Source organism: Modestobacter muralis (assembly GCF_010682105.1).
Taxonomy (GTDB): Bacteria; Actinomycetota; Actinomycetes; order Mycobacteriales; family Geodermatophilaceae; genus Modestobacter; species Modestobacter muralis.
In genome coordinates this window covers 1-57,113 of the sequence record NZ_JAAGWH010000007.1, presented here as the reverse complement: position 1 = coordinate 57,113, position 57,113 = coordinate 1, and the positions used below count along the sequence as shown (strand labels likewise).

Sequence of the window (57,113 nt, the reverse complement as noted above, 5' to 3'; positions counted from 1 at the left end):
TTCGCCGTGATCGTCCCGCAGGTGGTGAGCCAGGTCGAGGAGGTCGCCAACCAGTTCAGCGGCGGCCTGCAGGAGGTGCAGGGCTACCTCGCCGGCCCGCCGTTCAACCTCGACGACGACCAGGTCGGCAACGCCGTCCAGGCGCTGATCGACCGGGTGCAGAGCAACGCCACCCAGATCGCCTCGTACGCGGCCTCCACCGCCGCCACGGTCGGCAACATCGTCCTCAACCTGATCCTCGCGCTGCTGCTCACCTTCTTCTTCCTCAAGGACGGGCCCAAGTGGGTGCCGTGGCTGGCCGCGCAGACCGGCCCGCGCGCCGCCCCGCACGTGGCCGCGCTGTCGGTGAAGACGTGGGCGACCCTGTCGGAGTTCATCAAGTCGCAGGCGCTGGTCGGGTTCGTCGACGCGTTCTTCATCGGCCTGGGCCTGCTGGTCCTGGGCGTGCCGCTGGTGCTGCCGCTGACCGTGCTGACCTTCTTCGGCGCCTTCATCCCGATCATCGGTGCCTTCGCCGCCGGGGCGTTCGCGGTGCTCATCGCGCTGGTCAGCGTCGGGCTCACCAAGGCGCTGATCGTGCTGGGCATCGTCGTGCTGGTCCAGCAGCTGGAGGGCAACGTGCTCCAGCCGATCCTGCAGGGCCGCGGGCTCAACCTGCACGCCGCGGTGGTCATCCTCGCGGTCACCGCCGGCAGCAGCATGTTCGGCATCATCGGCGCCTTCCTGTCGGTGCCGGTCGCCGCGCTGATCGCCGTCTTCTACCGCTACGGCCGCGACCAGCTCGACGGCCTGTCCCCCGAGGTGGCCGCCGACGGCACCAGCCAGCAGCTGGCCGGCGACTCCTCCGGTGCCCAGCTGGTGCGCCGCAAGGCGGAGAAGGTGGACACCGCGCCGATGGTGAACCCCGACTCCGAGGGCGCCGAGGACGCCGGCACCACCGCCGACGGGCACCGGGTCGGGCTCATCGGGAATGCCGCGCGCCGGCTGCGCCTTCACCGCTGACAGGCCTCCACCCGACCCGGAGGCAGTCGACCCAGGAGGAGCACCCGTGCCGCAGCGACCGGAGGACCTCGTCGAGGTCCTCCCCCCGGCCGAGCCGTTCCTCATCCGTGAGGCGTCGGTCGGCTCACCCGAGCAGCGGCGCGGGCTCGTGCTCGTCCACGACCTGGCCGGCGAGTTCGACGCCGCCCATGCCGGCGCGCTCGCCGGCGCGCACCTGCTCGACGCCCTGCCCAACGAGGTCATCGCCCGCTTCGACGCCGACGCCCTGGTCGACTACCGCGGCCACCGGCCGCGGATCGTCTTCTCCGGCGACCGCTACGAGTCGATCGTCTCCCCCGAGATCGCGCTCTACGCCCTTGAGGACGACGCCGGGACGCCGTTCCTGCTGCTGCACGGCGCCGAGCCGGACTTCGCCTGGGAGCGCTTCGTCGCCGCGGTCATCGGCCTGGTCGACCGGCTCGGGGTGACCTCCGTGGTCGCCCTGCACGCCTTCCCGATGCCGGTCCCGCACACCCGCCCGGTGACCGTGACCGCGCACGCCACCCGCCGCCAGCTGATCGAGTCCTACCCGGTCTACTGGGGCGAGATGCGGGTGCCCGGCAGCGTCGGCGCCCTGCTGGAGATGCGGCTCGGCCAGGCCGGCGTGGACGCGCTCGGCATCGGCGCGCACGTCCCGCACTACCTGGCCCAAGCCACCTACCCCGCGGCCTCGCTCACCCTGCTCGAGCACCTGGCGGAGCTGACCGGGCTGCACGTGCCGACCGAGACGCTGCGCGAGGCCGCCGAGGCCAACCGCACCGAGGTCGACGAGCAGATCGCCCGGTCCAGCGAGAACACCGCCGTCGTGGCCGCCCTCGAGCAGCAGTTCGACGACTTCACCGCCTCCCGCGAGGAGACCGGCCTGCTCGGCTTCAGCGGGCAGATGCCCAGCGGTGACGAGCTGGGCGCGCAGATCGAGCAGTTCCTCGCCGAGCAGGACGACCGCCCCACCGACTGAGGCGCTCCCCCCTCAGAGCGCGCCGAGCGGGTCCCCGACGTCCATCCGGGCGATCAGGTCCCCGGTGAGCGTGTGGGTGTGCAGGACGGTCGCCCCGCCCAGCAGGTCGCCGTCGGCGTCCCGGACGACCTGCCCGACGAGCACCTCGACCCGCCCGTCGGGCAGCGCGCGGACCCGCCGGGGCCGCATCGCCACGTCCAGCACCGCCCACTGGTCCCGCCAGTGGTCCCGCACTGCGTCCCGCCCGCGCAGGCGCCCACCGCCCATCGGCTCGGGCCAGTCGACGTCGAGGCTCAGCAGCCCGGCCAGGCCGTCGACGTCCCGGGCGTTGATCGCCTCGTACAGCTGCGTGACGCCGTCCACGCCAGCACCGTAGCGACCCCGGACAGCACTGCGGGCCACGACCGGATCGGTCGTGGCCCGCAGGTGGTGCGGTCGGGGCGTCAGCCCCGGTGGGTCACTTCGCGAGGACGACGCGCTCGTTGGGCACGGTGTGCGTCATCGTCAGGCCGGTGACGTCCCGGGGGCCGTTCTTGCCCAGGTTCGCCGCACGCTGCAGCTCCTCCTCCGACAGCGTCTGGGTCTGGAGGGGCTCCAGGCCACGGACGTCGTCGGCGCTGATGCCCAGGCCCTCACCGACGCGGGCACCCAGCTCGTCGTCGCACATGAGGAAGTGCCACACCATCCGCTGCTGCACCTCGGGGACGGCCTGACCGATGAGCGTGACGAAGTTGGCGACCAGGTCGTCCTTCTCCCACTGCTCCATCAGCTGGTAGCGCTGACCGGCCTGCGTGTAGTCGTTCGTCCGCTCGATCCGCTTGCGGGTCAGCCGGCCGGTGATCTCCGGGCCCTGCTCGTCGTGCGTGGGGTACTGGGCCTCACGCAGGCCGCCGGTGATGGACGGCTCGTAGTTGACGTGCGGGTTCTGGCCGGGTGCGAGGTCGACGCCGAAGGACATCTGCCCGCCGCGCTGGTTGGTCTGCACGACCGCGTTCTTGGCCGAGTTGACCGGCAGCTGCAGGTAGTTCGGGCCCACCCGGTAGCGCTGCGCGTCGGAGTAGGAGAACGTGCGGCCGACCAGCATCTTGTCGTCGGAGAAGTCCATCCCGTCGACGAGGACGCCGGTACCGAACGCGCTCTGCTCGTTCTCGTTGTGGTGGTCGTCGACGTTGCGGTTCAGCGTCATCGTGCCGACCAGCTTGGGCTCGAACTCGTTCTCCGGCCACACCTTGGTGTCGTCGAGGGGGTCGAAGTCCAGCTCGGGGTGGTCGTGGTCGTCCATCAGCTGGACGTAGAGGTCCCACTGCGGGAAGTCGCCGCGCTCGATGGCCTCGAAGAGGTCCTTGGAGGCGTGCCCGAGGTCGCCGCCCTGGATCACCGCGGCGTCGGCGTCGGTCAGGCTCTTGACGCCCTGCTTGGGCAGCCAGTGGTACTTGACCAGCTTGGTCTCACCCGCGGCGTTGACCCACTTGTAGGTGTTCACGCCGAAGCCCTGCATGTGCCGGTAGTCGGCGGGGATGCCACGCGGGGAGAACAGGTTGACCAGCATGTGCATGGCCTCGGGCGTCTGCGACATGAAGTCGAAGATCCGGGCCGGCTCCTGGCGGAAGGTGATCGGGTCGGGCTTCAGGGAGTGGATGACGTCGGGGAACTTGATCGCGTCGCGGATGAAGAACACCGCGAGGTTGTTGCCGACGATGTCCCAGTTGCCGTCCTCGGTGTAGAACTTCACCGCGAAGCCGCGCGGGTCACGCGCCGCCTCGGAGGAGTCCCGGCCGCCGATGACGGTGGAGAAGCGGATGGCCAGCGGCGTCTTCTTGCCCGGGGCGTTGAACAGCTTGGCCCGGGTGTAGCGCTCGATCGGCTCGTCACCCCAGGTGCCGGTGGCCTCGAACTCGCCGTAGGCCACGAAGCCACGGGCGTGGACGACGCGCTCGGGGATGCGCTCGCGGTCGAAGTGGCTGATCTTCTCCAGGAACTGGTAGTTCTCCAGGGTCGCCGGGCCGCGCGAGCCCACCGTCCGCGAGTTCTGGTTGTCGTAGACCGGGTGGCCCTGACGGTTGGTCAGGATCGGCCGGCTCGCCTCACTGGCGGCCGGGCCCTGCGATGCGACGTCGGTCATGATCGGACTCCCTCTCCGGTTGCCGTGCTGGTTGCGTTGCTGTGCTGCCTGCGCGCGACCTGACAGTCGGCGCAGAGTCCCCAGAAGACGACCTCGGCCTCGTCGACGGCGAAGCCCGCCGCGTCCGAGGGGGCCAGGCACGGGGCCGCCCCCACGACGCAGTCGACGTCGGCGATGACACCGCACCCCCGGCAGACCAGGTGGTGGTGGTTGTCACCGACCCGCAGCTCGTAGCGCGCGGTTCCGCCGGCCGGTTCGATCCGCCGGGCCATGCCCGCCCCGACCAGCGCCTTGAGCACCCCGTAGACCGCCTGCGGCGAGATCGAGGGGTGCACGGCCCGCGCCGCGGTGGCGATGGTGTCCGCGTCGACGTGCGGGTGCTCGGCGAGCACGCCCAGCACGGACAACCGGGGCCGCGTCACGCGCAGCCCCGCCGTCCGCAGCTGGTCGTCCCAGGCCGTCTCCATGCGCCCACTCAACCGTGTTGTCTTGAGTGAGTCAACTTAAGGACCCCCTGCCCCCCACCACTCGCAGGCTCGCGGCGGGGCCCTGCAGGGGGCCGGGACGGGCCTCAGGCGAAGACGATGGTGCGGTCGCCCTCGACGATGACGCGGTCCTCCACGTGCCAGGTCACCGCCTGGGCGAGCACCTGGCGCTCGACGTAGCGGCCGATGCGGCGCATGTCCTCGACCGTGGCGCGGTGGTCGACGCGGGCGACCTCCTGCTCGATGATCGGGCCGGCGTCGAGCTCTGCGGTGACGTAGTGCGCGGTCGCCCCGATCAGCTTCACCCCCCGGTCGTGCGCGGCCCGGTAGGGGTTCGCGCCGACGAAGGCCGGCAGGAAGCTGTGGTGGATGTTGATCAACCGCTCGGGGAACCGGCTGCAGAAGTCGGCGGAGACGATCTGCATGTAGCGGGCCAGCACGACCAGGTCGACGTCCCCGACCAGCTCCAGTGCGCGGGCCTCGGCGGCGTCCTTGGTCGCGGGGGTGACCGGCACGTGGTGGAAGGGCACCCCGGCGGCGCGGGCGACCGGCTCGAGGTCGAGGTGGTTGGAGACGACGGCGGCGACCTCGGCGCGCAGGTCGCCGGAGCCGACCCGGTAGAGCAGCTCCTGCAGCACGTGGTCGGCCGTGGACACGAACACCGCCAGCCGCGGCTTGCGCGCCGCCTCGGTGAGCCGCCAGGTGAACTGCCACTCCCCCGCCAGCCCGGCCAGCGCCGCCTCCAGCTGCAGCCGCCGGGTGGCCAGGTCGGCCAGCACGAACTCCAGCCGCAGCGTGAACGTGCCGCCGACCGGGTCGGAGGAGTGCTGCTGGGACTCGGTGATGTTGGCGCCGGCGTCGGCCATCAGCCGGGACAGGACGGCGACGATCCCCGGCCGGTCGGGGCAGCGGACGACGAGCCGTCCGACGTCGGCGAGGCGGGCATCCGAGGGCGCTGACATGCGCGAGATCGTCGCAGAACCGGCCGCGCCCGCCGCACGGCCACGACCGACTGCTGACATCTGCGTCCTCGTGGCCTCCTGGCCCGGGAGGCCACGAGAACGCGCATGTGGGCGCGTCAGACCGGCAGCGGGGCGCGCCGGCGGGCGGAGACGTCGAACAGGTCCCCGTGGGCCTCGACCCTGGCCAGCACGTCGTCGGTGCGGAAGCGGACCGACTCCGGGTCGCCATCCTCGCGCAGCGCGTCGACCTCGGCCCAGCGCAGCGGCGTGGAGACGGTGGCCAGCGGCCGCGCCCGCAGCGAGTACGGCGCGACCGTCGTCTTCGAGGTGTTGTTCTGGCTCCAGTCCAGCAGCACCTTGCCCGGCCGCAGCGCCTTCTCCATCCGCCACACCACGTGCTCGGGGGTCTCCGCGCTCAGCTGCTGGGCCAGCGCCTTCGCGTACCGGCTGGGGTGGTCGGCGTCGGCGCAGGTGATCGGGGCGTAGACCTGCAGCCCCTTGGAGCCCGAGGTCTTCACCACCGGGTCCAGGCCGTCGTCGACCAGCCGCTCCCGCAGCCGGTGCGCCAACTGCGCGCACTCCACGACGCTGGTGCCGGGGCCCGGGTCGAGGTCGAGCACCAGCAGGTCGGGCAGCTCCGCGCTCCCGTGCGCGCCCACCTGCCACTGCGGGACGTGCACCTCCAGCGCGGCCAGGTTCGCCGACCAGACCAGGTCCGGGACAGCAGTCAGCAGCACCATCTCCAGCGTCTCCCGGCCCTTGGTCGAGCCGGGCGAGGGCACGGTCACGGTGTGCACCCACGGCGGGGAGTGCCGGGCGTTGTTCTTCTCGAAAAACGCCTGCCCGTCCACCCCGTTCGGCCACCGGGTGAAGGTGACCGGCCGGTGCGCGACGTGCGGCAGCAGCACCGGCGCGATCCGCACGTAGTAGTCGATGACCTGGGCCTTGGTGAACCCGACCTCGGGGAAGAGCACCTTGTCCAGGTTGGACACCTCGAGCTCGCGCCCGTCGATGTGCACCCGCTGCCTCACGCGACCTCCTCGCCGGCGCTCGTCGGCCCGCTCACGGCTCCACCACCACGTCGTCCGGGTCGAGGTCGTCGCGCAGCCCGCGCCACGCGGGGTGCCGCAGCCGCCCCTCCCGCGTCCACTCGCCGAACGCGACCTCCCCGACCAGCGTCGGCTCCACCCAGTGCGCGTCGCGGGTGACCTCGCGCGGGAGCGCGTCGGCGAACGGGGACGTCGGCCGCGCGGTCAGCAGCGGTTCGAGGTCGGCCAGCGCCCGCGCGGTGAACCCGGTGCCCACGTGCCCGGCGAACACCAGCCGGCCGGTGTCGTCGTGCACGCCCAGCAGCAGCGAGCCGATGCCGCCGGCCCGCCGCCCGGCGCCGGGACGCCAGCCGCCGACGACGACGGACTGGGTGCGCAGGTTCTTCACCTTGCGCCAGTCCGGGCCCCGCCCGCCGGGCCGGTAGGCGGAGTCCAGCCGCTTGGCGACCACGCCCTCCAGCCCGTTCTCCCGGCTCGCCGCCTGCACCTGGTCGCCGTTGCCGACGAACCAGGGGGTGGTGGTCCAGCGCCCCCCGGCCAGGTCCAGGGCGTCCAGCCGCGCGCGGCGCTCGGTCCAGGGCAGGTCGAGCAGGCTCTCGCCGTCCAGCGCGAGCAGGTCGAACACCAAGTAGCTGACCGGTGCCGCGGCGGCCATCCGCGCGACCTCGGGCCCGGTGCGGTGCATGCGGCCCTGCAACAGCCCGAAGTCCGGCCGGCCCGCGGCGTCCAGCGCCACGACCTCGCCGTCGAGGACCGCGTCGCGCCCGGCGAGCACCGCCGGCAGCGCGTGCAGCTCGGGGTAGGTGGCGGTGACGTCGTTGCCGCTGCGCGCCCGCAGCCGCAGCCGGCCCGACCGCACGTGCGCCAGGGCGCGCACGCCGTCCCACTTGAACTCGTAGCCCCAGCGCGGGTCGTCGGCCGGCGGCAGCTGACCGATCGCGGCCAGCATCGGCGGCATGTCCTCGGGCACGCCGTCGGCGACCGGGGCCGCCGTCACCGGGTCGGGGTCCAGCCGGCGCAGGTTCCAGCTGCCGTCGGGCAGCCGGAACAGCAGGTACCGGCCGGTCAGCCGGGAGCCGTCGAAGGCGACGGTGACGTGGTCGTCGGTCCACTTCTCGGTGGCGTAGCGGCCGGCGTCCCAGATGGTCGACACTCCCCCGCCGTACTCCCCGGCCGGGATGGCGCCGGAGAAGGAGGCGTACTCCAGCGGGTGGTCCTCGGTGGGCACGGCGAGCCGGTTGAGCCCGGGCTCCAGCGGCGGGCCCTTGGGCACCGCCCAGCTCTTCAGCACCCCGTCGCGCTCCAGCCGCAGGTCCCAGTGCACGCGCTCGCCCGTGCGGCCGCGCGGCGTGTGGTGCTCGTGGACGACGAACGTGTCGTCCTCGCCCCGGGGCAGCGGCTGACCGGCGGGCGGGACCGGCTCGGCGGTGCGGGTCGGGTCCCGCCTGGCCCGGTAGGTGGCCAGCGGATCGGCGGCGGCCACCGGGTCAGGCGGTCTTGCGGGCCCGGGGCGCGCGCTTGGCCGGCTTCGCGGGCTCCTCGGCCGGCTCCGCCGCAGCGGCGGCCTTCTTCGCCGGGGCGCGCTTGGCGGGGGCCTTGGCGGGGGCGGCCTTCCTGGCAGCGGCCTTCTTCGCCGGCTTGGCGGGCGGGGCGTCGGTCGCGCCGTCGTCGGTGTCGTCGTCCGCGGCCGGCGCGGGGGCGGAGCCGCCGGCGCGCTCGACGCTGCGGCGCAGCGCGCTCATCAGGTCGACGACCGCGCCACCACCGGTGTCAGCGGCCTCGGGGGCGGCCTGGACCTCACCGCCGGACTGCTTGGCCTCCAGCAGCGCCTGCATGGCCTCGCGGTAGTCGTCGGTGAACGCGGTGGGGTCGAAGTCGCCGGCCATCGTGGAGATCAGCGACTCGGCCATCGCCAGCTCCTGCGGCTTGACGGCGACCTCCTCGTCGAGGAAGGCGAAGCCGGGACGGCGGATCTCGTCGGGCCAGCGCATCGTGTGCAGCACCAGGACGCCCTCGCGCACCCGCAATGCGGCCAGCGACTCGCGCTGCCGGATCGCGATCTTGGTGATCGCCACCTGGCCGGCGTTCTCCAGCGCGGTGCGCAGCAGCACGTAGGGCCGCGTCGCGACGCCGTCGGGCTCCAGGTAGTAGGTCTTCTCGAAGTGGATCGGGTCGATCTGGGCCTGGTCGACGAACTGCAGCACCTCGATCTCCCGGGTGGTGACCAGCGGGAGCTCGTCGAAGTCGGCGTCGGTCAGCACGACCAGCTGCCCGTCGGGCAGCTCGTAGCCCTTGCCGATGTCGTTGAACTCGACGGTCTCGCCGTCGACGGAGCAGACCCGCTGGTACTTGACCCGCCCGCCGTCGGTCTTGTGCACCTGGTGGAAGCGGATGTCGTGGTCCTCGGTGGCCGAGTACAGCTTCACCGCGATGGAGACCAGGCCGAAGGAGACCGCGCCACGCCAGATGGACCGCACGTCCCACCTCCTGTCCGCGGGGTCCTCAGGACCCCGTCGTCTCGACGAGATCCGAGACTAGGTCCGCAGCCGGTGTTCCGGCAGGGTGAGCCGGTCACCCAGCGCAAGGGACCACCCCGTCGGGTGACCTGGGAGACCCGCGGCCATCGGGGCCGCCTCGCACGAGGCGGACCCGCTGGCCACGGAGCGTGACCAGGACGAACCCCTCAGGCGCCGTCGGCGGGCTTCAACGCACCGTTCTGGATGGCGTCGTAGACGAACTGCAGGACGTCGGAGCCGGCCACCATCGTCATCGTCAGCGCGGCCAGCCGGGTCGCCCGGGGCGCGGTCACGTACCCGAGCACGAAGCCGGTGCCCACCCACTGGGCCAGGCAGAACGGACAGGTGACGAGCTCACCGACGGCGTGCTTGACGCCGCCGTGCTCGCGCACCTCCTCGGCCACCTCGGCCTCACCGGACGTGCCCTGGTAGCTGACGAACGGTGCCCGCAGGGGTGCGGTGACCGGGTCCTTGGCGATCCGTCGAGCCAGCCGGAAGGTGCCGACGGTGAGCAGCACGGCGTCCCCGATCGGGATCCGGGTCGGCAGCTCCCGCCCGGACACCCGGATGGCGGTCGCCGCTGCCCCGACGAGGCCGACGTAGACGCTCATCGCACCCAGGTCGGCACCCAGCGGGCGCGGCTCGCCCTGGGTGTACTCCTGCTTCTGGACCCGCGCCCAGCGCCGCACCGGTGCGCTGATCCGCTGGACCTCGTCTGTGATCGCCATGTCGACCGCGGTACCCCCCGCGTCGCCCGGCCATGCCGGGGCGGGACGGGCGTCACGCATGGTGGGCGGAGGGACGGGTAGGGCCGAGATCACGACGCCGGTCACCCGACCGGCTCCCTGTCCCCTGCGGACGGACGAGCGTGCCCAGCACGCAGGACGGAGGCACCACCATGACCGCACCGGACCCCACCGACCAGGCCGCGATCGACCAGGCAGCCCGTGACGGCGCGCTGAACGACGCCGAGTTCCCCGACGACGAGCGCGGCCTCACCGGCGCCCGCGACGGCGTGACCGGCGACGTCGGCCCCGAGGGCCAGACCGCCCGCGACATCTCCTACGAGGACGACGGCGTCCCCGAGATCGCCGACGACGACATCCAGACCGCCGCCCTGGCCGAGGACCCGCAGTTCGAGCCGGTCCCCGGCGAGCGCGCCAACGCCAGCGTCGACTTCGGGACGACGGCCTTCGAGCAGGCCGAGGGCGAGTCCCTGTCCGGTCGGCTCGAGCGCGAGGTGCCCGACGACGCCGCCGCTGTCCGCCCGGCCGAGGACCCCGACCGCGCGTTCGCCCAGCTCGACCAGGACGAGGACACCGACGCCCTCAGCGACTCCGGCACCAACCGCACCGGCGACGACGTCGAGGCCTTCGCCGACGCGCCGGCCGGCGGCGAGGGTCCCGAGGAGAGCGCGGTGCACGTCGTCCAGGACAGCTGAGCGGACCCGGCAGCACGCCCGGGCGGCCACCGCCCGGGCCCTGGGTGGTGTGGCGATCATGCCGCGACTAGGTTGGGCGCCACGGTTGAGCAGCCAGCCGCTGCCTGTCCGGAACTGACCGGGCAGGTCGTGCCCGGAACCCCGGTGCACCGAGGCCACACCCCGTCCGGACCGTGTACAGCGCTACATTGGTCCGGCGAAGGCGTGCCCGCGGGGCACCGCCGCTGAGAGGAGCTGCAGTCCGTGACCTCATCTGACTCACCCGCCGAGGGCTCGCGCGACGTGTCGGCCCCCGCTGACTCGAACGAAGCGCCCTTCGACGACGTGATCACGCTGTCGACGTCCACCGACGACGACGGCACGGTCACCGTGACCGTCGTCGGCGAGGTCGACACGTTCACCGCCCCGGTCCTCCGGGCGTCCCTGGACACCCAGCTCGAGCAGCAGCCCACTGCACTCGTGATCGACCTGTGCGGGGTCCAGTTCCTGGGCTCGGCCGGCCTGGCCGTGCTCGTGGAGACCCAGAAGTCCGCACGCTCCCGCGACGTCGGTCTGCGGCTGGTGGCCAACACCCGCGCCGTGACCCGCCCGCTGGAGGTGACCGGTCTGATCGACCTGTTCACCATCGCCGAGAAGGCCTGACGCCCCCGGCACAGCACTCCCGGGGCCCCGGCCCCACAGACGACGAAGGCGCCCCGCAGCCGCGGGGCGCCTTCGTCGTCTCCGGCCCCGCCGCGAGCTCGCGAGCGGTGGGGTCCCGACCCCGTCCGGAGGCTCGCCCGAGCGTGCGAGGGATGAGGCGGACGGGGTCCTTCCACCTCGGTCAGGGCGTGAGCATCGCGCAGACCGCTGCCTCGATGGTGCGCTGGGCGGTGCGATCGTCCGGGGCCTGCGCGGCCTCGGCGAGCGCGTCGGCGACGGACTCCCCGTGCTCCCAGCGGTCGACCACCCGCGGGTCCACGTAGCTGTTCTTGGCCACCGTCGGGGTGTTGCCCAGCTGCTCGCTGACCCGCACGTAGGCGGCCTTGACCACCTTGTTGCGGGCGGTCTTGCTGCTCGGCTTGGGCTCCTCGGCCAGCGTGGCGGCCATCAGCACCGTGGCGCTCCAGGTGCGGAAGTCCTTGGCGGTGATCTCCGCGCCGCTGATCTCCTTGAGGTAGGCGTTGATCTCGTCGCTGGTGACGTCGTGCCAGCTGCCGTCCTCCAGCGGATAACCCAGCAGCTCCTGCCCCTGGTCGGCCGGGCGCTCCAGCAGCTGCCGGACGACGGTGGCCGTCGGCCGGTCCAGCAGCTCGACCTCACGCTCGATGCCGTGCTTGGCCCGGTAGTGGAAGAACACCCGCTCACCGCGCACCGAGACGTGCTCGCGGCGCAGCGTGGCCAGGCCGTAGGTGCCGTTGTCCTCGGCGTACTGCTCGCTGCCGATCCGGAAGGCCCCCAGGTCCAGCAGCCGGACGGCGCAGGCCAGCACCCGGTCGCGGTTGAGCCCGCGGGTGCGCAGCGCGGCCACCACCTCGTCGCGGACGTCGGGCAGCTGCTGGGAGATCTCCAGGACCCGCTCGTGCTTGGCGGCGTCCCGCTTGACCCGCCACTCGTCGTGGTAGCGGTACTGCCGCCGGCCGGCGGCGTCGGTCCCCACGGCCTGGATGTGGCCGTTGGGCCACGGGCAGATCCAGACGTCCTTCCAGGCCGGCGGGATGGCCAGCGACTTGAGCCGGTCGAGCCGCTCGTCCCGGATCAGGACGCCGTCGGCGTCGTAGTAGGCGAAGCTGCGTCCGGCCCGCCGCCTGGTCCAGCCCTTGGCGTGCACGTCACTGCGGCGGAGTCTCACCCCGGTCAGGTGGGCACGACCGGGTCGCCTCAAACCCGCCCGCGTGAACAGTCACCCACGAGTCCCCTGTCCGGACGTCCCTCGTTTCGCGCCCGTCCAGGTGGGCATGACAGTCTGTCGGTGCAGCTGCCGTCGGTGGTGCCGGGCGCGGCCCGGGCGCCACCTGCGGGGCTGCCGCTCCCCGCGCGCGCTCCGGTCGGAGCAGCGCGCGGGTTCGCGAGGATGGACCGCCGTGCCCCCGTCCGGGGCGCGGGGACGACGAAGGAGCGAACGACGCATGGTCGACACGACGGCTGCCGCCACCGGCGAGCGGCGCCCCGAGCGGCTGGAGCTGCGGGTCCCGACCTCGCCCACCCAGCTGCCCGCGGTGCGCGCGATGGCCGGGGACCTCGCGATGCGGATGGACTTCGACCTGGATGCGGTCGAGGACCTCCGCCTGGCCGTCGACGAGGCCTGCGCGACGCTGTCCTCGGTCGCCCTGGGCGACGCCCCGCTGACGGTGGTCTTCGAGGCCTTCCGCGAGGGCCTGCGCATCGACGCCTGGGTGCCCACCGAGTCCGGTGTCGACGTGCCGCGCGACGGTTTCGGCTGGGCGGTGCTGCACACCCTGGTCGACACCGTGGAAGCCGGCCCCAGCACCCAGGCCACCGTCGTGGCCGGTGACGGCTCGAGCACGCCGGTGGCCCGCATCGCCCTGGTGAAGAAGCTGCGCCAGTTCGCGTCGGTCGCACTGTGACCCGGTCGGCTGCCACGGACGTTCCGGCCGCCGACGACGCCGTCCTCGACCAGCGTGGGCCGCTCCGGCCCCGCACCCCCGCCACCGCTGAGGCCGGGGTCCCGACCCCACCGGCTCCTGCGGGCGCTGCCACGGAGACGACCGAGATGACCACCGAGTCCACCGACACCGCACCCGAGATCCCCGCGGTGACCGACACCTCGCCGGACCTGCCTGCCGTTCTCGACACCTCCCCGGAGATCCCAGCGGTCACCGACACCTCGCCCGAGCTGCCCGCGGTCACCGCCGACGTCCCCGCCGTCCCGCTGTCGGAGAACCGCAGCCGGGCCGAGCGCACCGCGCCGCTGTTCGTCGAGCTGGCCGCCCTGGAGAAGGGCGACCCCCGCCGGGAGCGGCTGCGGGAGATCCTGGTCGAGGAGCACCTGCCCCTCGTCCGGCACTTCGCCCGCCGCTTCAGCAACCGCGGTGAGCCCTTCGACGACCTGCTGCAGGTCGGCACCCTCGGGCTGATCGCCGCGATCGACCGGTTCGACCCCACCCGCGGTGTGGAGTTCCTGTCCTTCGCCGTCCCCACCATCACCGGGGAGATCAAGCGGCACTTCCGCGACCAGGGCTGGTCGGTGCGGGTGCCGCGCCGGCTGCAGGAGCTGCACCTGTCGCTGAATGCCGCGGTGAGCGAGCTGTCCCAGAAGAACGGGCACGCCCCGACCCCGTCGGAGCTGGCCGAGCACCTGGGCATCCCGCGCGCGGAGGTCCTGGAGGGCCTGGCGGTGGCCAACGCCTACCGCAGCAGCTCGCTCGACGAGCGGCTCTCCGGCGAGGAGGACTCCCCCACCCTGGCCGCGACGCTGGGCGAGGAGGACGCCGCACTGGAGGGCGTGGAGTACCGCGAGTCGCTGCAGCCGCTGCTGGCCACCATCCCGGCCCGTGAGCGCCGCATCCTGATCCTGCGGTTCTTCGGCAACATGACCCAGTCGCAGATCGCCGCCGACATCGGCATCTCGCAGATGCACGTGTCCCGGCTGCTCAGCCAGACCCTGGCCAAGCTCCGCGAGGGTCTCCTCAAGGACTGACGAAGGACCCCCGTGCAGGGCGCCGTACGCCAGTGGCCCAGGACCGAGTCGGTCCTGGGCCACTGGCGTACGACGGGTCACTTCTCCGGAACGACCCCGCTGCCGAGCTGCGGGGTGCTGCGGACCTCCTCGGTGGCCTGGGCCAGCGACGGGCGCGGCGGCGCGCCGCTGGGCAGGCCGGGCTCCACGCCGATGCTGGACAGCGAGATCTTCGCCTCGGGCTGCTCCGCGGCCGGCGGCAGGTTCGAGTCGAACCAGGTGCTGGTGTCCAGCGACTGCGCCGGTGCTGCGGCAGGTGCAGCAGCCGCGGCCGGTGCGGTCGCGGGGGCCGCCGTGGCGCCGTTGCCGTTCGGGGCGCGGTCGACGTCCAGCCAGGAGCGGCTCTCCCCGCCGTCCGAGCCACCGAGCCGGCCGAGGCCCTCCAGCGCCTTGCTGAACTCGCTGGGGACGATCCACATCTTGTTCGCGTCGCCCTGGGCGATCTTGGGCAGCGTCTGCAGGTACTGGTAGGCCAGCAGGCCGGAGTCGGGCTTGCCGTCGTGGATGGCCTGGAAGACCGTCTCGATCGACTTCGCCTGGCCCTGCGCCTGCAGGAAGAGCGCGGCCCGCTCACCCTCGGCACGCAGGATCCGGCTCTGCCGCTCGGCCTCGGCGTCGAGGATCGCGGCCTGCTTCTTGCCCTCGGCGTTGAGGATCGCCGCCGCCTTCTGACCCTCGGCGGTCGTGATCGCCGACTGCCGCTGGCCCTCGGCGGTGAGGATGACCGCGCGCTTGTCGCGGTCGGCGCGCATCTGCTTCTCCATCGAGTCCTGGATGGACGCCGGCGGGTCGATCGCCTTGATCTCCACCCGGGCCACGCGCAGGCCCCACGGTCCGGTTGTGCCGTCGAGAACGTCGCGCAGCTGGGAGTTGATGCCGTCCCGGCCGGTGAGCGCGCCCTCCAGGTTCAGCCCACCGACGACGTTGCGCAGCGTGGTGGTGGTCAGCTGCTCCATGCCGGTGATGTAGTTCGCGATCCCGTAGACGGCCAGCCGCGGGTCGGTGACCTGGAAGTACAGGACGGTGTCGATGCCGACCTGCAGGTTGTCGGCGGTGATGACCGGCTGCGGCGGGAAGGAGATGACCTGCTCGCGGAGGTCGATGGTCGCGCGGACGCGGTCGACGAACGGCACGAGCAGGGCGAGGCCGGGTGAGAGGGTGCGGCTGTAGCGGCCGAGCCGCTCGACGACCTTGGCCTGCGCCTGCGGGACGATCGTCACGCTCTTGGCCAGGACGACGATCGCCAGCAGCACGACCACGATCAGTGCGATGAGTGCGGGTTCCACGGTGCTCCTCTGCTCGGAGGTGGTGCGTGCCCCCGATGGTGCACCGTCACCCGCGTCGGCATCACGGCGCGGGCGACGTCATCCGTCCGGGACGGCTCAGGTGTGGCTGACGTAGGCGACCGGGCCCTCGATCTGCACGATCCGCACCTCGGTGCCCACCTCGTAGACCTCGCCGTCGAGCTGCGTGCGCGCCGACCACTCGTCGTGGCCCATCCGCACCTGGCCCGTGGTGGCGTCGACGCGCTGACTGACCACCGCGGTGCGCCCGACGATGGCCTGCACGCCGTCGATCTGCTCGGGCGTGCGGTCGACCAGGTGCCGCTTGGCGACCGGCCGGACGACGGTCAGCAGCCCCACCGAGACCACCACGAAGGCGGCCAGCTGCACCGGCAGGCTGTCGGTCAGCAGCGCCGCGCTCATCCCGCCGAGGGCGCCACCGGCGAACATGAGCAGGACCAGGTCCAGGCTGGCCATCTCGCCGGCGGCGAACAGCCCCGCGGCGATCAACCAGAGCAACCAGGCAGCCACGCTCCGCAGTCTGGCACGCGGAGCCGTGTCCGACCGGTCCGCGCGCACGTCGGCCACCTCACCTGCCCGGGCGCCCACCCCGGGCGCCGGGGCGTCGTAACCTCGACAACCGTGCACGACATCGCCGCCGGCCGCTTCGCCGTCTGGGCCACCGCCTGGCTCACTGGACGCACCTCCTACGACGAGGCGCTCGACGCTCTGGTGGGGACCACCGGCCACCGCGTCGTCGGGCTGCCCGGCACCGAGGAGGCCGTGCCGCTGGGCTGGGCGCTGAGCGCGCTGCGCGGGCTGGGTGAGCAACGGCTGCGGCTGGTGCTGCCCGTGCCCGGCGACATCCGGGGCGTCCCGGCGCTGCCCCCGCTGGTCGCGCTGGCGCTGGAGTCCGGTCAGGCCGTGGTCGGCACCCGGATCGCGCTGGTCCCCGAGGAGATCGGCCCGGAGGTGGTCTCCTGGACGGCGGTGTCCCTGGACGGCGCCCCGCCTGCGGCCCCGCCGGTGGAGGGCACCCTGCGCTCGGTGTCCGGCGCCCTGGACCTCGCCGTCGGCGACTCCGCGCGCACGCTGGCCGCGCTGGACCTGGCCCGGTGGAACCCCGAGGTGCCCGCGCTGCTGGCCGGACTGGCGCGCCGGGTGCACGCCGTGGGCCTGCCCGACGACCACGACCAGCTGGCCGCGTCGGTGCTCGGCCGGGCGCAGCGGCTGTCGCAGGTGCTCGACCTGGCGATGGCCGACGCACCCGGCGCCGCAGTCACCCACGCCCAGGCCGCCCGCCGCGACGAGGCGCTGCGCCCGCTGGCCCACGCCGTCCGCGAGGCCACCGTCGCCGCCTACAACTGGGTCCCGCGCCCCTAGCCCGGCCGCACTGCACGCTCTTCGTGTGCAGTGCGCGTGCCACAGCACGTGCGACGCGCACGAAGAGCGTGCAACCAAGAGCGGGCCCCGGCTCAGGTGGCGGCGGCCGCCGGGCGGGCGGACGGGCGCTGGACGAAGCAGCAGTAGGCCGGGCAGTTGGTGCCCAGCCGCGGTTCGCCGCCGGCGCGACGCTCCTCCAGCAGCTCCCGCAGCGAGGTGATGAACGCCGGGTGGGTGCCCGCGGTCGCCGCCCGCGCGAACGCCAGCCCGAGCTCGCCGGCGGTCTCCTCGGCCTCGTTGTCCAGGTCCCAGATGACCTCGAGGTGGTCGCTGATGAAGCCGACCGGGAAGACAACCACGGCCTGCTCGCCGGACTCGGCCAGCGCCCGCAGGTGGTCGTTGACGTCGGGCTCCAGCCACGGCACCGACGGCGGGCCGCTGCGGCTCTGCCACACCAGGTCGAAGGACCGGCCCGGCGCCGCAGCGTCGACGACCGCCTGCGCGGCAGCCGTCAGCTCGGCCTCGTAGGCACCGCCCTGCGGCCCGGCCACCGCGGCCATCGCGTTCGGGATGCTGTGCGCGGTGGCGACCAGCCGGGCGCCGTCCCGCAGCTCGGCGGGCAGCGAGGCGATGGCGGCGGCCAGCGCGTCTGCGTTGGCCTGCACGAAGCCCGGTGCGTCGAAGTAGTGCGGCAGCTTCTCCGCCGTGGGCCCGGCCGGACCGGTGGGGTCGGACTCCAGCGCGACCCGAGCCCGGGCGACGTCCTCGTGGTACTGCCGGCACCCGGAGAAGGAGGCGTAGGCCGAGGTGGCCAGCACGTAGGCGTGCTCGATGCCGTCCTCGGCCATCTGCCGCCAGGCGTCCTCGACGTAGGGCGCCCAGTTGCGGTTGCCCCAGTAGACCGGCATGTCGACGCCGGCGGTCGCGAGGTCGGCCTCCAGGGCGCTGATCAGCGCCTTGTTCTGCTCGTTGATCGGGCTCACGCCACCGAAGTGGTGGTAGTGCTCGGCGACGGCCTCCAGACGCTCGGGCGGGATGCCGCGGCCGCGGGTGACGTTGAGCAGGAACGGCATGACGTCGTCGTGGCCCTCGGGCCCGCCGAAGCCGAGCACCAACAGCGCCTCACGCCGGCCGGCAGGGGCCGGGTCGGACGAGGGGGCGACGCCGCCGTTGTTGCGGACCGCCAGCGAGGAGTCCGCGTTCGGCTCCTGCCCGGCCGGGGTGATCGAGACGCCGTCGGGCAGCGGGTGCTGCGGGCGGGCGTCGACCGGGGCGGCGGTCACACGCCCGTCCTGTGGCTCTGCCATCACACGCCCGTCCCGTGGCTCTGCCATCACACGCCCACAGCGTGGAAGCCGCCGTCGACGTGCACGATCTCGCCGGTGGTGGCCGGGAACCAGTCGCTCAGCAGCGCGGCGACGGCCTTGCCGGCGGGTTCGGTGTCGGTGACCGACCAGCCCAGTGGCGCGCGGCCCTCCCAGGCCTCCTCGAACTGGTTGCTGCCCGGGATCGACTTCATGGCCATGGTGCGCAGCGGGCCGGCGGCGACGAGGTTGACCCGCACGCCCTCCGGGCCGAGCTCCCGGGCGAGGTAACGGGAGGTCGACTCCAGCGCCGCCTTGGCCGCGCCCATCCAGCCGTAGACCGGCCAGGCGACGGTCGCGTCGAAGGTCAGCCCGACCACCGCGGCGGTGTCGCCGAACAGCGGGCGGCAGGCCTGGGTGAGGCTGGCCAGCGACCAGGTGGAGACCTGGAAGGCCGTCGCCGCGTGCTCCCAGGCGACCTCGGTGAACCCGTCGCCCATGGCCTCCTGCGGCGCGAAGCCGATCGAGTGCACGACGCCGTCCAGCCGGGCGTCGGCGCCGAGGTGCTCGCGCAGCCGGTCGGCCAGCGTGGCCAGGTGCTCGGTGTTCGTCACGTCCAGCTCGACCACCGCTGCTTCCTGCGGCAGCCGCTTGGCGATCCGCTGGCACAGCGACAGCGCCCGGCCGAAGTTCGACAGGACGACGGTCGCGCCCTGCTCCTGGGCGATCTTCGCCGCCGAGAACGCGATCGAGGCCTCGGTCAGCACGCCTGCGACCAGGATGGTCTTGCCCTCGAGGATTCCGTTGCCAGTGGTCATGTCTAGTGCCCCATCCCCAGTCCGCCGTCGACCGGGACGACGGCCCCGGTGATGTAACCCGCCTGCTCGCCCGCCAGGAAGCGGACGACGCCGGCGATCTCGTCTGCCCCGGCGAGCCGCCCCAGCGGCACCTGCCCGAGGATCTCCTGCTGCCGCTTCTCGGACAGCTCGGCGGTCATGTCGGTCGACACGAACCCCGGCGCCACCACGTTGGCGGTGATGTTCCGGCTGCCGAGCTCGCGGGCGATCGACCGCGCCAGCCCGACCAGGCCGGACTTGCTGGCCGCGTAGTTGACCTGCCCGGCCGAGCCCAGCAGCCCGACCACCGAGCTGATGAAGATCATCCGGCCCGCCCGGGCGCGCACCATCTTCGGCGCCGCGCGCTTGGCGACCCGGAAGGCGGCGGTCAGGTTGGCGTCGACGACGTCGGTGAAGGCGTCCTCGCCCATCCGCAGCAGCAGCCCGTCGCGGGTGATGCCCGCGTTGCTGACCAGCACCTCGACCGGGCCCTGGTGCTCCTCGACCTCGGTGAACGCGCGGTCGACGGCCGCCGAGTCGGTGACGTCGCACTCCACGCCGAACAGCCCGTCGGGGGCGCCGCTGCCGCGGTGGGTCACCGCCACGGAGTCACCCGCCTCGGCGAACGAGCGGGCGATGGCCAGCCCGATCCCCCGGTTCCCACCGGTCACCAGCACCGACCTGCCCACTCAGCCCACCTCGCCACTCGCCCGGGTACAACCGTCCATGAACCTAGTCGGTGGCCCGACGGCGCACGCCCGCGCGGTCGGCGTCCGGCCGCCGCACACTGGTGCCGTGTCCCCTCCCCCCGCCCCGGCGCGCGGACTGGTCCGGCTGCTGAACACCGCCGACGGACGCGCGCTGTGCCTGGCCGGCGCCGTGGACGCCGGTGCCGTGGCGGCGTTCCGGGAGCGCTACGGCGCCGAGCCCGCGCGGATCGAGGTGCTCGACGCGCGCTCGGTCACCTCGCTGAGCGGTGCCGCCCTGGAGCTGGTGCGCGACCACCTGGACGTCGCCGCGCTGGGTGGGCGCAGCGTGCAGGTACGCCGCTCCCCCGCGGTCGACCGGCTGTTCCCGACCGACTGACCGGGTGCCCGGCCGCGATCAGCTCGCCCCCGCGCGCCGCGTCGTCGCGGAACGGGAACGGACGTCCCAGTAGCCTCCCGCTGACGCAGGCCGTCCGGACCGGCCCGGACCACCCCGCGCGGCAGAGAGGGCGGTGGTCCGGTGCACGGCAGGTCCCGGGTGTTCCTGGTGACGCTGGTGGTCCTGGGCGTCGCAGCCGTCGCGGTGGAGCTGGTCCGCGCCGGTCCGGCACTGGTGCGGTCCCCGGCCACGTGGGCCGTCACCACCGCGGTCGTGACGCTGCTGCTGTTCTCCCCGGTGACCATCGGGCGCCGGGACCGGGCCACCCACATGACCTTCGGCGAGACCGCCGCCGTGCTGGCCTATGCCGTCCTGCCACCGGCCGCCGCCGCGCTGTCCGCCGGGGTCGCGGCGGCGGTGCTGATCGGGTCGCTGCGCACCAGCGCGGTCAACCGGCTGTTCAACGGCGCCTCGACGCTCACCGCCGGGGCGGCCGGCGCCCTGACCGCCGCGACACTGGCAGACCAGGGCGCTCCGCGTCTGGTGGCGGCCGCTGTCGCGGCCGTGGTGTTCGGCACCGTGAGCCACCTGCAGGTGGTCACCGTGCTCAGCCTCGGCAGGGGGCGGCTGGTCGCCGGGTTCGCCAGCGGGCTCCGCCAGCTCGTCGTGGTGGAGACCGCGGGCGTGGTCCTCGGGCTGCTGCTGGCACCGCTGGTGCTGCGGGACCCGGTCGGTACGTGGCGCCTGCTCCCGCTGCTGGCCGTCCTCGCCGTGCTCAGCCGCCGGCACACCCGGCTGGCCACCGAACGCGACCTGCTCGACGCACTGGCCGAGGCCACCGCCGAGCTGCACGCCTCGCTGCACCCGGACCGGGTGCTCGACGCCCTGCACGCCCACGCCACCCGGCTGCTGCCGCGCAGCGAGGTGGTGCTGCAGCCGGCCCCGCCGCAACCGCACCAGGTGGGCGAGGTCGTCGAGGACGGCACCCTGTGGCTCGTGGCCCGCACCGGCGTCGCCCAGGTCGGCGTGCCCGCCGAACACCGCGTCCTGCAGGGGCTCTCGGCCGCGGCGCGGCGGGCCCTGGACAACGCGCGCCTGCACCGCCAGGTGGAGGAGCAGGCACTCACCGACGCGCTGACCGGCCTGCCCAACCGGGCCGCCCTGGTGCGGCACCTGGAACGGGAGCTGGCCCGGACCCACCGGCACGGGAGCCGGCTGGGGCTGGTCTTCCTGGACCTCGACGGGTTCAAGGCGGTCAACGACGTCCACGGGCACGAGGCCGGGGACGCGCTGCTGGCCGAGCTCGCCGGGCTGCTGCGCGCGGCCGTGCGCACCGAGGACCTCGTCGCCCGGCTGGCCGGCGACGAGTTCTGCGTCGTGCTGGACGGCACGGCCGACCGCGCGCAGGCGGCCGCGGTGGCCGAGGAGCTGCGTGACCGGCTGGAGCGGGGCCTGGGCGGACACGGCGTCGGCGTCAGCCTGGGCCTCGCCCTCGGACCCGAGGACGGCGACGACCCCGCCGCCCTGCTGCGCGCGGCGGACGCGGCGATGTACACCGACAAGGTCGCGCGGTCCCGGGCCCGGGGGCGGGCAGCCGCCGAGGGCACCTGACCTCCGGCCCTGCCCGAGCCACCCGCCACGCCCCGTCATCGGCGCCACTCACCCGTCCGGTGCCTCCCTGTCCCCCACCAGCGTGACGCTGCGTGACCGCAGCTCGGTCGGTCTCTACGGTCGGTGACGATCGCTCGAGGACGCGGCCGGCGCTGTCCCCCTCCCGCGCGGTCTCCCGATGACCGTGGGCGGCTCGTGCCGCAGGAGAAGAGGTGTGCCCGATGCGAACAGGTGGAGCACGGCGAGGTGCAGTCGGACTGGGGGCCGCGCTGACCCTGGGGACGCTGCTGTCGGGGTGCCAGCTGCCCGACGTCGGCATGAGCCCGGGGCTCTCGGACGCGGCGGCGGAGACCTCCGCCGCTCCGGCGACGACAGCAGCGACGGCGCCCAGCCTCGCGCCGGTCGCCGAGGAGGCCCCGGTCACCCCGGTGCGCACCGCCGGCGACCTGGACACCGGGTCGGTGACCCACACGGTGGCCACCGGCGACCGCGACGTCGTCATCGACTGGTGGACCGACCAGGAGGCCGTCTCCTGGACCGCCGCCGACGTCAAGACCGTCCAGCTCGCCGCGCACGTCGAGGGCGGCCCGGCGCGCCAGGCCGTGAAGGTCACCCGCTTCGCGGCCACCGCCGACGACGGCACGACCCGCACCACGATCACCGAGGACCGCGGCGAGTTCGTGCTCACCCCGCCCTTCGACTACACCAGCGCGCTCAACGTGGCGCCCTCGGCGGCCACCGCCACCGAGCTCACCGTCTACGTGCAGTTCGACCTGCTCGTCGAGACCGCCATCGGCTCGGGCGAGTACTTCCGACAGACCGTCCAGGACAGCATCGAGCTGCCCCTCCTGCAGGAGACCTCATGACCGAGCTCGTCGTCCCGGGCATGCGCCGGGCCACCGACCGCATCCAGCTGCTGGCCCGGGGCACCGTGGTGCCGCCGGACATCTCCTCCCTCGTCCCCGACGAGTGGGCCGACCAGCGGACGGGCAGCGAGCGGCGCACCGCGACCATCAGCTGCATCATCCCGGCCTACAACGAGGAGGGGACGATCGCCGCCGTCCTCACCTCGCTGCTGGCGCAGACCCGGCTCCCCGACGTCATCCACGTGATCATCAACAACACCGACGACGACACCCCGGAGATCGCCCGCAGCTTCGAGGGCGCGCACGAGCGGGTCGTCAAGGGCGAGCTGTTCCGCACCGTCGTGCACGTGCACGACATCGGGGAGAACCCGGACAAGAAGGTCGGCGCCCTCAACATCGGCTACCACCTCAGCCGCGGGTACGACTACATCCTCGGCGTGGACGGCGACACCACCCTGGACCGCCGCTGCGTCGAGTGGCTGGAGAAGGAGATGGTGACCGACCCCCGCATCGGCGGGCTGTCGGCCGTCTACAGCTTCGACAAGACCAAGGTCCACGGGGGCATGGCCCGCTTCCTGCTGGCCGGCCAGCGCGCCCAGTTCGCCGGGTTCAACATGGACAACCTGGTCCGCGGCCGGAACATGGCCGTCCTCGGCGGGCAGTGCAGCCTCTTCAGCGTCCGCGCGCTGGAGACGGTCATGTACCGCCACCACCAGTCCTCCCCGTGGGTGCGCGACTCGGAGGTCGAGGACTCCAAGCTCTCGCTGCAGATCAAGGACGCCGGGTTCAACACCAAGATCAGCGCCCGGGCCCGCGCCTACGTGGGCCCGATGACCGACCTGCGCTCGCTGCACGGCCAGCAGGTCAAGTGGAACTTCGGCGGCATCGACCTGCTGTGGCCGGGCCAGCGCGGGGACAACAAGGGCCAGCCGCTGCACCCGAACCTGCGCCTGCGCTGGTACGAGAACATCTCGATGCTCTTCAACATCAGCACCCGGATGGCGTTCGCGCTGCTGCTGGCCGCCGCGCTGTCGATCGACGCGTTCGTGTTCAACCCGGTGTGGCTGATCCCGCCGGCGGTGGCGACCCTGCTGAACCTGCGGATCGCGGCGTCGATGCACGACAAGAGCGCCTCGGACATCCTGTACGCCCTGCTCATGGCCCCGGCCGAGCTCTACATGTGGATCCGGATGGGCCACTTCGTCACCGCCTGGGTGCAGTTCCTGGCCCGGGTGGAGAAGGACAACTGGGCCGCCCAGGCAGCCGCCGAGCGCGGACGCGGCTCGGCCTACGTGATGCCGGCGCTGTGCGCGGTCGCCACGTTCACGGTGCTGATCTTCGCCTGGAGCCAGCAGAGCGTCGGCGTCCAGTCGGCCATCCTGTCGATCGGCTGGCCGGTGCTGTACCTGGTCACCGTGCTGCAGACGCTCTTCATGATCAAGAAGCTCGTCCGCCGGCAGCGCGGCTTCACCGTCTGACGGACCCCGCCGTCCCCGGACCCCGCTGCCCCTCGGGGCGGCGGGGTCCTCGCGTCACAGCAGCCGGTTGGTCCACAGCAGCGAGGCGACGATGCCGAGGAAGGCGAAGAGCAGGCCGCCGCGGACGAACCACGGGCTGATGTCCTGGGCCTCGGTCGTGTAGCCGATCTGGCTGCCGAGGTCCTCGTACACCTGCTCCAGCTCCGCGGCGCTCGCCGCCTCGCTGTAGCTGCCGCCGGTCTCGTCGGCGATGTCCTCCAGCGTCGACCGGTCGACGGGCACCGGGAAGCGCTCGCCGTTGAGGTCCAGCACGCCGTAGTCGGTGCCGAAGGCGATCGTCGACACCGGCACCTGAGCGGCCACCGCCGCCTCGACCGCCTGGGTCGTCTCCCGGCCCACCGTGTTGTAGCCGTCGGACAGCAGCACCACCCGGGCCGGCGGCACCTCCTCGCCACCGGTCTGCAGCGTCGACTGGAAGTTCGTCACCGTCGTCAGGGAGGTGAACACCGCCTCGCCGATCGCGGTGGCCTCGGCCAGCTGCAGGTTGTCGATCGCGGTGCGCACCTGGTCGCGGTCGGTGGTCGGGGTGACCAGCGTGGTCGCCGTCCCGGCGAAGGAGACCAGGCCCAGGTTGATCCGGGCGGGCAGGACGTCGACGAACTGCTTGGCCGCCACCTGCATGGCCTGGAAGCGGTCGGGCTCGATGTCGGTGGCCCGCATGGACAGCGAGACGTCGACGGTCATGACCACCGTCGCCCGTTCCCGCGGCACCCGGACCTCGGTGCTGGGCACGGCGAGGGAGGTCACCAGCACCGCCAGGCCCGCGGCCACCAGGCCGAAGGCCACGTGCCGGCGCCACCCGGCACGCCTGGGCACCAGCGAGCCGAGCAGCGCGACGTTGGTGAAGCGCGCGGCGTACTTCGCGCGGCGCAGCTGCAGCACCACGTACAGCGCCACCAGCGCCACGACGGCGAGCAGCGCCACCAGCCACCACGGGGACTGGAAGGTCATCGGGAGGCTCCTCCGTTGCCGGCACGCCGGCGGTGGGCGACGTAGGCGACGACGTCGGCCATCCAGTCGCGGTCGGTCTGCAGCCGCAGGTGCCCCGCACCCGCCCGGCGCAGGGCGGCGGCGATCTCCGCCCGCTGGGCGGCGGCGCCCTCGGCGAAGCGGCGGCGCACGTCGGCGTTGCCGGTGGGCACCTCGAGGGTCTGCCCGCTCTCCGGGTCCACGACGGTGAGCAGGCCGACGTCGGTGAGCTCGAGCTCGCGCGGGTCGACGACCTCGATGGCCAGCAGCTCGTGCCGGGCCGACAGCCCCCGCAGCGGGCGCTCCCAGTCCAGGTCGCCGAGGAAGTCCGAGATCACCACGACCAGCCCGCGGCGGCGGGGCGGGCGGCGCAGCGAGTCGATCGCGGCGGCCAGGTCACCGCGGCGTCCGCTCCCCGCCCGCGGGGTGTCGACGACGGAGCGCAGCAGCCGGTCGACGGCCAGCCGGCCGGGCACCGCCGGGTACCGGTCGACCCGCTCGCCGGTGGTCACCACGGCGCCGAGCCGGTTGCCGCCGCGGACGGTGAGGTGGCCGACCGCGGCCAGGCCGGCGATGGCCAGGTCGCGCTTCTCCGAGTCCGCGGTGCCGAAGTCCAGGCTCGCGGAGAGGTCCAGGACCACCCAGGTCTCCAGCTCGCGGTCGGCCACGGTCTCCCGCACGTGCGGTGACTGGGTGCGCGCGGTCACCGCCCAGTCCATCCGGCGCACGTCGTCGCCGGGGTGGTACGTGCGGGCGTCGCCGGCCTCGCTGCCGGAGCCCGGCACCAGGCCCAGGTGGTCGCCCTGCAGCAACCCGTCCAGGCGGCGCCGGACGGTCAGCTCCAGCCGGCGCAGCAGCACCGCCGAGGAGCTCCCCGACCCGAAGTGCGGCGGGGCGCCGCCGGTGCCGCCCGGCGCCCCCGCCGGGCTGGGTCCGGTCATCCCGGCTGCGGGCCCGAGCCGGCGTCGGGACGGCCGCCCTGCGGCGGCGGGCCCTGCTGGAACGGCGCCTGCTGGAAAGGCGCCTGCTGGAACGGGGCCTGCTGGTACTGCGGCTGCCCGCCCTGCCCTGCCGCGGGACCCTGGCCGTCGGACCAGCCCTGCGGCGCGCCCTGCCCGTTCGAGGTGGCGTGCGCGCCGGCGGGCACCGGCTGCGGCGGGCCGTACTGCCCACCGGGGCCGGGCACCATCGGACCGCCGGGGCCCGCGGGGCCGAAGCCGTTGGCGCGCTGCCGCGGGGTGACCTGCGGCAGCGGGACGCTCTGCAGCACCCGCTTGACGATGTGGTCGGCGGGCACGCCGTCGGCCAGCGCGTCGTAGGAGAGCACGAGTCGGTGCCGCAGCACGTCGGCGGTCACGTCCAGCACGTCCTGGGGCAGCACGTAGTCGCGGCCGCGGATCAGCGCGAGCGCCCGGCTGGCGGCGATCAGGCCCAGCGAGGCGCGCGGGCTGGCGCCGTAGGAGACCCAGTTGGCCACGTCGGGCATGCCGTGCTCGGTGGGCGTCCGGGTCGCCACCACGAGCCGGACGACGTAGTCGACCAGTGCGTGGTGGACGAAGACCTGCGAGGCGGTGCGCTGCAGCCGGCGGACGTCGTCCGGGCCGAGGACCGTCTGCGGCGTCGGCGGGGTCTGCCCCATCCGGTAGATGATCTCCCGCTCCTCCTCCGGGCTCGGGTAGTCCACGAGCACCTTGAGCAGGAAGCGGTCGCGCTGGGCCTCCGGCAGCGGGTAGACGCCCTCGTTCTCGATCGGGTTCTGGGTGGCGAGCACCAGGAACGGGTCGGGCAGCTTGTGGGTGACGCCGCCGATGGAGACCTGCCGCTCGGCCATGACCTCCAGCAGCGCCGACTGCACCTTGGCCGGCGCGCGGTTGATCTCGTCGGCGAGCACGAAGTTGGCGAACACCGGGCCCAGCTCGGTGTCGAAGGCGTCCTGGCCGGCCTTGTAGATACGGGTGCCGATGATGTCGGCCGGCACCAGGTCGGGGGTGAACTGCAGGCGGGCGAAGTGCCCGCCGACGACGCGGGCGAGGGTCTCCACCGCGAGGGTCTTGGCCACCCCGGGCACGCCCTCGAGGAGCACGTGGCCGCGGGCCAGCAGGCCGACCAGCATCCGTTCCACGAGCCGGTCCTGACCGACGATGACCCGCTTGATCTCGAACAGCGCGCGCTCGAGCTGGGCGGCGTCCACCGACGGCGGGACGGGCTGTTCGGGGACGGACTGGCTCGCGGCAGCGGTCACCGTCCCAGTCTCCACCACCCGGCTGTGCGGGCCACCGGCGCGGCGTGGGGAAAGGCGTGGGTCGGCGTCGCGAGAGCTGCCCACGCACGGCCGGGGCTGCTAGCCTCGCCAGTGCGTCGGGCAGCTCCCCCCGTGGCTGCCCGACGCCCCACCACCGGCTCTCCCGGCCCCCTGCAGGGTCCCGCCACGAGCCTGCGAGCGGTGGGGCAGATGGTCTCTCCTCAGCCGGTGGGTCGCACTGCACCGAAGTAGTCGCTGCCGAACCACATGGTGCTGACCTTCACCACGTCGTTGCTCTGCGGCGCCTGGACCACCTGGTTGCCGCCGATGTAGAGCGCCACGTGGTAGATCGACGTGTAGTCGTTCCCGGTGCCCCAGAACACGAGGTCGCCGGGCTGGAGGTCGGCCCGGGCGACGGTGCGGTCGCGGAAGCGCCAGTACTGGTCGCGGCTGGTGCCGCCGATGGCGACCCCGGCCTGTGCGTAGGCGTACTGGGTCAGGCCGGAGCAGTCGAAGCCCCAGATGCTGGTGTCCGGCGAGATCCCGAAGCCGGGCCCGTTGCTGCCGCCACCGCCCCAGGAGTACGGCAGGCCCAGCTGGGTGCGGGCCGCGGCGATCGCCCGCTGCACGGCCGACCCGGACGGCGCGTCGGCGGTGGTCCCCCCGGGCTTCGGCGCGACGGGGACCTTGACCGGCGTCGTGACCGGCGCCGGAGCGGGGGCGGGGGCCGGGGCAGGAGCAGGCGCGGCGTTGCCTCCTGCAGCCGGGGCACCGGCGGCGGGGACCCGGGACGGCGTGCTGCTGGGGGCTGCGGCCGCCGGCGTGCCGGCGGACCCGGCGGCCGGTGCCGCGGCGGTCGTGCGGCGCGGTGCGGCCGGCGGCGGGGCTGCCGCGGCCTGGGCCGCCGCGTACTCCTCCGCGGCCTTGCGGGCACCGGCCAGGCCGAACGCGACCTGCTGCGCCTCCGCGAGCCGGCCTTCCAGCTGCTCCTGCTGGTCGGCCAGGGCGGCGGCCTGCTCGCGGGCGGCGACCTTCTGCTCCTGCGCGGTGGCCAGCAGCGCCGCCGCCTCGGTCTTGAGCGCCTCGGCCGCGCCGAGGGTCGCCTGCGCGGTCTGCTCGGCGGCGGTGGCCTGCTGCTCGAGCACCGTGAACTCGGCGACGACGTCGGTGCGGTGCTCGCCGGCGGCGTCGAGCAGGGCGGCCCGCTCGATCAGCTCGGCCGGACCGCCGGAGGTCATCAGCGCCAGTGCACCGCCGGCGGTGCTGCCCTGGATGTAGCTGTCCCGGGCGAAGGCGGCGACCGCGTCCCGCCCGCCCTGGAGCTGGACGTCGGCCGCGGCGGCAGCAGCGGCCGCGGCCTCGGCCGCCGTCCGCGCCTCGTCCTGGGCGACCTGCTTCTCCTCGTAGTCCTGCAGGGCGATGTCGGCCTGCGCGGCGGCACCGGCGGCCGCGGACTGCGCCTGGGCCAGGGCGGCGGTGATCTGTCCGACCTCCGCGGCGGCGGCGGCCTTCGCCTGCTCCGCGGCGCTGATCTGCTGGTCGCTGGGGTTTACCGGCGCGGCCCCCGCCGTGCCCGGTGCGACGACCAGGCAGGCCGCCGTCACCGTCCCGGCGGCCAGTGCCCGCTGCAGCCAGCGGCCTCCCGTCCGGCGTCCCGTCCCTGCCTGTGTGCCCACGCGTGCCCGCACTGCCTGCTCCTCCGTTGCCCGGCGCCAGGTGCTCGGCGGCGCCGGTCTCGACCAGTCCCGGCACACCCGTGCCGGGTGTGCTCTCCCGGGCCCATCGACCGGACGGGCGGGGCAGCGGAGGGCTGGGGCGGTCGCCTCCCCCGTCGGGGTGAGGCCGCGTCGCCTGCGGAGCGTGGCGACTTCGCCCACGGAGGGTGAGGGAAGGGCAGCCTTGGTCCGCACGCGGCCCATCGGGCTGGGATGATCGGGGGTGGCACATCGAGGCGCAGGACGCGCGCAGGACCAGCGAGGGTGAGGCGCAGACAGTGGCAGCCAGCAAGGACAGCTTCGGAGCCCGGTCGACGCTCGACGTCGACGGCACCGAGTACGACATCTTCCGGCTCGACGCGGTGGAGGGCGCTGAGAAGCTGCCCTTCAGCCTCAAGGTCCTGCTGGAGAACCTCCTCCGCACCGAGGACGGCGCGAACATCACCGCCGACCACATCCGTGCGCTTGCGAACTGGGACCCCTCGGCCGAGCCCGACCAGGAGATCCAGTTCACCCCGGCCCGCGTGGTGATGCAGGACTTCACCGGCGTGCCGTGCATCGTCGACCTGGCCACCATGCGCGAGGCCATGGCCGACCTGGGCGGCGACCCGCAGAAGATCAACCCGCTCGCCCCGGCCGAGCTGGTCATCGACCACTCCGTCATCGCCGACGTGTTCGGCACCCCGGACTCGTTCGAGCGCAACGTCGAGATCGAGTACCAGCGCAACGGCGAGCGCTACCAGTTCCTCCGCTGGGGCCAGGGCGCCTTCGACGACTTCAAGGTCGTCCCCCCGGGCACCGGCATCGTCCACCAGGTCAACATCGAGCACCTGGCCCGCGTGGTCTTCCCGCGCAAGGAGGGTGACCGGACGCTGGCCTACCCCGACACCTGCGTGGGCACCGACTCCCACACCACCATGGTCAACGGCCTGGGCGTGCTGGGCTGGGGTGTCGGCGGCATCGAGGCCGAGGCCGCGATGCTCGGCCAGCCCGTGTCGATGCTCATCCCCCGCGTGGTCGGCTTCAAGCTCGCCGGCGAACTGCCCGACGGCGCCACCGCCACCGACCTGGTCCTCACGATCACCGAGATGCTGCGCAAGCACGGCGTGGTCGGGAAGTTCGTCGAGTTCTACGGCGCCGGCGTATCCGCCGTCCCGCTGGCCAACCGGGCCACGATCGGCAACATGAGCCCGGAGTTCGGCTCGACCGCCGCCATGTTCCCGATCGACGGCGAGACGATCCGCTACCTACAGCTGACCGGCCGGTCCGCCGAGCAGATCGCCCTGGTCGAGGCCTACGCCAAGACCCAGGGCATGTGGCACGACGACGACCGCGAGCCGGCGTTCTCCGAGTACCTCGAGCTCGACCTGTCCACCGTGGTGCCGAGCATCGCCGGGCCCAAGCGCCCGCAGGACCGGGTCGCGATGACCGAGGCCAAGGAGGCGTTCCGCGAGGCGCTGCCCACCTACGCCCCCGACGGCGACAGCGACCCCGACGACGCCGCGGCGGAGACCTCCACGGTCGACGAGGCCGTCGAGGAGACCTTCCCCGCCTCGGACCCGGCCAGCCCGTTCGCCACCGGCAACGGCGACGCCGGCAAGCCGCACGAGGCCGTCACCGGCTCGGACTCCGGCCGCACCCGCAAGCCCACCAAGATCGTCATGGAGGACGGCACCGAGACCGAGGTCGACCACGGCCACGTCGTCATCGCCGCGATCACCTCCTGCACCAACACCTCCAACCCCTCGGTGATGATCGGCGCGGCCCTGCTGGCCAAGAAGGCCGTCGAGGCGGGGCTCTCCACCAAGCCGTGGGTGAAGACGACGCTGGCCCCCGGGTCGAAGGTCGTCACCGACTACTACGAGAAGTCCGGGCTCACCCCCTACCTGGAGAAGCTCGGCTTCTACCTGGTCGGCTACGGCTGCACCACCTGCATCGGCAACTCCGGTCCGCTGCCGGAGCCGGTCAGCCAGGCGGTCAACCACGCCGACCTCGCCGTGGTCTCCGTGCTCTCGGGCAACCGGAACTTCGAGGGCCGGATCAACCCCGACATCAAGATGAACTACCTGGCGTCCCCGCCGCTGGTGATCGCCTACGCGCTCGCCGGCACGATGGACCTGGACCTGACCACCGAGCCGCTGGGCACCGGCACCGACGGCCAGCCGGTCTACCTCAGCGACATCTGGCCCTCGCCGCACGAGGTGCAGCGGGTCATCGACGAGTCGGTCACGGCGGAGATGTTCGCCGACGACTACGCCGACGTCTTCGCCGGCACCCAGCAGTGGCAGGAGCTCCCGACCCCCACCGGCGACACGTTCGAGTGGGACGCCGAGAGCACCTACGTCCGCAAGCCCCCGTACTTCGAGGGCATGCCGGCCGAGCCGGCCCCGGTCACCGACATCACCGGCGCCCGCACGCTGGCGGTGCTCGGCGACTCGGTCACGACCGACCACATCTCGCCGGCCGGTTCCATCAAGGGCGACTCCCCCGCCGGGAAGTACCTGACCGAGCACGGCATCGAGCGCCGCGACTTCAACTCCTACGGGTCCCGTCGCGGCAACCACGAGGTCATGATCCGCGGCACCTTCGCCAACATCCGGCTGCGCAACCAGCTGGTGCCCGGCACCGAGGGTGGCGTCACCAAGAACCACCTGACCGGCGAGACGACCTCGATCTACGACGCCTCGCGCGCCTACATCGACGCCGGCATCCCGCTGGTCGTGCTGGCCGGCAAGGAGTACGGCTCCGGGTCCTCCCGTGACTGGGCGGCCAAGGGGACGGCGCTGCTGGGGGTCAGGTGCGTCATCGCCGAGAGCTACGAGCGCATCCACCGCTCGAACCTGATCGGCATGGGCGTGCTGCCGCTGCAGTACCCCGAGGGCCAGAGCCGGGAGTCCCTCGGCCTGACCGGTGACGAGGAGTTCGAGATCACCGGGGTGACCGCGCTGAACGACGGCACGATCCCCCGCACGGTGAAGGTCACGGCCGGGGACGTCGAGTTCGACGCCCGCGTCCGGATCGACACCCCCGGTGAGGCGAACTACTACCGCAACGGCGGGATCATGCAGTACGTGCTGCGCTCGCTGCGCGGGACCGTCTCCGCCTGATGGACCTGGGTCTGGGCGGTCGCGGCTACCTGCTCACCGGCGCGAGCCGGGGGCTGGGGCTGGCGACCGCCCAGGCACTGGTCACCGACGGGGCCCGGGTGCTGATCAGCTCCCGGGCCGCCTACGGGGTCTCCGAGGCGGTCGAGGCGCTCGGCCCGCTCGCCGCGGGGGTCGCCGCGGACCTCGCCGACCCGGCGGCGGCCGAGATCCTGGTCGCCGAGGCGCTCGCGCAGCTCGGCCGGGTCGACGGGGCGCTGATCTCCGTCGGCGGCCCGGCCCCCGGCTCGGTGCTCGACGTCGGCGAGGACGCCTGGCGGGCCGGCGTGGAGAGCGTGCTGCTCGGGCCGCTGCGGCTGGTCCGGGCGCTGGTGCCGCACCTGTCCGCCGGTGCGGCGATCGGCTTCGTGCTGTCCACCTCGGTGCGCCAGCCCATCGGCGGCCTGGCCGTCTCCAACGGGTTGCGCCCGGGCCTGGCGATGACGGCGAAGGCCCTGGCCGACGAGCTCGGCCCCCGCGGCATCCGGGTCGTCGGGTTGCTGCCCGGCACCATCGCCACCGACCGGATCACCCAGATCGAGGCCGCCTCCGGTGACCCCGCCGCCGCCCGGGCCCGCACCGAGGCCGCCATCCCGCTGGGCCGGGTGGGCCGGCCGGAGGAGTTCGGCCGGGTCGCCGCCTTCGCCCTCTCCCCCGCCGCGTCGTACCTGACCGGGACGATGCTCACCGTCGACGGCGGCAGCACGAGGGCCCTGTAGATGAACTCCGGCCGCCGTTGTGCGCTCACGGCTGCCTCGACGGCCAGGAGACGACCCTGAGCGCACAACCGGTGCTCGTCGCGTGCGCGCACGGCACCCGCAACCCGACCGGACGCCGGCTGATCGGCGAGCTCGCGCTGGCCGCCCGGGCGCTGCGGCCGGGCCTGCGCACCACCGCGGCGTTCGTCGACGTGCAGCCGCCGACCGTCGTCGACGTCGTCGCGGGGCTGGCGGGCTCGCAGACGCCGGCGGTCGTCGTCCCGCTGCTGCTGTCCGGCGGCTACCACGTGCACGTCGACATCGCGGGTGCCGTCGCCGCCCACCCCGGTGCGGTGGCCGCCCGCCCGCTCGGCCCGGACCCGCGGCTGGCCGCGGTGCTCACCGCCCGACTGCTCGCCGCCGACGCCGACCCCACCGACACCCGGACGGCGATCGTGCTGGCGGCTGCCGGTTCCAGTGACGCCCGCTCGGTCGCCGACGTCGAGCACACCGCGCTGCTGCTGCAGGCCGACTGGTCCGGCCCGGTCACCACCGGCTACGGCTCGGCCGCGACGCCCAGCGTGCCGGACGCGGTGGCCGCGGCCCGGGCGGCCGGCGCCCACCGGGTGGTCGTCGCGGCCTACCTGCTGGCCCCCGGGCACTTCCACGACAAGCTCCAGGGCGCGGGCGCCGATTGCGTCACGGCACCATTGCTGCCCGACGAGCGCATCGCCGCCGTCCTGCTCGACCGCTACGACGCCGCCCGGGGCTGATCCACGAACTCCCTTGCCAGGGGTCGTACGGTGAGGGGACCGGTCATCGGGCCGGACGAGTCGGACCAACAGGTGCGCAGCACGCGCGCGGATCGTGAGGTGGCCGTCGTGGCCTGCACGACCCTGAGCCGGACCCCCGTCCGGCGCCGCTGACCTGACCCACCCCTGCGCCACGCCCCGCACCGCGGGCGCGTGAGCGCAGCGCGGACCCGGTCGCGGACGGACGCCCCGCACGTCCTCCCCCTGCCGCCTGCCGTCGCGCGCCCGTGTCCACAGTCCGGAGCGCCGAACGGCCGGCGGTCCCGTACCGACCGGAAGCAGACCCCTCGTGAACGCCCTGACCGAGAAGCAGATCCGCGCCTCGTTCCTCAACGCCAGCCGCCGAGAGGTGACACAGGCGGTCCTCCCCGACCTCGCCGAGGTCCCGTGGGGCCGCCTGGACTACCTGGGCTGGCACGACCGCCGCTCGCCGCTGTCGTCCTACGTCGTGCTCGAGCTGGACGGCGAGCCCACGGGCGTCCTGCTGCGGGCCGCCGCGGCCCCCGCCAGCGGACGACGCCGCACGGCCATGTGCGCCTGGTGCCGGGACCTGTCCTCGGTCGAGGCGTCCCTGTTCGTCGCACGCCGCGGCGGGGGCAGCGGACGGGCCGGCAACACGATCGGCACCCTCGTCTGCACGGACTTCACCTGCTCGGTCCACGTGCGCCGCCCACCCACCAGCGCGGAGTCCGGCTCAGGGATCGAGGCGATCGCCGACCAGGTCGTCGCCGACCGGATCACCGGCCTGCGCGACCGGTCCGCCCAGTTCGTCCGCGACGTGGCCTCGACCAGCTGAGGGAGGACCCCGGGCGGCCGTGACAGCCGCCCGGGGCGCGCATCAGGAGCCCGTGGCGACCGGGCGGGCGGAGTCGTGGGACCACTGCGACCAGGAACCCGGCCACAGCGCGGCGTCGACGCCGGCGATCGCCAGTGCGGCGACCTCGTGGGCGGCGAAGACACCGGAACCGCAGTAGACGCCGACCGGGGTCCCGGGCCGGACGCCGAGCCGGGCGAAGTGCTCGGTCAGTACAGCGGCTGTACCGAATGTGCCGTCGGGCTGCAGAAGGTCGGTGGCCGGCGCGCTCACCGCGCCGGGCACGTGACCGGCCCGGGGGTCGACCGGCTCCACCTCGCCGCGGAACCGCTCACCGGCCCGGGCGTCGAGCAGCAGGCCGCCACGGGCAGGCAGCGCGGCGGCCTCGTCGATGTCCAGCGTGGGCATCCCGCCGCCGGTGAGCGTCACGTCGCCGGCCGGCGGCACGACGTCGCCCCGCTCGAGCTTGCCACCGGCGGCCACCCAGGCGGCGAGTCCGCCGTCCAGGATCGTCACCTCGGACACCCCACCCCAGCGCAGCAGCCACCAGGCGCGGGCGGCGCCCGTCCCGGGACCGGCGTCGTACACCACGACGCGTGCGCCGTCGGTCAGGCCCCAGCGCCGGGCGGCTGCCTGCAGTGACTGCAGTGAGGGCAGCGGGTGGCGCCCCTGTGCAGGTGAGGGCGGTGCGGACAGCTCGGCGTCCAGGTCGACGAACACCGCACCGGGCAGGTGGCCGGTGCGGTGGTGCTCGCGGCCGTGCGGGTCGCCCAGCGCCCAGCGGACGTCGAGCAGGACGACGTCGGCGAGGTCGGCACCCAGCTCGGCGACCGACGTCAGGACCCTCACCGGGCGGCTTCCAGCTCCGCGGTCAGTGCGGCCAGGGCGTCGGCGCGGCCGCCGTACCGGGCGGGGGTGGACTGCAGCAGCGCGATCTTCCACCGGCCGGCGTCCTCGACCGCGGTCAGCGCGTGCACCGTGTGCAGCGACGGGTCGACGCCGTCGGCACCGGGCGGCACCATGCCGGCCACCGCGTGCAGCATGACGACGCCGTCGGCGAGGCGGCGCACCGAGCGGACGACGCCGACGAAGGTGGGGGTGGCGTGCTCGGCGAACATCCGGCGCATGTCGGCGGCGATGCTCAGCCGGCCGCTGCGCAGCGTGCCGTCCAGGTCGATGAGCTCACCGTCGTCGGCGAAGACCGAAGAGACGGTGACGCCGCTGCGCTGGTTCCAGCCCGCCAGGTACCGCGCGTACAGGGCGCGGATCTGGGTGTCCTGCGGATGGCCTGCGCTCAAGGGATGTGCTCCTGCGGTGGTGCGAGTGGGTCAGGAGTGACGGTAGTGCGCCGCCCCCGGACGTCGCAGACCCCGCGCCGGGGCAGTCGTGACCGAGCGGTCCGCGGCACCACCGGACGGCGCCGCAGCGCCGGCGGGGTGGCGCCGCGGCCCGCGGTCAGAAGGCGGCGATCGACTCCGCGACGAACCCGGAGCCCCCGGAGCTGACGTGCCAGACCCGGACGTCCTTGCCGCCGACGGTGTCCTTCTCGTGGAAACGGATCTTGTCCTCCAGCGGCACCCCGTGTCCACAGACCACCACCGGACCACCCTCACCGTCGATGGTGAACTCGGCGTCGCCCAGGAACTGGTCCAAGGACGTGACCTCGCCGGAGGTCAGCCCGGTCACCGGGTAGGGCTTGCCGGAAGCGATCGAGTGCCAGCTCTGTGCGGTCATGTGGAGCCCCTGTCCTCGGGAAGACGCCGGTCGTCGGGGGAAAGGTCCCACGGGCAGGTGGCGGTTCCGTGACGGTGCGATGTCGACGAGCTGTGCCGCAACCGTCAGTAGGCGGGCGGCTACAGCGCTGCCGCGGCCGGGCCGGTGGCGAACTGGGTCCGGTACAGGTCGGCGTAGTGCCCGCCGGCGGCCAGCAGCTGCTCGTGCGTGCCGCGCTCGACGACCCGGCCGTCGTCGACCACCAGGATCTGGTCGGCGCCCCGGATGGTCGACAACCGGTGGGCGATCACCAGCGACGTGCGGCCGGCGAGCGCGGTGTCCAGCGCGTGCTGCACGGCCACCTCCGACTCGCTGTCCAGGTGCGCGGTCGCCTCGTCCAGGACCACGATCCCCGGCTGCTTGAGCAGCACCCGGGCGATGGCCAGCCGCTGCTTCTCCCCGCCCGACATCCGGTGCCCGCGGTCGCCGACCACGGTGTCCAGGCCGTCGGGCAGCGAGCGCACCAGCGGGGCGATCCGGGCGCCGGTCAGCGCCGCCCACAGCTCCTCGTCGGTGGCCTCGGGCCGGGCGTAGCGCAGGTTCGCGCCGATGGTGTCGTGGAAGAGGTGGGAGTCCTGGCTGACGACGCCGATCGCGTCCCGCAGCGAGGCGCTGGTGGCCTGCCGGACGTCGACCCCACCGACCCGCACGGAGCCCGCGGTGACGTCGTAGAGCCGGGACACCAGGGCCGCGATCGTCGACTTGCCCGCCCCCGAGGTGCCGACCAGGGCGACCAGCTGCCCGGGCTCGGCGCGGAAGGACACCCCGTGCAGCACGTCGGCCGACTCGTGCTGGGCCGGGACGGCGACGTCCTCCAGCGAGGCCAGCGAGACCTCGCTGGGCGCGGGGTAGCGGAAGGACACCGCGTCGAACTCCACCGACCGGTCGTCGGCCGGCACCGGGACGGCGTCGGGCGCCTCGGTGATCATCGGCTCCAGGTCGAGCACCTCGAAGACCCGGTCGAAGCTGACCAGCGCGCTCATCACGTCGACCCGGACGTTGGCCAGCGCGGTCAGCGGCCCGTACAGCCGGGCCAGCAGCAGGGCCAGGGCGACCACGTCACCGGCCGACAGCGAACCGTCGAACGCCAGCGTGCCGCCCAGCCCGTAGACCAGGGCGGTGGCCAGCGCGGCGACCAGGGTGAGCGCGGTGAAGAAGGCGCGGCCGTACATCGCCGACAGGACGCCGATGTCGCGCACCCGGGCCGCCCGGCCGCGGAACGAGGCGGCCTCGACCTCGGGCCGGCCGAACAGCTTGACCAGCAGCGCGCCGGCCACGTTGAACCGCTCGGTCATGGTGGCGTTCATCGAGGCGTTGAGCCCGTAGGACTCCCGGGTGATCGACTGCAGCCGCTTCCCGACCCGCTGGGCGGGCACCACGAACAGCGGCACCATCACGATCGACAGCAGGGTGATCTGCCAGGACAGGGTGAGCATCACCCCGGCGGTGAGCACCAGCGCGATCACGTTGGACACCACGCCCGACAACGTCGAGGTGAACGCCCGCTGGGCGCCGATGACGTCGTTGTTGAGCCGGCTGACCAGCGCCCCGGTCTGGGTACGGGTGAAGAAGGCGACCGGCATCCGCTGCACGTGGGTGAAGACCCGGGAGCGCAGGTCGTAGATGACGCCCTCGCCGATCCGGGCGGAGTACCAGCGCTGGGCCAGCGAGCTCCCGGCGTCCAGCACGGCCAGGCCGGCGATGAACAACGCGATCCGGACGACGTCACCGGCGGTTCCCTCCAGCCGGGCGATCCGGTTGACGATGTCGCCGGCCAGCAGCGGGGTGGCCACCCCGATGACCGAGGAGAAGGTCACCAGCGACAGGAACCAGATCAGCTCACGGCGGTACGGGCCGGCGATCCCGAGGATCCGGCGGGTCGTGCCCTTCGGGATCGTCTTCGACGTCACCGACGGGTCGTTGCTGAAGGACCGCATCGCGGCCATCGAGGTCATCGGCGAGCTCATGGCGGTCCCCTACTGCAGCAACGGTGTGATCATCGGGTCGAACCGCGGCGGGGGTGCCGGCTGTTCCTCAGCTGCCGAGCGTACGGAGCCGGCGCACCTGGGCGGCCCGCTCGGCGGCGTCCTGCTCCACGGAGCCGTTGCGCACCGCCGACCGCAGCAGCGCGACGGTCTCCCGGGCGGCGCCGGGGTCGAGCGCCAGCAGCGCGGCGGTGAGGTCGGCGACCGCGGCGTCGAGCCGGTCGGCCGGGACGGCGCTGACCGCCAGGCCCACCGCGACGGCCTCCGCGGCGCCGACGGCCCGGCCGGTCAGGCACAGCTCGACCGCCCGGGCGTACCCGACGAGGCCGACCAGCGAGCTGGTGCCGGTGAGGTCGGGGACGAGACCGAGGGCGGCCTCGGGCAGCCGGAGCTGCAGGTCCTCGGCGACCACCCGCAGGTCGCAGGCCAGCGCCAGCTGTGCCCCGGCACCGACGGCGTGGCCCTGCACGGCGGCGATCGAGACGACGCCCGGTGCGCGCAGCCAGCGGAAGGCGGCCTGCCAGCCGCGGATCCGCTCCTCGGCCAGGTCGGCCGGCAGTGCGGTGAGCTCCGCGGCGAGGCCGGGGAGCACCGAGCGGTCGAGCCCGGCGGAGAAGGAGCGGCCCTCCCCGCGGACGACGACCACCCGCACGCCGTCGTCCAGCTGCTCGCCGATCGCACGCAGCGCCGCCCAGGTGGCGGGCGTCTGCGCGTTGAGCTGGTCGGGCCGGACGAGGCTGACGGTGAGGACGGCGCCGGTTCGCGCCGCCCGCACCCACCCCTCGTCCGGCTGACCGGTCACGCGGACTTCTTGGCGTTCCTGTTCGCTCCGCCGCGGCCCCGGAGCGAGGCCCCCGACTCCGACAGCAACCGGTGCACGAACCCGTAGGAGCGGTTGGTCGAGGTCGCCAGCGAGCGGATGCTCTCGCCCCCGGCGTACCGCTCCCGCAGCTCGTCGGCGAGCGAGCTCCTGTCGTCGCCGGTGATCCGCTTGCCCTTGCTCAGGTCTGCAGTGCTCGAGTCGGCCATGACTCCCCTCCGTGTCAGGGGCACGACGGCTTCCGCCGACGGCTGCCCGCTGTTCCCCCGGCACCGATGTCCCACTGACCCGGCGTCCTGCTGGCCATGATCACCCAGCATCGGAGGTGCGGCCACCGCAACAAGACCGTGCACAGCCGGACCGGCCAGCGGCTCACCTCGGGCCGCACCCTCAGCCCCGGCCCCGTCGCAGGGCCCCGCCGCGAGCTTGCGAGCGGTGGGGGGCGACGGGGCCCTTTTTCAGGCCAGCGACACCAGGTCGGCGAAGTCGGGGCTCCAGGTGTCCTCGGTGCCGTCGGGCAGGATGATCACCTTGTCGGGGTTGAGCGCGACCACGGCGCCCTCGTCGTGGGTGACCAGCACGATCGCGCCCTGGTAGGTGCGCAGCGCCTCGAGGACCTGCTCGCGGCTGGCCGGGTCCAGGTTGTTCGTCGGCTCGTCCAGCAGCAGCACGTTCGCGCCGGAGATCACCAGCGTGGCCATCGCCAGCCGGGTGCGCTCACCACCGGAGAGCGTCCCGGTGCGCTGGTCGACGGTCTCGCCGGAGAAGAGGAACGCGCCGAGGATCTTCCGGAGCTCGGTGTCGGTGGACTCCGAGGCGGCCGACCGCATGTTCTCCAGCAGCGTCCGGTCCATGTCCAGCGTCTCGTGCTCCTGGGCGTAGTAGCCCACCCGCAGGCCGTGCCCGGCCTTGACCTCGCCGGTGTCGGGCTGCTCGGTGCCGGCGAGCATCCGCAGCAGCGTCGTCTTCCCCGCGCCGTTGAAGCCGAGGACGACGACCCGGGCGCCCTTGTCGATGGCCAGGTCGACGCCGGTGAAGATCTCCGTCGAGCCGTAGGTCTTGCTCAGCCGCTCGGCGGTCAGCGGCGTACGGCCGCAGGGCGCCGGGGTCGGGAAGCGCAGCTTGGCGACCTTGTCCTGCACGCGCACGTCGGCCAGGCCGGCGGCCAGCCGCTGGGCGCGCTTGTCCATGCTGTGCGCGGCCTTGGCCTTGGTGGCCTTGGCGCGCATCTTGTCGGCCTGGGCGGTGAGCGCGTCGATCTTCTTCTCGGCGTTGGCACGCTCGGAGCGGCGGCGCCGCTCGTCGGTCTCCCGGGCGTCGAGGTACCGCTGCCAGCCGAGGTTGTAGACGTCGACCGTGGCGCGGTTGGCGTCCAGGTGCCAGACCTTGTTCACCACGGCGGCCAGCAGGTCGACGTCGTGGCTGATGACGATGAGGCCGGCGCGGTGGCTGGCCAGGTAGCCCTTGAGCCAGACGATCGAGTCGGCGTCGAGGTGGTTGGTGGGCTCGTCGAGCAGCAGCGTGTCGGCGTCGGAGAACAGGATGCGAGCCAGCTCCACGCGGCGGCGCTGACCACCGGACAGCGTGCGCAGCGGCTGGGCCAGGATCCGGTCGGGCAGGCCCAGGTTCGTGCAGATCCGCGCGGCGTCGCTCTCGGCGGCGTAGCCGCCGAGGGCGGCGAACTGGTCCTCGAGCCGGCCGTACCGGCGCACGGCGCGGTCCATCTCGGCGTCGTCGGCCGGCTCGGCCATGGCGACCTGGGCCTTGGTCAGCTGGGCCTTGAGGACGTCGAGCCCGCGGCCGGACAGCACGCGGTCGCTGGCGGTGATGTCCAGGTCGCCGCTGCGCGGGTCCTGCGGGAGGTAGCCGAGCTCACCGGTGATGTCGACCTTGCCGGCGTGCGGCACCCGCTCACCGGCCAGGGTGGTGAGGGTGGTCGTCTTGCCGGCCCCGTTGCGGCCGACCAGCCCGATCCGGTCGCCGGACTGCACCCGGAGGTCGGCCTCGCTGATGAGGATGCGGGACCCGGCGCGCAGCTCGAGACCGGTCGTCGTGATCACTGACCCCAGGATAGGCGTCTCCGGCCGGGACCTCGACCCCTTTCACAGGTGACGTCCACGTCACCTGTGCGGGGCGACCTGCTGTGGAAACCGGCCCCGGGGACGCCCAGGACCGGCCAGGATGCCGCCATGGTCTCGCCCAGCGCCCTGCCGCAGCTGCCGTGCCCGGTCTGCGGGACACCGGTGGCGGACTCGGGTGCGGCGCCCTGTCCGGCCTGTGGGCTGCCCGCGGCCGGCCGGGCCGCGCACGTCGTCGGCCGCATCAACGCCACGCTCACCGGGCTCGCCCGCGACCGCGAGGCGCTGCTGGCGACCCTGCGCGCCGCGGCCCCGGGGCCGGCGGGCGCCGCTCCCCCGCCGTTCGCCTCCCCGGCCTCCGCCCCGGTGCCCGCCCCGGTGCCGGTGCCGGCCGCGCCCGCGCCGCCGGCCGAGCCGGTCGCTCCCGCCGTCCGGCCGTGGCACCCCCTCCCCCCGCCGGACCGGACGCCGCCCCCGCCGCGGCGCCGGCTCACCCCGCAGCAGGTGCTGCTGGGCCTGGGCGCGCTGCTGGTGGTCGCCGGTGCCCTGGCGTTCGTCGCGCTGGGCTGGACCCGGTTCGGGCTGGTCTTCCAGGCCACCGTGATGCTCACCGGCACGGCGGCGGCCTGCACGGCGTCGGCGTTCGCCGCCCGCCGGGGCCTGCGGGCCACCGAGGAGGCGCTGGCCGCCGCGGGCACCGCCCTGCTGGCCGTCGACCTGGGCGCCGCCCGCGCCCGCGGCCTGCTCGGGCTGGACCAGGTGGGCCTGCGCCCGTGGACGGCGGTGTCCTGCCTGGTCGTCGTCGCGGTGGCGCTCGGTCTGGGCCGGCTGACCCGCAGCACGGTCACCTGGCCGCTGGCCGCCCTGCTCGCCCTCCAGCCGGTCCCGGCCCTGCTGCTCCCCGGCGACGCGCTGGCCGGGCCGGCCGGGGTGGCGGTCGCCCTGGGCCTCGCGGCGGCCGACCTGGCGCTGGTGCTCGCGCTGCGGCCCGCCCTGCGCCCCGTCGCCCGGGTGCTGGCGGTGCTGTGGGCGGCGGTCGGCGTCCTCGGCGGCGTGCTCCTGGGCCAGGGCGGCTCCGCTCCCGAGGCGTGGACGGCGACCGCCCTGCTGGCCGCGGCCGCCGCGGTGGCCGTGCCGGCCCTGCGCGACCACCGGGTGACCGGGCGGCCGCTGTCGGCCCGGACCGTCGCGCTGGCGGCCGGCGCGGTGGTCGGCCTCTCGCTGGGCCAGTCGCTGGGGCTCAGCGGCCCGGCCGGACCGGTGCTGGGCGGAGTGCTGGCCCTCCTCCTCGGCACGGCCGGTGTCCTGCTGGCGGGGCCGCAGGCGGTGCGGGGCCCGCACCCGACGGTGCTGCGTGCCCTGGTGGGCGCCGCGGTGGCGCTGGCCCTCGTCACCGGCCAGCAGCTGCTGGACGCCGAGCGGTTCGGGCCGCTGGCGCTGCTGGTCCTCGCCGGGACGCTGCCGGCCGCCCTGGCCGCCGTCCGGGTGCCGGTGCTGCGCAGCGGCGCCACCGGCATCGCGCTGCTGGCACCGTGCGCCGCGGCGCTGCTGGCCCAGGAGGGCGGGCTGCTGTCCGCCACGACCGCCGGCCTGCTGCTCGCCCTGGTCGGCGCCGCAGCGTTCGCCGTGGCCACCTGGCGGGCGCCGGCCCCCGAGGAGCGGGTCGCGGCGGTCGCCGGGGCCGTGGCCGGGGCGGTCGCGGGCCTGACCACCAGCGCGGACGCGGCCTGGGGGCAGGTCGGCCTGCAGCTGGGCGTCGTCGGCGTCGCGGCCGGGTGCTACGCCGTCGTGGCCTCCCGGCGTCCGGTGGGGCTGCTCGCGGTCGCCGACCTGGTGCTGGCGTCGTGGATCGCGGTCGGCGGCGCCGGGGTCCAGACCCCGGAGGCCTACACGCTGCCGGCCGCCGCCGGGCTGCTGGTCGCTGTGCTCCCCCGGCTGCAGGTCCGCGGCCCGTCCTGGGCGGCCGAGGGCCCTGCGGTGGCCGTGGCGCTGGTCCCCTCGGCGTTCGCCGTCGTCGCCGGCCCAACCGCGCTGCGGCTGGTGCTCGTGGTCGCCGCGGCCGTCGCCCTGGTCGTCCTCGGCACGCTCACCCACCGGCAGGCGCCGTTCGTGGTGGGCGCCGGGGCGCTCGCCTTCGTCGTGGTCGCCCGGCTGGGGCCCTACGCCCCGCTGCTGCCGCGCTGGCTCACCCTGGCCGCGGCCGGGCTGGTGCTGCTCGTGCTGGGTGCCACCTACGAGCGGCGGCGTCAGCAGGCCCGGGAGGCGGTCGCCTGGGTCGCGCAGATGGGCTGAGCGGCGGGCGGGCCGGGCACGACGGCCGCCCGTAGCGTGGTCGGCCAGGCCGACGGCGGAGGAGGTGCGCGGTGACCGGGGACCCCGAGGTGGTCTACCCGCCGCCGGTGGGCGCCCCGTACGTGCCGCCGCCGGCTGCCCCGGAGGCCGACCGCCTGGGCCCGGTCAGTCCCCAGCAGGTGCTGCTGACCACGGGCGCGGTCGCGCTGACCGCAGCCGGTGCCGCCTCGCTCGCCGCGGTCGGTCGCCCGCTCGGGCAGCTGCTGCTCGCGGCGCTGGCGGTCGGCACCGCGGTCGCGTCCTGGACCGCCGGCCGGCGGGGGCTGCGCACCAGCGAGGAGACCCTGGCCGCGGCCGCCGTCGTGCTGGCCGGGGTGTGCGCCTGGTCGGCCGGCAGCTCGGCCGGCAGCCGGGCGCTGCTGCTGGGCGGGCTGGCCGCCGTGCTGCTGCTGGCCGGGCTGCTCGCCCGCACCGCGTCCGCCTGGCCGATCGGGTCGTGGCTGGCCGCGCAGCTGGCGGTGCTCGCCGTCCTGACCGGGCACGGGTGGGACGGTGACCTGGTGCTGGGCACGGCGGTCGCCGGGCTGCTGGTCGTCCGGGTCGCCCGCCGCCCGGTGGCGGAGGTCGCGCTGGCCACGACCGCCCTCTGGTGGGTGGCCGGGGTCGCCGCCGGTGCGGTCCGGGTGTGGACGACGACGGCCCCCGGCACCGCGGCGCTGCTGGTCGGCGCCGCCGCGGCCCTGGCCCTGGTCCGCTCACGGCGCGACCTGCGGGCGGTGCTCGGGCCGCGGCCGCTGGTGCCGGTGGTGTCCGGGGTCGTCGCCGGCACCGGCATCGCCGGGGCACTGCAGGGCAGCGGCGCGGCCGGCGCCCCCACCGCGGGCTACCTGGGTCTGGTCGTCGCCGCAGCGGTGGCCGCCCGCGCCGACCCGGGGCCGCAGGGGCTGGCCCGCCCGGTCGGGCTGGCCCTGGCCAGCACGTGCACCGCCCTGTCGGCGGGCCAACTGCTGCTGGAGGGCCGGTGGACCGCGCTCGGGCTGCTGCTGATGGCCGCCGCCGTCCCGGCGGTGCTGGTCGCCGCCCGGCAGCCGGCCGACCGTCCCGGCGCGCTGCCGATCGCGGTGGGCTGCCTGGCCGCGGCCGCGCTGTTCCTCGAGGCCGACGGCGCAGCCGCCCCCGGGCGCACCGGGGTCGAGCTGCTGGTCCTGGCGGTCGTGGCGCTGGGCGCCGCGTCGCTGGAGCGGCACTCCCGGTCGGAGGTGCCGCTGGCGCTGTCCGCGGTCGGGGTCGGCGCGCTCGCCGTCGTCCACCTGGGGTGGTCCGGTGACCTGCTGGCCCCGGCCGCCGGGCTCGGGGTGCTCGGCGCGGCCCTCACCGGGTACGCCGCGCGGACCGGCCGCACCCCGGCCCGGGCCGGCGGGTGCGCGGCCCTGGTCGCGGCAGCCTGGCTGGCGGCCGCGGACGCCGGGGCGGACCTGCCGGAGGCCTACACGCTGCCGGCCGCGGCGGTGCTGCTGCTGTACGCCGGGCGGGCGCTGGCCACCGAGCGGTCGTGGCCGGCCTGGGGACCGGCGCTGGTGACCGGGTTCGCGCCGTCGGTGACCCTGGCGGTGCTCGACGACGGCCTGCTCCGACTGGTGCTCGTCGTGGCGGCCGCGGCGCTGGCGATGACGCTGGCGAGCAGGTCGGACGTGCGGGCGCCGTTCGTGGTGGGCGCGGTCTCGGTAATGACCGTGGCGCTGGGGCGGCTGGCCGCGACCCTGCCGTTCCCCGGGGTGCTGGCCGTGCTGGTCGCCGGGGTCGTGCTGCTCGCGGTCGGCTCGCGCTACGAGACCCGGCGCCGGAAGACCGCCCCACGGGTCGCTGACATGCGCTGATGCCGGTTCGCTACAGCCACTGCACTCAGGAGCCGAACAGCACCTCGGCGCCGACCGGTCGCCAGCCGGCGGCCAGGAACGCCCGCAGCGAGGCCACGTTGGCCGGAGCGACCTGCGCCCACAGCGGGGCGGGCTCCGGCAGCATTGCAGGTGCTGCCGCGGCCAGCGCGGTGCCCAGCCCTCTGCCCCGGGCGGCCGGGTTGACCTCGATGGCGGCCTCCCAGCGGCCGGCGACCCCACGGCCCAGGACCAGCAGCGCGGACCCGTCAGGCGTCGTCCAGGCACGCACGTCGGTGCGGTGGCGCCGGGCCCGCACCACCCGTGGGTGTTCCCCCGGCTCGGCCAGCAGGAGCGGGACCCCGGGTCGCAGTGGCGCCGGCGGGGCGACCAGGACGGCGTCCAGCACGCCCGGCTCGACCCCGATCCGGTCGGCGAGCGCGGCGAGGAACCGGGCGCCGAGCGGCGCGGCGACCGGGTCGTGTGCGACCTGGGCGGTCACCCACGCCGGGTCGACGTCGGCAGCGACCACGTGCCAGGCCGTCCCCCCGACGACGAGTGCCGGCGCCCCGAGGGGCGCCGGCACGGTCGTGACACTCGCATCGGCCGGCGGGGTCTCCCCCGCGGCCAGCCGATCCAACACCTCCAGGAACAGAGCTACACCCGGAAGCCGAGGGCGCGCAGCTGCTCGCGGCCGTCGTCGGTGATCTTGTCCGGGCCCCACGGCGGCATCCAGACCCAGTTGATCCGGATGTCCTCGACCAGGCCGGGGCCGGTGAGGGCCTGGCGGGCCTGGTCCTCGATGACGTCGGTCAGCGGGCAGGCCGCCGACGTCAGGGTCATGTCCAGGATCGCGATGTTGGCCTCGGTGTCGACGTCGATGCCGTAGACGAGGCCCAGGTCGACGACGTTCACGCCGAGCTCGGGGTCGACGACGTCGCGCATGGCCTCCTCGACGTCCTCCAGCAGCGCGGACTTGCCGCCGTAGAGACCGCCGTCGGGAGTGGTGGTGGGCTCGGTCATGTCAGTTCGCCTCACTGCTAGTGGAGAGTGCGCGGGCGCTCGCGTCCTTGAGCGCCATCCAGCTCATCAGGGCGCACTTCACGCGGGCCGGGTACTTGCTGACCCCGGCGAACGCGATGGCGTCCTCGAGCTCGTCCTCGAGGCCCTCGGCGACGGCCGCGTCGCCCTTGCTCTGCATCAACGTCATGAAGTGCTCGCCGGTGCCCAGCGCCTCGGTCACGCTCTTGCCGATGACGAGGTCGTACATCGCCGACACCGAGGCCTGGCTGATCGAGCAGCCCTGCCCCTCGTAGGAGACGTCGGCGATGGTGTCGCCGTCCAGGTGCACCCGCATGGTGACCTCGTCACCGCACGTGGGGTTGACGTGGTGCACCTCGGCCTCGAACGGGTCGCGGAGACCGCGCCCGTGAGGGTTCCGGTAGTGGTCCAGGATGATGTCCTGGTACATCGACTGCAGCTGCATCAGTTCGTCCCGCCCTCGGTCACGGCAGGTACAACACCGAAGAACCGCTGGGCTTCCCGGACACCCTCGACGAGCGCGTCGACGTCGTCGTAGCCGGTGTGCACGTAGAACGTGGCCCGGGTGGTGGCCGGCACGCCGTAGCGGCGCACGACCGGCCAGGCGCAGTGGTGCCCGACCCGGACGGCGATGCCCAGGTCGTCGAGCACCTGGCCGACGTCGTGCGGGTGGACGCCGTCGACGGTGAAGCTGATCGCCCCGCCGCGGGCCACGGTGTCCGGCGGGCCGATCACCGTGACGCCGGGGATGGCCTGGAGCTGCTCGAGGGCGTACCCGGTGAGCACCTCCTCGTGCTGCTGCACGCGGTCCATGCCCAGGGCGGTCAGGTAGTCGGCGGCCGCGGCCAGACCGATGACCTGCGCGCTCATCGGCACACCGGCCTCGAAGCGCTGCGGCGGGGCGGCGAAGGTGCTGCCCTCCATCCGCACGACCTCGATCATCGAGCCACCGGTCAGGAACGGCGGCAGCGCGTCGAGCACGTCGTAGCGGCCCCACAGCACGCCGACCCCCGTGGGGCCGAGCATCTTGTGGCCGGAGAACACCAGGAAGTCCGCACCCAGCTCGGTGACGTCGACCTTCTGGTGCGGCACCGACTGCGCCCCGTCGACCAGCACCAGGGCCCCGACCTCGTGGGCGCGGGCGATGATGCCGCCGAGCGGGTTGATCGTGCCCAGGATGTTCGACTGCTGGGTGACCGCGACGAGCTTGGTGCGCTCGTTGACCACGGTGTCCAGGTCGGAGAGGTCCAGGCGGCCGTCGTCGGTGAGCCCGAGCCAGCGCAGGGTCGCACCCGTCCGCTCGCACAGCTGCTGCCAGGGCAGCAGGTTGGCGTGGTGCTCCATCTCGGTCACCACGATCTCGTCGCCCTGACCGACGGCGTACCGGCGGAACTCCGGCTCCTTGGCCGTGGCGGCGTTCGACAGCGCGTAGGCGACCAGGTTGATCGACTCGGTGCTGTTCCGGGTGAACACGATCTCGTTCTCCGGGGCGCCGAGGAACGCACCGATGGTGGCCCGCGCCGCCTCGTAGGCCGCGGTGGCCTCCTCGGCGAGCTGGTGGGCACCGCGGTGCGGGGCGGCGTTGACGTTCTCGTAGAACCAGCGCTCGGCGTCCAGGACGCTGCGCGGCTTCTGCGAGGTGGCGCCGGAGTCGAGGTAGACCAGCCGCTTCCCGTCCCGGACGGTGCGGGTGAGGATCGGGAAGTCCGCCCGGATCGCCTCGACGTCCAGCGGGAGCGGCACCTGGTGCGCCCCAGCGGGACGCGAGACGGTCTGGGTCACTGCTGGGTCGCCTCCAGGGCGGTCTTCTCGCTGGCGGTCTTCTCGACGGCGGCCTGCTCGGCCGAGTCCTTGACGTAGGCGGCGTAGCCCTCGTCCTCGAGCTTCTGGGCGAGCTCCGGGCCGCCCTCCTCGACGACGCGGCCGGCCACGAAGACGTGGACGAAGTCGGGCTTGATGTAGCGCAGGATCCGCGTGTAGTGCGTGATCAGCAGGACGCCGACGGGGCTGTCGGCCTTGGCCCGGTTGACGCCCTCGGAGACGATCCGCAGTGCGTCGACGTCCAGGCCGGAGTCGGTCTCGTCGAGGATGGCCATCTTCGGCTTGAGCAGGCGCATCTGCAGGATCTCGTGGCGCTTCTTCTCACCACCGGAGAAGCCCTCGTTGACGTTGCGCTCGGCGAAGGCGGAGTCCATCTCCAGGGCCGCCATCTCGGTGCGCACGTCCTTGACCCAGGTGCGCAGCTTCGGCGCCTCGCCGGTGACGGCGGTGGCCGCGGTGCGCAGGAAGTTCGACACCGAGACGCCGGGCACCTCGACCGGGTACTGCATGGCCAGGAACAGACCGGCCCGGGCGCGCTCGTCGACGGTCATCGCGAGGACGTCCTCGCCGTCGAGGGTGACGGTGCCGCCGGTGATCGTGTACTTGGGGTGCCCGGCGATCGAGTAGGCCAGGGTCGACTTGCCCGACCCGTTGGGGCCCATGATCGCGTGGGTCTCGCCGCCGCGGACGGTCAGGTCGACGCCGCGGAGGATCTCCTTAGCGTCGTCGCCGTCGCCGACGGTCACGTGCAGGTCGCGGATCTCCAGGACGCTGCCGGCCTTGAGGCCGGAAGCGGTCGGGGTCGCGGTGGGGCTGGTCACGGGGTTCTCGCTCTCAGGATGCGGCCACGGCGAGGGGGGCGTCGACGTCGACCAGGACGTCGTCGCCCTCCACCCGGACCGGGTAGACAGGGACCGGCTTGTTCGCCGGGAGGTTGGTGGGGGCACCGGTCCGCAGGTCGAAGCAGGACCCGTGCAGCGCGCACTCGATGGTGGGGGCGCCGTCGACCTCGTCGACGTCACCGTCCGTCAGCGGGAAGTCGGCGTGCGAGCAGACGTCCTGCAGGGCGTAGAAGTCGCCGTCGAACTGCACGACGGCGACGTCGACGTCGTCCAGCTCGACCCGCAGCGCGCCGTCCTCGGGGACCTCCGAGACGGCGCAGATGCGCTCGAACGCCATCAGCCGACCTCGACCGGCTGCTCGTCGAGCTCCGGGAGCGCGCCGAGGCGGGCGTCGATGGTGCCCATCAGGCGGTCCTGCAGCTCCGGGATGCCGATGTGCTGGACGACGTCGGCGAAGAAGCCGCGGACGACCAGGCGGCGGGCGGTCTCGGCGTCGATGCCACGGGAGCAGAGGTAGAACAGCTGCTCGTCGTCGAACCGGCCGGTGGCGCTGGCGTGCCCGGCGCTGACGATCTCGCCGGTCTCGATCTCCAGGTTGGGCACCGAGTCGGCACGGGCGCCGTCGGTGAGCACCAGGTTGCGGTTGAGCTCGTAGGTCTCGGTGCCGGTGGCGGCCGGGCGGATCCGGACGTCACCGATCCACACGCTGTGCGCCTTGTCGCCCTGCAGCGCGCCCTTGTAGACGACGTTGCTGCGGCAGTTGGGCACGCTGTGGTCGACCCAGAGCCGGTGCTCCTGGTGCTGGGTCTCGTCGGCGAAGTACAGGCCGTAGAGGTCCGCGGAGCCACCGGTGCCGGTGTAGGACACGTTGCTCACCAGCCGGACCAGGTCACCGCCCAGGGTGACCACGACCTGCTTGAGGGTGGCGTCGCGACCGACGACGGAGTCGTACTGGCCGCCGTGCACCGTGCCGGGGGCCCACTCCTGCACCGAGACGACGGTCAGCTGCGCACCGTCGCCGAGCAGGAAGGCCGCACCGCCGGAGTACTTCGCCAGACCCGCGTGGTCCAGGACGACGGTCGCCTGGGCGAACGCACCGACCTCGACGACCAGCTGGCCCCACACGACGTCCTCGGCGCCGGTGCCGGACAGCCGCAGGGTGACCGGGCGGTCGAGCACGGCCTCCTTGGCGATCCGGAGCACCGTGGCGCCGTTGCTGCGCTGGCGGGTGAGCGCCGCGAGCCGGTCGACCGGCTCGGGCAGGCCCTTGAGCAGCGGGTCGCCGGCCTCGACCGAGGCGAGCACAGCACCGTCGGGCAGGTCGCTCTCGACCTGCAGCCGCGCGTCGGACGGGACGCCGTCCAGCAGCTGGCGCGCCCGGCGCAGCGGGGTGAACCGCCACGTCTCCTCGCGGCCCGTGGGCTTCGGGAAGGCGTCGGGGTCGGTGGAGGTGAAGCGCTCTGCCGGGGAGCCGGTGGGCACCGGCTGCCCGTTCAGGACCGGGCCGCCGTGCGAGTGCGCCCCGGGGGGCGTGTCGCCGGCGGACCCGGTGGCCGTCGCGGAGGTGGTCGGCGGGCCGGCCTGGGCGCCCACGCCGGGAGCGAACAGCTCCGCGGCGAGGGCGGCCTTCTCCGCGTGTGCCAGTTCAGCGGTGTCGAGGTCCACCGTGTTGCTCGTGTCGTTGCTCGACATCAGCCGACGGCACCTTCCATCTGCAGCTCGATCAGGCGGTTCAGCTCGAGGGCGTACTCCATCGGCAGCTCCCGGGCGATCGGCTCGACGAAGCCGCGCACGACCATCGCCATCGCCTCGTCCTCGGACATGCCGCGGCTCATCAGGTAGAAGAGCTGGTCGTCGCTGACCCGGGAGACCGTGGCCTCGTGGCCCATGGACACGTCGTCCTCGCGGACGTCGACGTAGGGGTAGGTGTCCGACCGGCTGATCGTGTCGACCAGCAGGGCGTCGCACTTCACCGTGGACTTGGAGCCGTAGGCACCTTCGTCGATCTGCACGAGACCGCGGTAGGACGTGCGGCCACCACCACGGGCCACCGACTTGCTCACGATGGTCGAGGAGGTGTGCGGGGCGGCGTGCACCATCTTGGCGCCGGCGTCCTGGTGCTGGCCCTCGCCGGCGAAGGCGATGGACATGACCTCGCCCTTGGCGTGCTCACCGGTCATCCACACGGCCGGGTACTTCATCGTCACCTTGGAGCCGATGTTGCCGTCGACCCACTCCATGGTCGCGCCCTCGTGGGCCACGGCCCGCTTGGTGACCAGGTTGTAGACGTTGTTCGACCAGTTCTGGATGGTCGTGTACCGGCAGCGCGCGTTCTTCTTCACGATGATCTCGACGACCGCGGAGTGCAGCGAGTCGGTCTTGTAGATCGGCGCGGTGCAGCCCTCGACGTAGTGCACGTAGGCGCCCTCGTCGATGATCATGAGCGTGCGCTCGAACTGGCCCATGTTCTCGGTGTTGATCCGGAAGTAGGCCTGCAGCGGGATCTCGACCTGCACGCCCTTGGGCACGTAGATGAACGAGCCACCCGACCACACCGCGGTGTTCAGCGCGGAGAACTTGTTGTCACCGGCCGGGATGACCGAGCCGAAGTACTCGCGGAACAGCTCGGGCTGCTCGCGCAGCGCCGTGTCGGTGTCCAGGAACAGGACGCCCTGCTCCTCGAGGTCCTCACGGATCTTGTGGTAGACGACCTCGGACTCGTACTGGGCCGCGACACCGGAGACCAGCCGCTGCTTCTCGGCCTCCGGGATGCCCAGCTTGTCGTAGGTGTTCTTGATGTCGTCGGGCAGGTCCTCCCACGAGGCGGCCTGCGCCTCGGTGGACCGCACGAAGTACTTGATGTTCTGGAAGTCGATCCCGGACAGGTCCGAGCCCCAGTCGGGCATGGGCTTCTTGCCGAAGATCTGCAGCGCCTTGAGGCGCTTCTCCAGCATCCACTCGGGCTCGTTCTTGCGGCGGGAGATGTCGCGGACGACGTCCTCGTTGATGCCACGGGTGGCCGAGGCCCCCGCGGTGTCGGTGTCCGACCAGCCGTACTGGTAGGTGCCGAGCGAGTCGATCGTCTCGTCCTGCGTCATCGGCGTGCTGGGCACCGGCTGCGTGGTGGTCATGCGGGGGTCCTCTCCCGGTCGATCGAGGGGGTGCTCAGAGTGCTGGCGCCGGCTCCAGGAGCCGTGGCGCGACCAGCAGGTACAGGGCTCACGGGAGCACCTTTGTTCCCGGCGCGGGGTGCACGCTGGGTGGGGATGTGGGTGGTGCAGATGCCGTCGCCGTGGGCGATGGTGGCCAGCCGCTGGACGTGCGTGCCGACCAGCCGGCTGATCACCGCGGTCTCGGCCTCGCACAGCTGCGGGAACTCGGCGGCGACGTGGGCCACCGGGCAGTGGTGCTGGCACAGCTGGCCGCCGCTGGAGATCGCGGAGGCGGTCGCGGCGTAGCCCTCGGCGGTCAGCGCGGTGGCCAGCACCTGGGCCCGGTCGACCGACTGGGTGCCGGCCTCCTCCACCGCGATGTCGACGGCGGTGGAGCAGCGCTGGGCGAGCCCGGCGAGCTGCTGCTCGGCGACCGCCCGGACGGCGTCCGGGCCGCCGTGCTCGGCGACGAACCGCAGCGCGGTGAGCGCCAGGTCGTCGTAGGCGTGCGGGAAGGCGGAGCGACCGGTGTCGGTGAGGGTGAACCGCCGGGCGGGACGACCCCTTCCCCGCTGGCCGCCGGGGGCCTCCCGCTCGGCGACCCGACCGGAGGCGACCAGCCCGTCGAGGTGGCGCCGGACGGCGGCCGGGCTGACGCCCAGCCGGGCGGCGAGCTCGGTGGCCGACTGCGGTCCGTGCTCGAGCAGCAGGGCGCTGACCCGGTCACGGGTACGGCCGTCCTCGGCCGGCGCACCGGCGGGGACGACAGCTGCCGCAGTGGATTCCACAACACGATTGTGTGCTTAATCGAGGAGCCCGCAAGCAAGGCGGACCTTACTTGCGGGCTCCTGAGCTGCAGGTCACGTCCGAGGACGGCGGTGCAGGGGTCGCGGGAAGCCGGCCACCCTGCACCGCCGCGACGTCAGACGGCGGCCGGGGCCTCCGCCGGCTGGTCGGCGTCGGCGACCCGGAGGTCGAGGTCGCCGTCGACGAGGTCGACCGCGACCCGCCGGCCGGTGGCCAGCTCACCACCGAGCACCAGCCGGGAGAGCCGGTTGTCGACCTCGCGCTGGATCGCCCGGCGCAGCGGCCGGGCGCCGAACGCCGGCTCGTGGCCACGCTCGGCCAGCCAGGCGACGGCCTCGGGGGTGAACTCGATGCCGATCCCCTGCGCCGCCAGCCGGCTGCGGGTCTCCTCCAGCAGCAGGTCGGTGATCCGGGTCAGCTGCTCGAGCTCCAGCTGCCGGAAGACGACGATCTCGTCGATCCGGTTGAGGAACTCCGGCCGGAAGGACTCCCGCAGCCGCCGCATCACCTGGGCCTGCAGGTCGTTGCCCGCCCCGCCGGCGGTGAAGCCCAGCGGGCCGCGACCGGCGTTGACGATCGCCTCCGAGCCCAGGTTGCTCGTCATGATCACCACGGTGTTGCTGAAGTCGACCGTGCGGCCCTGGGAGTCGGTGAGCCGGCCGGCGTCCAGCAGCTGCAGGAGCGTGTTAAACACGTCCGGGTGCGCCTTCTCGATCTCGTCGAGCAGGACGACCGAGTAGGGACGGCGACGCACCGCCTCGGTGAGCTGACCGGCGTCCTCGTAGCCGACGTAGCCGGGAGGCGAGCCGACGAGCCGGCTGACCGTGTGCCGTTCGGAGTACTCGCTCATGTCCAGGCGGACCATCCGGTCGGCGTCGCCGAACAGTGCCTCCGCCAGCGCCCGGGCCAGCTCGGTCTTGCCCACGCCGGTCGGGCCGAGGAACAGGAAGCTGCCGATCGGCCGGTCCGGGTCACCCAGGCCGGCCCGCGAGCGCCGGATCGCCTCGGCGACCACCTCGACGGCCTCGTCCTGGCCGACGACCCGCTCGTGCAGGTGCTGCTCCAGGCCGAGCAGGCGGGCCCGCTCCTCCTGGGTCAGCTGGGCCACCGGGACGCCGGTCGCCCGGGAGACGACCTCGGCGATCTCGGTGGCGCCGACCTCGGGGATGCCGGTGCTGCCACCGGTGCGGGCCTGCTCCAGCCGGGACTGCACCGCGGCCAGCTCGTCGCGCAGGGCCGACGCGCGCTCGTAGTGCTCGGCGGCGACCGCCTGGTCCTTCTCCCGCTGCAGCCGGTCGAGCTCCTGCTCGAGGTCGCGCAGGTCGGTGGTGGGCCGCTTGACCGCCAGCCGGGTGCGGGCGCCGGCCTGGTCGATGAGGTCGATGGCCTTGTCCGGCAGGTGCCGGTCGGTGATGTAGCGGGCCGCCAGCTCCGCCGCGGCGACCAGCGCCTCGTCGGTGAACCGCACCTGGTGGTGGGCCTCGTAGCGGTCCCGCAGCCCGCGCAGGATCGCGATGGTGTCCGCCGTGCTGGGCTCGGGGACCAGCACCGGCTGGAAGCGCCGCTCGAGGGCCGGGTCCTTCTCGATGGAGCGCCGGTACTCGTCGAGCGTCGTCGCGCCGATGATGTGCAGCTCACCGCGGGCCAGCGCCGGCTTGAGCATGTTGCCCGCGCCGGCCGAGCCCTCGGAGCCCCCGGCGTTCACGACGGTGTGCAGCTCGTCGATGAAGACGATCACCTCGTCGCTGTGCTCGCGGATCTCGTCCATCACCTTCTTCAGCCGCTCCTCGAAGTCCCCGCGGTAGCGCGTGCCGGCGACCAGGCCGGTGAGGTCCAGCTCGACCAGCCGGCGGTCGCGCAGCGAGTCGGGGACGTCGCCGTCCACGATCTGCAGGGCGATGCCCTCGACGATCGCGGTCTTGCCGACGCCGGCCTCCCCGATGAGCACCGGGTTGTTCTTGTTCCGGCGCGACAGCACCTCGATGGTCTGCTCGATCTCCTGCGCCCGGCCGATGACCGGGTCGATCCGGCCGTCCCGGGCCAGCGCGGTGAGGTCGCGGCCGTACTCGTCCAGCGTCGGGGTGGACGACGGGGGCTGCGCACCGGCGGGCGTGCCCGCCCCGGCGCGGGCCGGGACCGGTCCCCCGGCTGCGGCCTGCTGCAGCGCCTCGGGGGTCACCCGGGCGCCGCCCAGGACGCGCCCCGCACCGGACTCGGGGTTCACCGAGAGGGCGAAGAGCAGGTGCTCGGGGCCGATGTAGGTCGAGCCGCTGGCCCGCGACACCTGGTGCGCGTCGAGCAGGGCCCGCTTGGCGGCGGGGGTCAGCGACACCGGGCGGCCGGTGGGCTCACCGGTGCGCAGCAGCGTCTCCAGCTGCCGCTGGAGCTGCGCGGGGTCGACGCCGGCCCGCTCCAGCAGGGTGCTGGTGGGCTCGTGGCCGGCCAGCGCCCAGAGCAGGTGCTCGGTGTCCAGGTCCGCACTCCCCCACTGGCTGGCCGCCTGCGCTGCCGCGGACACCACCTCGCGGGAGTGGTCGCTGAGCAGCTGGGTGATGTCCACCCGCTGCATGCCCCGGCGGGCGCCGGGGCCGTTGCCGCCGGCGCTGAAGAAGGCGGAGAAGAAGTCGTCGAAGGGGCTGCCCCCGAAGGAGCCACCCGGGATGCCACTGGTCATGGTCGTGGGAACCTCTCGTGTGGGTGTGGCAGTGCTCACCTGTCCACGACGCCCACGGCCTCCCGATCGCCGGTTTCCCGGCCCGGGGACGTCCCGTGCGTCGTGGTGTGCGCCGGGCGGCTGGTCGAGCCGGGCGGCGGGGGCACCGACGTAAGTAGCATCGGTCGCGTGACGGTTCTTCCCGCGTCGTTCCGCTCTCGGATGAACCCGTCCGTGGTCTCCCGCGTCCTGCTGGCCAACGTGATCGCCAACGGCGTGATCGTCGTGACCGGTGGTGCGGTGCGGCTGACCGGGTCGGGTCTGGGCTGTCCCACGTGGCCGGAGTGCACCGACGGGAGCATCCGGCCCACGCCCGAGCTCGCCGGGCACGGGCTCATCGAGTTCGGCAACCGGCTGCTGACCTTCGTGGTGGCGGTCGTGGCCGTCGCCACCGTCGTGGCGGTGTTCGCCTCGGTCCGCCGCGACCTGCGGACGCTCGCCGTCCTGAGCCTCCTGGGCATCCCGGCGCAGGCGCTGCTGGGCGGGGTCACCGTGTTGACCGGGCTGAACCCGTGGACGGTGGCGGCACACTTCCTGCTGTCGATGGTGCTGATCGCGATCGCCACGGTCCTGTGGCTGCGGTCGCGCGAACCGGGCGTCGGTCAGCTGGTGGTGCGGCGGCCGTTCGCGCTGCTGGTCACCGGCATCGCCGCCACGGTGGCTGCGGTCCAGGTGGTGGGCACGGTGGTCACCGGCAGCGGGCCGCACAGCGGCGATCCGGCGGCCGGGCGCACCGGCTTCGACCCCGAGCTGGTCAGCCAGCTGCACGCCGACGTCGTGTTCCTGCTCATCGGGCTGACCATCGCCCTGCTGGTCGCCCTGGCCGCCACCGACTCCCCCGGCCGGGTCCGCCGGGCCGCCCGCGACCTGCTGGTCGTCGAGCTGCTGCAGGGCGTCATCGGCTACGTGCAGTACTTCACCCACCTGCCGGTGGTCGCGGTGCTGCTGCACATGGCCGGCGCCGTGCTGATCACCGTCTACACCGCGCGGCTGGTCTGGTCGGTCCGCGGGCCGGCCTCCGAGCTGCCGATGGACGCAGCCCACCCGGTCTCCGCCGCCGTCCGCTGACCTCTCGTCCCGGGCGTGCGTCCGGGGCCACGCCCTCGGGCGACCCGCCGCCGCGTCGGGGGCACGTGACCGGTTCCCGGTGACAGAGTCGTCGGCGTGCCGACCCTGTCCACCCTCCGGTGATCACGAACGCCCTGCTCGACCACGCGGCGCTCGTGCCCGCCGCACTGCTGCTGGTCTGCCTCGGGTCCGCGCTGCTGGGTCACGCGCTGCTGCGGACCCGCCGCGCGCGGACGCTCCTCGCCGCCGTCCTGACCCTGTCGGTGCTGCCGGTCGTCGCGCTGACGCTGGTCC

53 protein-coding genes (1 of these 53 running past the window's edge) are annotated in these 57,113 nt (G+C 73.8%); 18 read left to right on the top strand and 35 right to left on the bottom strand.

The window, feature by feature from the left end:
* Positions 1-1,002 carry the 3' portion of an AI-2E family transporter gene (locus tag GCU67_RS02300; RefSeq protein WP_170310994.1) on the top strand. 384 nt of this gene lie to the left of the window's left edge, so the window shows 1,002 of its 1,386 coding nt (coding positions 385-1,386); its start codon lies beyond the left edge, outside the window; it ends in the stop codon at positions 1,000-1,002.
* Between the two features lie 46 nt (positions 1,003-1,048).
* Positions 1,049-1,999 carry a proteasome assembly chaperone family protein gene (locus tag GCU67_RS02295; RefSeq protein ID WP_338104709.1) on the top strand — a complete coding sequence of 317 codons (951 nt, stop codon included), beginning with the start codon at positions 1,049-1,051 and terminating at the stop codon, positions 1,997-1,999.
* A gap of 12 nt (positions 2,000-2,011) precedes the next feature.
* Here the strand turns inward: GCU67_RS02295 and GCU67_RS02290 are convergent, their stop codons facing one another.
* The 8 genes from GCU67_RS02290 to GCU67_RS02255 all read right to left on the bottom strand — a co-directional run bounded on the left by GCU67_RS02290 (position 2,012) and on the right by GCU67_RS02255 (position 9,861).
* Positions 2,012-2,362, bottom strand: a complete 351-nt coding sequence (locus tag GCU67_RS02290; RefSeq protein ID WP_163609468.1) for a nuclear transport factor 2 family protein — start codon at positions 2,360-2,362, stop codon at positions 2,012-2,014.
* A 94-nt stretch (positions 2,363-2,456) separates the two neighbouring features.
* Complete coding sequence (locus GCU67_RS02285) at positions 2,457-4,121, bottom strand: catalase (RefSeq protein WP_163609467.1); 1,665 nt, start codon at positions 4,119-4,121, stop codon at positions 2,457-2,459.
* Complete coding sequence (locus GCU67_RS02280) at positions 4,118-4,588, bottom strand: Fur family transcriptional regulator (protein ID WP_163609466.1); 471 nt, start codon at positions 4,586-4,588, stop codon at positions 4,118-4,120. The genes GCU67_RS02285 and GCU67_RS02280 overlap by 4 nt, the downstream gene beginning before the upstream one ends.
* A 104-nt stretch (positions 4,589-4,692) precedes the next feature.
* Positions 4,693-5,568: a formyltetrahydrofolate deformylase gene (purU, locus tag GCU67_RS02275; protein WP_163609465.1), complete on the bottom strand. Its 876-nt coding sequence runs from the start codon at positions 5,566-5,568 to the stop codon at positions 4,693-4,695.
* Between the two features lie 116 nt (positions 5,569-5,684).
* Positions 5,685-6,599: a non-homologous end-joining DNA ligase gene (gene ligD, locus GCU67_RS02270; protein WP_163609464.1), complete on the bottom strand. Its 915-nt coding sequence runs from the start codon at positions 6,597-6,599 to the stop codon at positions 5,685-5,687.
* A 31-nt stretch (positions 6,600-6,630) separates the two neighbouring features.
* Positions 6,631-8,100 carry a non-homologous end-joining DNA ligase gene (gene ligD / locus GCU67_RS02265; RefSeq protein WP_163609463.1) on the bottom strand — a complete coding sequence of 490 codons (1,470 nt, stop codon included), beginning with the start codon at positions 8,098-8,100 and terminating at the stop codon, positions 6,631-6,633.
* A 4-nt stretch (positions 8,101-8,104) separates the two neighbouring features.
* Positions 8,105-9,094: a non-homologous end joining protein Ku gene (gene ku / locus GCU67_RS02260; RefSeq protein ID WP_163609462.1), complete on the bottom strand. Its 990-nt coding sequence runs from the start codon at positions 9,092-9,094 to the stop codon at positions 8,105-8,107.
* Between the two features lie 206 nt (positions 9,095-9,300).
* Entirely contained in the window at positions 9,301-9,861 is a 561-nt protein-coding gene (locus tag GCU67_RS02255) for a DUF1360 domain-containing protein (RefSeq protein WP_163609461.1), read from the bottom strand.
* A gap of 170 nt (positions 9,862-10,031) precedes the next feature.
* Here GCU67_RS02255 and GCU67_RS02250 point away from each other — a divergent pair, with 170 nt between their 5' ends.
* Together GCU67_RS02250 and GCU67_RS02245 are read left to right on the top strand one after the other, a co-directional pair.
* Positions 10,032-10,574, top strand: a complete 543-nt coding sequence (locus tag GCU67_RS02250; protein ID WP_163609460.1) for a hypothetical protein — start codon at positions 10,032-10,034, stop codon at positions 10,572-10,574.
* A gap of 243 nt (positions 10,575-10,817) precedes the next feature.
* On the top strand, positions 10,818-11,216 hold the full coding sequence (locus GCU67_RS02245) for an STAS domain-containing protein (protein WP_014740101.1): 399 nt from the start codon (positions 10,818-10,820) through the stop codon (positions 11,214-11,216).
* Positions 11,217-11,397: 181 nt separating this feature from the next.
* Here the strand turns inward: GCU67_RS02245 and GCU67_RS02240 are convergent, their stop codons facing one another.
* Positions 11,398-12,405: a DNA topoisomerase IB gene (locus GCU67_RS02240; RefSeq protein ID WP_338104707.1), complete on the bottom strand. Its 1,008-nt coding sequence runs from the start codon at positions 12,403-12,405 to the stop codon at positions 11,398-11,400.
* Positions 12,406-12,682: 277 nt separating this feature from the next.
* On the opposite strand from GCU67_RS02240, the gene GCU67_RS02235 reads away from it, so the two are divergent.
* Entirely contained in the window at positions 12,683-13,141 is a 459-nt protein-coding gene (locus tag GCU67_RS02235) for an ATP-binding protein (protein ID WP_163609459.1), read from the top strand.
* Between the two features lie 146 nt (positions 13,142-13,287).
* The gene (locus tag GCU67_RS02230) at positions 13,288-14,214 is read left to right on the top strand and encodes an RNA polymerase sigma factor SigF (RefSeq protein WP_246214470.1); all 927 of its coding nucleotides are present in this window, start codon (positions 13,288-13,290) and stop codon (positions 14,212-14,214) included.
* Between the two features lie 77 nt (positions 14,215-14,291).
* On the opposite strand, the gene GCU67_RS02225 is transcribed toward GCU67_RS02230, so the two are convergent.
* Positions 14,292-15,539: an SPFH domain-containing protein gene (locus GCU67_RS02225; protein WP_163609458.1), complete on the bottom strand. Its 1,248-nt coding sequence runs from the start codon at positions 15,537-15,539 to the stop codon at positions 14,292-14,294.
* Positions 15,540-15,635: 96 nt separating this feature from the next.
* Entirely contained in the window at positions 15,636-16,067 is a 432-nt protein-coding gene (locus GCU67_RS02220; protein ID WP_163609457.1) for an NfeD family protein, read from the bottom strand.
* A 111-nt stretch (positions 16,068-16,178) separates the two neighbouring features.
* Here GCU67_RS02220 and GCU67_RS02215 point away from each other — a divergent pair, with 111 nt between their 5' ends.
* Positions 16,179-16,919 (top strand): hypothetical protein, encoded by a 741-nt coding sequence (locus GCU67_RS02215; protein WP_163609456.1) that lies wholly within the window; start codon positions 16,179-16,181, stop codon positions 16,917-16,919.
* Positions 16,920-17,011: 92 nt separating this feature from the next.
* Here GCU67_RS02215 and GCU67_RS02210 read toward each other — a convergent pair whose 3' ends face one another.
* Genes GCU67_RS02210 through fabG form a run of 3 tightly spaced genes read right to left on the bottom strand, consistent with a single transcriptional unit; the run spans position 17,012 to position 19,748 of the window.
* Entirely contained in the window at positions 17,012-18,202 is a 1,191-nt protein-coding gene (locus GCU67_RS02210) for a ferrochelatase (RefSeq protein WP_338104706.1), read from the bottom strand.
* Positions 18,203-18,252: 50 nt separating this feature from the next.
* Positions 18,253-19,041, bottom strand: a complete 789-nt coding sequence (gene fabI / locus GCU67_RS02205) for an enoyl-ACP reductase FabI (RefSeq protein ID WP_163609455.1) — start codon at positions 19,039-19,041, stop codon at positions 18,253-18,255.
* A gap of 2 nt (positions 19,042-19,043) precedes the next feature.
* A complete protein-coding gene (gene fabG, locus GCU67_RS02200; RefSeq protein ID WP_163609454.1) occupies positions 19,044-19,748 on the bottom strand; it encodes a 3-oxoacyl-ACP reductase FabG in 705 nt (234 codons plus the stop codon).
* A gap of 106 nt (positions 19,749-19,854) precedes the next feature.
* Between fabG and GCU67_RS02195 the strand changes: the two genes are divergently transcribed.
* From GCU67_RS02195 to GCU67_RS02180, 4 genes are all read left to right on the top strand, one after another.
* Entirely contained in the window at positions 19,855-20,145 is a 291-nt protein-coding gene (locus GCU67_RS02195) for a hypothetical protein (protein ID WP_163609453.1), read from the top strand.
* A gap of 141 nt (positions 20,146-20,286) precedes the next feature.
* A complete protein-coding gene (locus GCU67_RS02190) occupies positions 20,287-21,756 on the top strand; it encodes a diguanylate cyclase domain-containing protein (RefSeq protein WP_163609452.1) in 1,470 nt (489 codons plus the stop codon).
* Between the two features lie 221 nt (positions 21,757-21,977).
* Complete coding sequence (locus GCU67_RS02185) at positions 21,978-22,622, top strand: hypothetical protein (protein ID WP_163609451.1); 645 nt, start codon at positions 21,978-21,980, stop codon at positions 22,620-22,622.
* The gene (locus GCU67_RS02180) at positions 22,619-24,100 is read left to right on the top strand and encodes a glycosyltransferase family 2 protein (RefSeq protein ID WP_163609450.1); all 1,482 of its coding nucleotides are present in this window, start codon (positions 22,619-22,621) and stop codon (positions 24,098-24,100) included. The genes GCU67_RS02185 and GCU67_RS02180 overlap by 4 nt, the downstream gene beginning before the upstream one ends.
* Before the next feature lie 54 nt (positions 24,101-24,154).
* Here GCU67_RS02180 and GCU67_RS02175 read toward each other — a convergent pair whose 3' ends face one another.
* The 4 genes from GCU67_RS02175 to GCU67_RS21590 form a co-directional block, all read right to left on the bottom strand.
* Entirely contained in the window at positions 24,155-25,111 is a 957-nt protein-coding gene (locus GCU67_RS02175) for a VWA domain-containing protein (RefSeq protein ID WP_163609449.1), read from the bottom strand.
* On the bottom strand, positions 25,108-26,070 hold the full coding sequence (locus tag GCU67_RS02170; RefSeq protein WP_163609448.1) for a DUF58 domain-containing protein: 963 nt from the start codon (positions 26,068-26,070) through the stop codon (positions 25,108-25,110). The genes GCU67_RS02175 and GCU67_RS02170 overlap by 4 nt, the downstream gene beginning before the upstream one ends.
* Positions 26,067-27,371, bottom strand: a complete 1,305-nt coding sequence (locus GCU67_RS02165) for an AAA family ATPase (protein WP_163609447.1) — start codon at positions 27,369-27,371, stop codon at positions 26,067-26,069. Before GCU67_RS02165 ends, GCU67_RS02170 begins: the two co-directional genes overlap by 4 nt.
* Before the next feature lie 221 nt (positions 27,372-27,592).
* The gene (locus GCU67_RS21590) at positions 27,593-29,047 is read right to left on the bottom strand and encodes a C40 family peptidase (protein ID WP_338104705.1); all 1,455 of its coding nucleotides are present in this window, start codon (positions 29,045-29,047) and stop codon (positions 27,593-27,595) included.
* 317 nt (positions 29,048-29,364) lie between these two features.
* On the opposite strand from GCU67_RS21590, the gene GCU67_RS02155 reads away from it, so the two are divergent.
* The 4 genes from GCU67_RS02155 to GCU67_RS02140 all read left to right on the top strand — a co-directional run bounded on the left by GCU67_RS02155 (position 29,365) and on the right by GCU67_RS02140 (position 34,535).
* On the top strand, positions 29,365-32,193 hold the full coding sequence (locus tag GCU67_RS02155) for an aconitate hydratase AcnA (protein ID WP_163609445.1): 2,829 nt from the start codon (positions 29,365-29,367) through the stop codon (positions 32,191-32,193).
* Entirely contained in the window at positions 32,193-32,948 is a 756-nt protein-coding gene (locus GCU67_RS02150; protein WP_163609444.1) for an SDR family oxidoreductase, read from the top strand. The genes GCU67_RS02155 and GCU67_RS02150 overlap by 1 nt, the downstream gene beginning before the upstream one ends.
* A gap of 71 nt (positions 32,949-33,019) precedes the next feature.
* Complete coding sequence (locus tag GCU67_RS02145; protein ID WP_163609443.1) at positions 33,020-33,700, top strand: CbiX/SirB N-terminal domain-containing protein; 681 nt, start codon at positions 33,020-33,022, stop codon at positions 33,698-33,700.
* Between the two features lie 328 nt (positions 33,701-34,028).
* Positions 34,029-34,535 (top strand): FBP domain-containing protein, encoded by a 507-nt coding sequence (locus tag GCU67_RS02140; RefSeq protein WP_163609442.1) that lies wholly within the window; start codon positions 34,029-34,031, stop codon positions 34,533-34,535.
* 42 nt (positions 34,536-34,577) lie between these two features.
* Here GCU67_RS02140 and GCU67_RS02135 read toward each other — a convergent pair whose 3' ends face one another.
* The 7 genes from GCU67_RS02135 to GCU67_RS02105 form a co-directional block, all read right to left on the bottom strand.
* The gene (locus GCU67_RS02135; RefSeq protein ID WP_163609441.1) at positions 34,578-35,402 is read right to left on the bottom strand and encodes a rhodanese-like domain-containing protein; all 825 of its coding nucleotides are present in this window, start codon (positions 35,400-35,402) and stop codon (positions 34,578-34,580) included.
* Positions 35,399-35,851 carry an SgcJ/EcaC family oxidoreductase gene (locus GCU67_RS02130; RefSeq protein ID WP_163609440.1) on the bottom strand — a complete coding sequence of 151 codons (453 nt, stop codon included), beginning with the start codon at positions 35,849-35,851 and terminating at the stop codon, positions 35,399-35,401. Before GCU67_RS02130 ends, GCU67_RS02135 begins: the two co-directional genes overlap by 4 nt.
* A 157-nt stretch (positions 35,852-36,008) precedes the next feature.
* Complete coding sequence (locus GCU67_RS02125) at positions 36,009-36,287, bottom strand: hypothetical protein (RefSeq protein WP_163609439.1); 279 nt, start codon at positions 36,285-36,287, stop codon at positions 36,009-36,011.
* Positions 36,288-36,406: 119 nt separating this feature from the next.
* A complete protein-coding gene (locus tag GCU67_RS02120; protein WP_163609438.1) occupies positions 36,407-38,293 on the bottom strand; it encodes an ABC transporter ATP-binding protein in 1,887 nt (628 codons plus the stop codon).
* A 67-nt stretch (positions 38,294-38,360) separates the two neighbouring features.
* Positions 38,361-39,113, bottom strand: a complete 753-nt coding sequence (locus tag GCU67_RS02115) for an enoyl-CoA hydratase-related protein (RefSeq protein ID WP_163609437.1) — start codon at positions 39,111-39,113, stop codon at positions 38,361-38,363.
* The gene (locus tag GCU67_RS02110) at positions 39,110-39,340 is read right to left on the bottom strand and encodes a helix-turn-helix domain-containing protein (RefSeq protein WP_163609436.1); all 231 of its coding nucleotides are present in this window, start codon (positions 39,338-39,340) and stop codon (positions 39,110-39,112) included. Before GCU67_RS02110 ends, GCU67_RS02115 begins: the two co-directional genes overlap by 4 nt.
* A 249-nt stretch (positions 39,341-39,589) precedes the next feature.
* Entirely contained in the window at positions 39,590-41,191 is a 1,602-nt protein-coding gene (locus GCU67_RS02105) for an ATP-binding cassette domain-containing protein (protein ID WP_163609435.1), read from the bottom strand.
* 129 nt (positions 41,192-41,320) lie between these two features.
* On the opposite strand from GCU67_RS02105, the gene GCU67_RS02100 reads away from it, so the two are divergent.
* Positions 41,321-43,501 carry an SCO7613 C-terminal domain-containing membrane protein gene (locus GCU67_RS02100; RefSeq protein ID WP_163609434.1) on the top strand — a complete coding sequence of 727 codons (2,181 nt, stop codon included), beginning with the start codon at positions 41,321-41,323 and terminating at the stop codon, positions 43,499-43,501.
* Positions 43,502-43,572: 71 nt separating this feature from the next.
* Entirely contained in the window at positions 43,573-45,378 is a 1,806-nt protein-coding gene (locus GCU67_RS02095) for an SCO7613 C-terminal domain-containing membrane protein (protein WP_163609433.1), read from the top strand.
* 25 nt (positions 45,379-45,403) lie between these two features.
* Here GCU67_RS02095 and GCU67_RS02090 read toward each other — a convergent pair whose 3' ends face one another.
* The 10 genes from GCU67_RS02090 to GCU67_RS02045 form a co-directional block, all read right to left on the bottom strand.
* Positions 45,404-45,961: a GNAT family N-acetyltransferase gene (locus GCU67_RS02090; protein ID WP_211660616.1), complete on the bottom strand. Its 558-nt coding sequence runs from the start codon at positions 45,959-45,961 to the stop codon at positions 45,404-45,406.
* A 71-nt stretch (positions 45,962-46,032) separates the two neighbouring features.
* The gene (locus GCU67_RS02085; RefSeq protein ID WP_163609432.1) at positions 46,033-46,398 is read right to left on the bottom strand and encodes a metal-sulfur cluster assembly factor; all 366 of its coding nucleotides are present in this window, start codon (positions 46,396-46,398) and stop codon (positions 46,033-46,035) included.
* 1 nt (position 46,399) lies between these two features.
* A complete protein-coding gene (sufU, locus tag GCU67_RS02080) occupies positions 46,400-46,861 on the bottom strand; it encodes a Fe-S cluster assembly sulfur transfer protein SufU (protein ID WP_163609431.1) in 462 nt (153 codons plus the stop codon).
* Positions 46,861-48,198: a cysteine desulfurase gene (locus tag GCU67_RS02075; protein WP_338104704.1), complete on the bottom strand. Its 1,338-nt coding sequence runs from the start codon at positions 48,196-48,198 to the stop codon at positions 46,861-46,863. The genes sufU and GCU67_RS02075 overlap by 1 nt, the downstream gene beginning before the upstream one ends.
* Entirely contained in the window at positions 48,195-49,058 is an 864-nt protein-coding gene (gene sufC, locus GCU67_RS02070) for a Fe-S cluster assembly ATPase SufC (protein ID WP_163609430.1), read from the bottom strand. Before sufC ends, GCU67_RS02075 begins: the two co-directional genes overlap by 4 nt.
* Positions 49,059-49,071: 13 nt before the next feature.
* Complete coding sequence (locus tag GCU67_RS02065; protein WP_163609429.1) at positions 49,072-49,416, bottom strand: Rieske (2Fe-2S) protein; 345 nt, start codon at positions 49,414-49,416, stop codon at positions 49,072-49,074.
* Positions 49,416-50,771 carry a Fe-S cluster assembly protein SufD gene (sufD, locus tag GCU67_RS02060; protein ID WP_163609428.1) on the bottom strand — a complete coding sequence of 452 codons (1,356 nt, stop codon included), beginning with the start codon at positions 50,769-50,771 and terminating at the stop codon, positions 49,416-49,418. Before sufD ends, GCU67_RS02065 begins: the two co-directional genes overlap by 1 nt.
* On the bottom strand, positions 50,771-52,177 hold the full coding sequence (gene sufB, locus GCU67_RS02055) for a Fe-S cluster assembly protein SufB (protein ID WP_476738949.1): 1,407 nt from the start codon (positions 52,175-52,177) through the stop codon (positions 50,771-50,773). The genes sufD and sufB overlap by 1 nt, the downstream gene beginning before the upstream one ends.
* Positions 52,178-52,206: 29 nt before the next feature.
* The gene (locus tag GCU67_RS02050) at positions 52,207-53,019 is read right to left on the bottom strand and encodes a helix-turn-helix domain-containing protein (RefSeq protein WP_163609426.1); all 813 of its coding nucleotides are present in this window, start codon (positions 53,017-53,019) and stop codon (positions 52,207-52,209) included.
* A gap of 134 nt (positions 53,020-53,153) precedes the next feature.
* Positions 53,154-55,712, bottom strand: a complete 2,559-nt coding sequence (locus tag GCU67_RS02045) for an ATP-dependent Clp protease ATP-binding subunit (protein ID WP_163609425.1) — start codon at positions 55,710-55,712, stop codon at positions 53,154-53,156.
* A gap of 168 nt (positions 55,713-55,880) precedes the next feature.
* Between GCU67_RS02045 and GCU67_RS02040 the strand changes: the two genes are divergently transcribed.
* Positions 55,881-56,819, top strand: coding sequence for a COX15/CtaA family protein (locus tag GCU67_RS02040; protein WP_163609424.1), 939 nt, complete (start codon positions 55,881-55,883; stop codon positions 56,817-56,819).
* Positions 56,820-57,113 lie beyond the last annotated feature (294 nt).

Coding starts and splice junctions, on each gene's coding strand:
- GCU67_RS02285 (WP_163609467.1), bottom strand. CDS start 4,121: ATGACCGACGTCGCATCGCAGGGCCCGGCCGCCAGTGAGGCGAGCCGG.
- GCU67_RS02280 (WP_163609466.1), bottom strand. CDS start 4,588: ATGGAGACGGCCTGGGACGACCAGCTGCGGACGGCGGGGCTGCGCGTG.
- purU (WP_163609465.1), bottom strand. CDS start 5,568: ATGTCAGCGCCCTCGGATGCCCGCCTCGCCGACGTCGGACGGCTCGTC.
- GCU67_RS02255 (WP_163609461.1), bottom strand. CDS start 9,861: ATGGCGATCACAGACGAGGTCCAGCGGATCAGCGCACCGGTGCGGCGC.
- GCU67_RS02250 (WP_163609460.1), top strand. CDS start 10,032: ATGACCGCACCGGACCCCACCGACCAGGCCGCGATCGACCAGGCAGCC.
- GCU67_RS02235 (WP_163609459.1), top strand. CDS start 12,683: ATGGTCGACACGACGGCTGCCGCCACCGGCGAGCGGCGCCCCGAGCGG.
- GCU67_RS02230 (WP_246214470.1), top strand. CDS start 13,288: ATGACCACCGAGTCCACCGACACCGCACCCGAGATCCCCGCGGTGACC.
- fabI (WP_163609455.1), bottom strand. CDS start 19,041: ATGACCACTGGCAACGGAATCCTCGAGGGCAAGACCATCCTGGTCGCA.
- GCU67_RS02185 (WP_163609451.1), top strand. CDS start 21,978: ATGCGAACAGGTGGAGCACGGCGAGGTGCAGTCGGACTGGGGGCCGCG.
- GCU67_RS02180 (WP_163609450.1), top strand. CDS start 22,619: ATGACCGAGCTCGTCGTCCCGGGCATGCGCCGGGCCACCGACCGCATC.
- GCU67_RS02175 (WP_163609449.1), bottom strand. CDS start 25,111: ATGACCTTCCAGTCCCCGTGGTGGCTGGTGGCGCTGCTCGCCGTCGTG.
- GCU67_RS02170 (WP_163609448.1), bottom strand. CDS start 26,070: ATGACCGGACCCAGCCCGGCGGGGGCGCCGGGCGGCACCGGCGGCGCC.
- GCU67_RS02150 (WP_163609444.1), top strand. CDS start 32,193: ATGGACCTGGGTCTGGGCGGTCGCGGCTACCTGCTCACCGGCGCGAGC.
- GCU67_RS02125 (WP_163609439.1), bottom strand. CDS start 36,287: ATGACCGCACAGAGCTGGCACTCGATCGCTTCCGGCAAGCCCTACCCG.
- GCU67_RS02120 (WP_163609438.1), bottom strand. CDS start 38,293: ATGAGCTCGCCGATGACCTCGATGGCCGCGATGCGGTCCTTCAGCAAC.
- GCU67_RS02110 (WP_163609436.1), bottom strand. CDS start 39,340: ATGGCCGACTCGAGCACTGCAGACCTGAGCAAGGGCAAGCGGATCACC.
- GCU67_RS02100 (WP_163609434.1), top strand. CDS start 41,321: ATGGTCTCGCCCAGCGCCCTGCCGCAGCTGCCGTGCCCGGTCTGCGGG.
- GCU67_RS02085 (WP_163609432.1), bottom strand. CDS start 46,398: ATGACCGAGCCCACCACCACTCCCGACGGCGGTCTCTACGGCGGCAAG.
- sufU (WP_163609431.1), bottom strand. CDS start 46,861: ATGCAGCTGCAGTCGATGTACCAGGACATCATCCTGGACCACTACCGG.
- GCU67_RS02065 (WP_163609429.1), bottom strand. CDS start 49,416: ATGGCGTTCGAGCGCATCTGCGCCGTCTCGGAGGTCCCCGAGGACGGC.
- sufD (WP_163609428.1), bottom strand. CDS start 50,771: ATGTCGAGCAACGACACGAGCAACACGGTGGACCTCGACACCGCTGAA.
- sufB (WP_476738949.1), bottom strand. CDS start 52,177: ATGACGCAGGACGAGACGATCGACTCGCTCGGCACCTACCAGTACGGC.
- GCU67_RS02045 (WP_163609425.1), bottom strand. CDS start 55,712: ATGACCAGTGGCATCCCGGGTGGCTCCTTCGGGGGCAGCCCCTTCGAC.